General features: G+C 64.9%; 53 protein-coding genes and 2 pseudogenes. 34 read left to right on the top strand and 21 right to left on the bottom strand.

Annotation, left to right across the window (positions count from 1 at the left end; all coding sequences use genetic code 11):
- The first annotated feature begins 9 nt into the window (after positions 1 to 9).
- From PIN01S_RS13400 to PIN01S_RS13390, 3 genes are all read left to right on the top strand, one after another.
- The gene (locus tag PIN01S_RS13400) at positions 10 to 489 is read left to right on the top strand and encodes a chemotaxis protein CheW (protein ID WP_084336177.1); all 480 of its coding nucleotides are present in this window, start codon (positions 10 to 12) and stop codon (positions 487 to 489) included.
- Between the two features lies 1 nt (position 490).
- Positions 491 to 904 (top strand): DUF2802 domain-containing protein, encoded by a 414-nt coding sequence (locus tag PIN01S_RS13395; protein ID WP_084336176.1) that lies wholly within the window; start codon positions 491 to 493, stop codon positions 902 to 904.
- A 136-nt stretch (positions 905 to 1040) separates the two neighbouring features.
- Complete coding sequence (locus tag PIN01S_RS13390; RefSeq protein ID WP_084336175.1) at positions 1041 to 1472, top strand: rhodanese-like domain-containing protein; 432 nt, start codon at positions 1041 to 1043, stop codon at positions 1470 to 1472.
- Positions 1473 to 2045: 573 nt separating this feature from the next.
- Here PIN01S_RS13390 and PIN01S_RS13385 read toward each other — a convergent pair.
- Complete coding sequence (locus PIN01S_RS13385; protein WP_084336174.1) at positions 2046 to 2378, bottom strand: EscU/YscU/HrcU family type III secretion system export apparatus switch protein; 333 nt, start codon at positions 2376 to 2378, stop codon at positions 2046 to 2048.
- A complete protein-coding gene (gene fliK, locus PIN01S_RS13380) occupies positions 2375 to 3919 on the bottom strand; it encodes a flagellar hook-length control protein FliK (RefSeq protein ID WP_084336173.1) in 1545 nt (514 codons plus the stop codon). The genes PIN01S_RS13385 and fliK overlap by 4 nt, the downstream gene beginning before the upstream one ends.
- A gap of 137 nt (positions 3920 to 4056) precedes the next feature.
- On the opposite strand from fliK, the gene ccmA reads away from it, so the two are divergent.
- The 10 genes from ccmA to PIN01S_RS13330 all read left to right on the top strand — a co-directional run bounded on the left by ccmA (position 4057) and on the right by PIN01S_RS13330 (position 11588).
- Positions 4057 to 4707 (top strand): cytochrome c biogenesis heme-transporting ATPase CcmA, encoded by a 651-nt coding sequence (ccmA, locus tag PIN01S_RS13375; RefSeq protein ID WP_090257220.1) that lies wholly within the window; start codon positions 4057 to 4059, stop codon positions 4705 to 4707.
- Complete coding sequence (gene ccmB, locus PIN01S_RS13370; protein ID WP_084336172.1) at positions 4704 to 5375, top strand: heme exporter protein CcmB; 672 nt, start codon at positions 4704 to 4706, stop codon at positions 5373 to 5375. The genes ccmA and ccmB overlap by 4 nt, the downstream gene beginning before the upstream one ends.
- A 115-nt stretch (positions 5376 to 5490) precedes the next feature.
- Positions 5491 to 6246 carry a heme ABC transporter permease gene (locus tag PIN01S_RS13365; protein ID WP_084336171.1) on the top strand — a complete coding sequence of 252 codons (756 nt, stop codon included), beginning with the start codon at positions 5491 to 5493 and terminating at the stop codon, positions 6244 to 6246.
- Positions 6243 to 6419: a heme exporter protein CcmD gene (ccmD, locus tag PIN01S_RS13360; RefSeq protein ID WP_084336170.1), complete on the top strand. Its 177-nt coding sequence runs from the start codon at positions 6243 to 6245 to the stop codon at positions 6417 to 6419. The genes PIN01S_RS13365 and ccmD overlap by 4 nt, the downstream gene beginning before the upstream one ends.
- Positions 6416 to 6886 (top strand): cytochrome c maturation protein CcmE, encoded by a 471-nt coding sequence (ccmE, locus tag PIN01S_RS13355; protein WP_084336169.1) that lies wholly within the window; start codon positions 6416 to 6418, stop codon positions 6884 to 6886. Before ccmD ends, ccmE begins: the two co-directional genes overlap by 4 nt.
- The gene (locus PIN01S_RS13350; RefSeq protein WP_084336168.1) at positions 6883 to 8856 is read left to right on the top strand and encodes a heme lyase CcmF/NrfE family subunit; all 1974 of its coding nucleotides are present in this window, start codon (positions 6883 to 6885) and stop codon (positions 8854 to 8856) included. Before ccmE ends, PIN01S_RS13350 begins: the two co-directional genes overlap by 4 nt.
- A 2-nt stretch (positions 8857 to 8858) precedes the next feature.
- The gene (locus PIN01S_RS13345) at positions 8859 to 9395 is read left to right on the top strand and encodes a DsbE family thiol:disulfide interchange protein (RefSeq protein WP_084336167.1); all 537 of its coding nucleotides are present in this window, start codon (positions 8859 to 8861) and stop codon (positions 9393 to 9395) included.
- Positions 9392 to 9883 (top strand): cytochrome c-type biogenesis protein, encoded by a 492-nt coding sequence (locus tag PIN01S_RS13340; protein WP_084336166.1) that lies wholly within the window; start codon positions 9392 to 9394, stop codon positions 9881 to 9883. Before PIN01S_RS13345 ends, PIN01S_RS13340 begins: the two co-directional genes overlap by 4 nt.
- Positions 9880 to 11094: a c-type cytochrome biogenesis protein CcmI gene (ccmI, locus tag PIN01S_RS13335; protein ID WP_084336165.1), complete on the top strand. Its 1215-nt coding sequence runs from the start codon at positions 9880 to 9882 to the stop codon at positions 11092 to 11094. Before PIN01S_RS13340 ends, ccmI begins: the two co-directional genes overlap by 4 nt.
- A 44-nt stretch (positions 11095 to 11138) precedes the next feature.
- The gene (locus PIN01S_RS13330; protein WP_084336164.1) at positions 11139 to 11588 is read left to right on the top strand and encodes a hypothetical protein; all 450 of its coding nucleotides are present in this window, start codon (positions 11139 to 11141) and stop codon (positions 11586 to 11588) included.
- Positions 11589 to 11833: 245 nt separating this feature from the next.
- On the opposite strand, the gene PIN01S_RS13325 is transcribed toward PIN01S_RS13330, so the two are convergent.
- From PIN01S_RS13325 to PIN01S_RS13300, 6 genes are all read right to left on the bottom strand, one after another.
- Entirely contained in the window at positions 11834 to 12736 is a 903-nt protein-coding gene (locus PIN01S_RS13325; protein ID WP_084336163.1) for an EamA family transporter, read from the bottom strand.
- A gap of 82 nt (positions 12737 to 12818) precedes the next feature.
- Positions 12819 to 14099 (bottom strand): TRAP transporter large permease, encoded by a 1281-nt coding sequence (locus PIN01S_RS13320; RefSeq protein WP_084336162.1) that lies wholly within the window; start codon positions 14097 to 14099, stop codon positions 12819 to 12821.
- Positions 14100 to 14102: 3 nt separating this feature from the next.
- The gene (locus PIN01S_RS13315; RefSeq protein WP_084336161.1) at positions 14103 to 14630 is read right to left on the bottom strand and encodes a TRAP transporter small permease; all 528 of its coding nucleotides are present in this window, start codon (positions 14628 to 14630) and stop codon (positions 14103 to 14105) included.
- Between the two features lie 63 nt (positions 14631 to 14693).
- On the bottom strand, positions 14694 to 15668 hold the full coding sequence (locus tag PIN01S_RS13310) for a TRAP transporter substrate-binding protein (RefSeq protein WP_084336160.1): 975 nt from the start codon (positions 15666 to 15668) through the stop codon (positions 14694 to 14696).
- A gap of 57 nt (positions 15669 to 15725) precedes the next feature.
- Positions 15726 to 16604, bottom strand: coding sequence for a glucurono-1,5-lactonase (locus PIN01S_RS13305; RefSeq protein WP_084336159.1), 879 nt, complete (start codon positions 16602 to 16604; stop codon positions 15726 to 15728).
- A gap of 23 nt (positions 16605 to 16627) precedes the next feature.
- A complete protein-coding gene (locus PIN01S_RS13300; protein ID WP_084336158.1) occupies positions 16628 to 17449 on the bottom strand; it encodes an NAD-dependent epimerase/dehydratase family protein in 822 nt (273 codons plus the stop codon).
- Between the two features lie 342 nt (positions 17450 to 17791).
- Between PIN01S_RS13300 and kdgD the strand changes: the two genes are divergently transcribed.
- From kdgD to PIN01S_RS13275, 5 genes are all read left to right on the top strand, one after another.
- The gene (gene kdgD, locus PIN01S_RS13295; protein WP_084336157.1) at positions 17792 to 18703 is read left to right on the top strand and encodes a 5-dehydro-4-deoxyglucarate dehydratase; all 912 of its coding nucleotides are present in this window, start codon (positions 17792 to 17794) and stop codon (positions 18701 to 18703) included.
- 18 nt (positions 18704 to 18721) lie between these two features.
- Positions 18722 to 20164 (top strand): aldehyde dehydrogenase family protein, encoded by a 1443-nt coding sequence (locus PIN01S_RS13290; protein WP_084336156.1) that lies wholly within the window; start codon positions 18722 to 18724, stop codon positions 20162 to 20164.
- Between the two features lie 91 nt (positions 20165 to 20255).
- Entirely contained in the window at positions 20256 to 21605 is a 1350-nt protein-coding gene (gene gudD / locus PIN01S_RS13285) for a glucarate dehydratase (RefSeq protein ID WP_084336155.1), read from the top strand.
- Positions 21606 to 21729: 124 nt separating this feature from the next.
- The gene (gene garD / locus PIN01S_RS13280) at positions 21730 to 23283 is read left to right on the top strand and encodes a galactarate dehydratase (protein ID WP_084336154.1); all 1554 of its coding nucleotides are present in this window, start codon (positions 21730 to 21732) and stop codon (positions 23281 to 23283) included.
- A 23-nt stretch (positions 23284 to 23306) separates the two neighbouring features.
- Entirely contained in the window at positions 23307 to 24242 is a 936-nt protein-coding gene (locus PIN01S_RS13275) for a 2-hydroxyacid dehydrogenase (protein ID WP_084336153.1), read from the top strand.
- A 21-nt stretch (positions 24243 to 24263) separates the two neighbouring features.
- Here PIN01S_RS13275 and PIN01S_RS13270 read toward each other — a convergent pair whose 3' ends face one another.
- Complete coding sequence (locus PIN01S_RS13270; protein WP_084336152.1) at positions 24264 to 24875, bottom strand: LysE family translocator; 612 nt, start codon at positions 24873 to 24875, stop codon at positions 24264 to 24266.
- 587 nt (positions 24876 to 25462) lie between these two features.
- Between PIN01S_RS13270 and PIN01S_RS13265 the strand changes: the two genes are divergently transcribed.
- Positions 25463 to 25990, top strand: a complete 528-nt coding sequence (locus PIN01S_RS13265) for an SRPBCC family protein (RefSeq protein ID WP_084336151.1) — start codon at positions 25463 to 25465, stop codon at positions 25988 to 25990.
- A 9-nt stretch (positions 25991 to 25999) separates the two neighbouring features.
- Here PIN01S_RS13265 and PIN01S_RS13260 read toward each other — a convergent pair whose 3' ends face one another.
- Positions 26000 to 26719, bottom strand: coding sequence for a murein L,D-transpeptidase catalytic domain family protein (locus PIN01S_RS13260; RefSeq protein ID WP_084336150.1), 720 nt, complete (start codon positions 26717 to 26719; stop codon positions 26000 to 26002).
- 202 nt (positions 26720 to 26921) lie between these two features.
- On the opposite strand from PIN01S_RS13260, the gene PIN01S_RS13255 reads away from it, so the two are divergent.
- Both PIN01S_RS13255 and PIN01S_RS13250 read left to right on the top strand, forming a co-directional pair.
- Positions 26922 to 28586 (top strand): L,D-transpeptidase family protein, encoded by a 1665-nt coding sequence (locus tag PIN01S_RS13255; RefSeq protein WP_244505981.1) that lies wholly within the window; start codon positions 26922 to 26924, stop codon positions 28584 to 28586.
- 119 nt (positions 28587 to 28705) lie between these two features.
- Positions 28706 to 29344 (top strand): HAD-IA family hydrolase, encoded by a 639-nt coding sequence (locus PIN01S_RS13250; protein WP_084336149.1) that lies wholly within the window; start codon positions 28706 to 28708, stop codon positions 29342 to 29344.
- 59 nt (positions 29345 to 29403) lie between these two features.
- On the opposite strand, the gene PIN01S_RS13245 is transcribed toward PIN01S_RS13250, so the two are convergent.
- Both PIN01S_RS13245 and PIN01S_RS13240 read right to left on the bottom strand, forming a co-directional pair.
- Complete coding sequence (locus tag PIN01S_RS13245; protein WP_084336148.1) at positions 29404 to 29712, bottom strand: RebB family R body protein; 309 nt, start codon at positions 29710 to 29712, stop codon at positions 29404 to 29406.
- A gap of 61 nt (positions 29713 to 29773) precedes the next feature.
- The gene (locus PIN01S_RS13240; RefSeq protein ID WP_084336147.1) at positions 29774 to 30085 is read right to left on the bottom strand and encodes a RebB family R body protein; all 312 of its coding nucleotides are present in this window, start codon (positions 30083 to 30085) and stop codon (positions 29774 to 29776) included.
- 189 nt (positions 30086 to 30274) lie between these two features.
- Between PIN01S_RS13240 and PIN01S_RS13235 the strand changes: the two genes are divergently transcribed.
- Positions 30275 to 30712: a nucleoside deaminase gene (locus PIN01S_RS13235; RefSeq protein ID WP_084336146.1), complete on the top strand. Its 438-nt coding sequence runs from the start codon at positions 30275 to 30277 to the stop codon at positions 30710 to 30712.
- A 507-nt stretch (positions 30713 to 31219) separates the two neighbouring features.
- On the opposite strand, the gene PIN01S_RS13230 is transcribed toward PIN01S_RS13235, so the two are convergent.
- The 6 genes and pseudogenes from PIN01S_RS13230 to PIN01S_RS27130 form a co-directional block, all read right to left on the bottom strand.
- Positions 31220 to 32578, bottom strand: a complete 1359-nt coding sequence (locus PIN01S_RS13230) for a DUF1329 domain-containing protein (protein WP_084336316.1) — start codon at positions 32576 to 32578, stop codon at positions 31220 to 31222.
- Positions 32579 to 32592: 14 nt separating this feature from the next.
- Positions 32593 to 34284, bottom strand: a complete 1692-nt coding sequence (locus PIN01S_RS13225) for a DUF1302 domain-containing protein (protein WP_084336145.1) — start codon at positions 34282 to 34284, stop codon at positions 32593 to 32595.
- Positions 34285 to 34402: 118 nt separating this feature from the next.
- A complete protein-coding gene (locus PIN01S_RS13220) occupies positions 34403 to 36358 on the bottom strand; it encodes an acyl-CoA synthetase (protein WP_084336144.1) in 1956 nt (651 codons plus the stop codon).
- A complete protein-coding gene (locus PIN01S_RS13215; RefSeq protein ID WP_084336143.1) occupies positions 36358 to 37314 on the bottom strand; it encodes a fumarylacetoacetate hydrolase family protein in 957 nt (318 codons plus the stop codon). Before PIN01S_RS13215 ends, PIN01S_RS13220 begins: the two co-directional genes overlap by 1 nt.
- 148 nt (positions 37315 to 37462) lie before the next feature.
- Positions 37463 to 38554, bottom strand: coding sequence for a VOC family protein (locus PIN01S_RS13210; RefSeq protein ID WP_084336142.1), 1092 nt, complete (start codon positions 38552 to 38554; stop codon positions 37463 to 37465).
- 69 nt (positions 38555 to 38623) lie between these two features.
- Positions 38624 to 38740: pseudogene (locus PIN01S_RS27130) on the bottom strand (TetR/AcrR family transcriptional regulator); the annotation flags it as partial.
- 400 nt (positions 38741 to 39140) lie between these two features.
- Between PIN01S_RS27130 and PIN01S_RS13200 the strand changes: the two are divergent.
- Together PIN01S_RS13200 and PIN01S_RS13195 are read left to right on the top strand one after the other, a co-directional pair.
- Positions 39141 to 40733 carry a bifunctional 3-(3-hydroxy-phenyl)propionate/3-hydroxycinnamic acid hydroxylase gene (locus PIN01S_RS13200; protein WP_084336141.1) on the top strand — a complete coding sequence of 531 codons (1593 nt, stop codon included), beginning with the start codon at positions 39141 to 39143 and terminating at the stop codon, positions 40731 to 40733.
- 64 nt (positions 40734 to 40797) lie between these two features.
- Positions 40798 to 41424, top strand: a complete 627-nt coding sequence (locus PIN01S_RS13195) for a TetR/AcrR family transcriptional regulator (protein ID WP_090257222.1) — start codon at positions 40798 to 40800, stop codon at positions 41422 to 41424.
- A gap of 239 nt (positions 41425 to 41663) precedes the next feature.
- Here PIN01S_RS13195 and PIN01S_RS13190 read toward each other — a convergent pair whose 3' ends face one another.
- From PIN01S_RS13190 to PIN01S_RS13180, 3 genes are all read right to left on the bottom strand, one after another.
- The gene (locus tag PIN01S_RS13190) at positions 41664 to 42284 is read right to left on the bottom strand and encodes an NAD(P)H-dependent oxidoreductase (protein WP_084336139.1); all 621 of its coding nucleotides are present in this window, start codon (positions 42282 to 42284) and stop codon (positions 41664 to 41666) included.
- Positions 42277 to 43671 (bottom strand): class II fumarate hydratase, encoded by a 1395-nt coding sequence (locus tag PIN01S_RS13185; RefSeq protein ID WP_084336138.1) that lies wholly within the window; start codon positions 43669 to 43671, stop codon positions 42277 to 42279. The genes PIN01S_RS13190 and PIN01S_RS13185 overlap by 8 nt, the downstream gene beginning before the upstream one ends.
- An 84-nt stretch (positions 43672 to 43755) precedes the next feature.
- Positions 43756 to 44769 (bottom strand): DUF2804 domain-containing protein, encoded by a 1014-nt coding sequence (locus PIN01S_RS13180; RefSeq protein ID WP_084336137.1) that lies wholly within the window; start codon positions 44767 to 44769, stop codon positions 43756 to 43758.
- A 298-nt stretch (positions 44770 to 45067) separates the two neighbouring features.
- On the opposite strand from PIN01S_RS13180, the gene PIN01S_RS13175 reads away from it, so the two are divergent.
- The 10 genes and pseudogenes from PIN01S_RS13175 to PIN01S_RS27595 all read left to right on the top strand — a co-directional run bounded on the left by PIN01S_RS13175 (position 45068) and on the right by PIN01S_RS27595 (position 55411).
- A complete protein-coding gene (locus PIN01S_RS13175; protein ID WP_084336136.1) occupies positions 45068 to 45562 on the top strand; it encodes a DUF2059 domain-containing protein in 495 nt (164 codons plus the stop codon).
- Between the two features lie 12 nt (positions 45563 to 45574).
- Positions 45575 to 45862: a BolA family protein gene (locus tag PIN01S_RS13170; RefSeq protein ID WP_084336135.1), complete on the top strand. Its 288-nt coding sequence runs from the start codon at positions 45575 to 45577 to the stop codon at positions 45860 to 45862.
- 358 nt (positions 45863 to 46220) lie between these two features.
- Entirely contained in the window at positions 46221 to 47156 is a 936-nt protein-coding gene (gene trhO / locus PIN01S_RS13165; protein WP_084336134.1) for an oxygen-dependent tRNA uridine(34) hydroxylase TrhO, read from the top strand.
- 62 nt (positions 47157 to 47218) lie between these two features.
- Entirely contained in the window at positions 47219 to 47851 is a 633-nt protein-coding gene (locus PIN01S_RS13160) for a DsbA family protein (protein WP_084336133.1), read from the top strand.
- Positions 47844 to 49622, top strand: a complete 1779-nt coding sequence (locus tag PIN01S_RS13155) for an ABC transporter ATP-binding protein (protein WP_084336132.1) — start codon at positions 47844 to 47846, stop codon at positions 49620 to 49622. Before PIN01S_RS13160 ends, PIN01S_RS13155 begins: the two co-directional genes overlap by 8 nt.
- 258 nt (positions 49623 to 49880) lie before the next feature.
- Complete coding sequence (gene hppD, locus PIN01S_RS13150; RefSeq protein WP_084336131.1) at positions 49881 to 50960, top strand: 4-hydroxyphenylpyruvate dioxygenase; 1080 nt, start codon at positions 49881 to 49883, stop codon at positions 50958 to 50960.
- Positions 50961 to 51045: 85 nt separating this feature from the next.
- On the top strand, positions 51046 to 51702 hold the full coding sequence (gene maiA, locus PIN01S_RS13145; RefSeq protein ID WP_084336130.1) for a maleylacetoacetate isomerase: 657 nt from the start codon (positions 51046 to 51048) through the stop codon (positions 51700 to 51702).
- 81 nt (positions 51703 to 51783) lie between these two features.
- Complete coding sequence (locus PIN01S_RS13140; RefSeq protein ID WP_084336129.1) at positions 51784 to 53244, top strand: sodium-dependent transporter; 1461 nt, start codon at positions 51784 to 51786, stop codon at positions 53242 to 53244.
- A gap of 211 nt (positions 53245 to 53455) precedes the next feature.
- Positions 53456 to 54553 (top strand): annotated as a pseudogene (locus PIN01S_RS27600) (HAMP domain-containing protein); the annotation flags it as partial.
- Complete coding sequence (locus PIN01S_RS27595; RefSeq protein WP_438269536.1) at positions 54530 to 55411, top strand: methyl-accepting chemotaxis protein; 882 nt, start codon at positions 54530 to 54532, stop codon at positions 55409 to 55411. The pseudogene PIN01S_RS27600 and the gene PIN01S_RS27595, both read left to right, overlap by 24 nt.
- Positions 55412 to 55571: the final 160 nt, after the last annotated feature.

Raw genomic sequence — 55571 nt, 5'->3', positions numbered from 1 at the left:
GTTGGCGATATGAAGAAAACGTCCGCACAAGGTTCCGAAGATCCGATTCTGCAATGGGTGACCTTCCGCCTGGACAACGAAACCTATGGCATCAACGTGATGCAGGTCCAGGAAGTGCTGCGCTACACCGAAATCGCGCCGGTGCCGGGTGCGCCGAGCTACGTGCTGGGGATCATCAACCTGCGCGGTAACGTGGTCACCGTGATCGATACCCGCCAGCGCTTCGGCCTGGCGCCGGCGCCGGTCACCGACAACACCCGCATCGTCATCATCGAGGCCGACAAGCAGGTGGTAGGCATCCTCGTCGACAGCGTCGCCGAGGTGGTCTACCTGCGTCAGTCGGAGATCGAGACCGCGCCGAACGTCGGCAACGAGGAATCGGCCAAGTTCATCCAGGGCGTCTGCAACAAGAACGGCGAGTTGCTGATCCTGGTTGAGCTGGACAAGATGATGAGCGAAGAGGAATGGTCCGAACTGGAGAGTATCTGAGTTGATCGAGATCGCGCTGGGGGCCCTGATCACCCTCTGCCTGCTGCTGACCGGCACCTGCCTGTGGCTGCTGACCAACCAGCGCGAGCACGCGCGCTGGCAGGTGGAGCGTGACGCCCGCGATGCCCTGCGCGACCAGCGCATCAAGGAGCTGAGCAAGCGCCTGGATGCCTACCTCACCGGTAGCGTGCGCATGGGCGAAGAGCTGCAGGAGCTGCGCCGCATCGTCGCGCCGCTGCCGGACAAGCTGAACCAGATGGAACAGCGCGATCCCTCCAGCCTGTCCTTCACCCAGGCCGCGCGCCTGGTGGGGATGGGCGCCAGCGTCGAAGACCTGACCCAATCCTGCGGGCTGACCCAGGCGGAAGCCGAGCTGGTCAGCAAGCTGCACCAGGCGCAACGCCGCAAAAGCTGAGCCCGTTTGTCCCCGCGCCGGAACCCCCGGCCGCATACCCCCTCCAAGTCTTTACTGCGGGATTCCGGCGCGTCCGCGTGCCCGCCCGCTGGTTTCACGCTGATTTCCGGGCCCTCCGTCCGGGAGGAGGGCTGTCATGCTGAGGACACTGCTGGTGTTGCTGGTCGCCTTGCCGCTCTACGGCCAGGCGCAAGAGGCGCCGCTGGAAGTGAAAGGCGCGGTCACGGTGAACGTGGAGCAGGCCAAGCGGCTTTATGACCTGGGTGCGGTCTTCATCGACGTGCGCCCGTCGCGGGAATGGAGCTGGGGCCATGTGCATGGCGCGGTGCACCTGGATCTGGCCGAACGCTTTTCCGGCCTGGCGATGCCGCACTGGCCACGCGGGATACCGCTGGTGATCTACTGCGACAGCGAAGTCTGCCCCCGTGGCGCCCTGGCCGCCGCCCTGGCGGTGGAGTGGGGCTATGAGCAGGTGTTTTACTTCCGCGAGGGCTACTTCGCCTGGCAGCTCTATGACCTGCCGCAGGGCAAGGGGTTGGCCGGGGAAGTGGTGGCGTTCAGACCGTAGGGCGGGGCTCCGTCGGGCGAATGAATTCGCTCCTACATGTCTGTGCCGGCGTTTGTCTGTCTAGGGCGGTGTTGCTGGATGGTTCTGAGCCCAACCGATTATTGGATTCAGTAGAGACTTCTTGTTTCGCCTCCCGGCGAGTTACTTCTGGCAGTCGCCCCAGAAGTAACCAAGAGGGCTTGCCCCGGCATCCGGATCTCGCTGCGCGAGACTTCCCTCGTTCCATCGCCGCTCCAGGGGCACGCCGTGAAGGGCCATCCCTGGCCCATCACGGCTCTCGCGGCATCCATGCCGCTCAACCCCTTCCACGACGATTCCACTCGGCCTTCTGACGGGGCGTCGGAGTTGGCCGAACCTCTTCTGCCCTTCTGACAATGCCAAAGCATCAGGATCACATCGCTACGCCGTGCGGCACGAATCTCCCCTCTCCCGTTTACGGGAGAGGGGCCGGGGGAGAGGGGTTGCCACGTACAGGGGGAAGGTCGTGCTGACGCAAACAGAGCCTATATTCGCCCACATATCTGCGCCGATCTCCCGTAGGGGCGAATTTATTCGCCCGCTCTGGTCCATCATCTATTTCGCCGTATCCGGACCTTCCAACAAAAGCGTGGACGGGGTGATATCCCGATCCTCGCCAAACCCCGCCGGCGCCTTGCCCTTGAGGTACCAGGCGAAGGCGATGATCTCGGCGATGCAGCGGTAGAGTGCTTCGGGAATGGCCTCGCCCAGCTCCAGGCGAGCCAGCAGGCGCACCAGATCGGCGTTCTCGTAGATCGGCACCTCATGCTCACGGGCGATGGCAAGGATGGCTTCGGCCAGTTCGTCGTCGCCCTTGGCGCTGAGCGTCGGGGCGTTCTGGCCGTCGTAGTTGAGGGCGATGGCCTGGCGTGGGGCTTGGCGTTTCATGCGGTTTCGTCCACCCAGCGCTGTTCCAGTTGGGTACGCGGTCCCTGCGGAGGGACGCCCTGGCGGCAGGCCAGCTCGCCGACCGTCAGCCCGGCCGCTACCAGCCGTTCGCGCAGGTGCTCCAGCTCCCGGCCAATCAGTTGCGCGGTGCCGGCGTGTTCCGCCCAGAGCTGGCTGGACAGGCTGCCGCGCAGCAGTTGCGCCTGCACCTGTAGCGGGCCGAGCGGGGCCAGGTCGAAGGCCAGCTCCACCTTCCACAGGGTTTCTTTTTGTTCCTTCTTCTCTGCTTTGGGCGAATCCTCGCGTTGCAGCTTGACCTGCAGCGGCACCAGCTCCTGCTGGTTGCGCATCGGCAATTCCAGTTGCCAGGTGGTCAGCAGGGTACCGTCCGGGGTGGTCTGGGTCTGCGCCAGGCTGGAAAGCTGGTGGGTCTGCAACCGTGAAATCGCCGCAGCGGCCAGGCGCAGCAGGGTTTCCAGGTCCGCCTCGCCCTCCATGGATTGCAGCAGCTTGGACGGCAGCGGGAAGCTCAGCGCTTGCTGGCGGGCGTTGGTCTGGCCGAGGGCGCCCAGGGCATTGCGGACGAACGCTGGCAGGGCCTGGGCCAGGGCGCCGCTGACATTGCTCGCGGCGAGCGGCGAACTGCTGGGCAGGTTCGGCAGCATCTGCGCCACCAGACGCAGCAAGTTGGCCTTGAGGTCCTGGGGTAGGGCGCCGGCCTGGCCGTGCAGCAGCTTGGCCTCGAGGAACAGACCGCTGTTCTCCATGGCCTGGGCCAGCCCCTTGGTGTCGGTGAGTTGACGCGCGTCGGGGAAGGCGGCGAGCAGCTTGTCGATGCCGGCCTGCAAGCCCTCGGGCAGCCCGGCCTTGCCATTCATCCCCTGCATCGCCTTGAACAGCCCCTCCAGCGAACCCTGGCGGTTCTGCTGGGCGGCCAGTTGCTGGCCCAGTTCCAGTTGGTCCAGGCGTCCGCTCAGCGGCAGGAAATTCAGCGCCTGGCTGCCTTGCACCTGGGCGGTGAGCAGGCTGCCGACCGGCAGCGCGAGCGGTGTCTCCAGCGACAGCTTGCTGCCGGCCAGGGAAGTGTTGAGCAGGTTGACCACCACCCGGTAGACCGCCTGCTCGGCCTTGGCCTGGGCGACCTGCTGGCTGGCTACCACCTTGCCTTGCAGCAGGGTGCCGACCGGCAGTTGCTCCAGGTCCAGTTGGGTGAGCGGTTTGTCGCCGCCGCCTTGCAGGGCGAGCAGCAGACGGGTGTCGGAAAGGGCGGTGACGGCCAGGGCGGTGCCCTGGGCCAGCGGGCGGGTGCTGCTGGCCTCCAGGGTGGTCTGGCGGCCGTTGTCGAGGGTCAGGCGGAGCAGTAGCTGGAAGCTCTGCGCCGACTCCTTCAGCGCCACCACTTCGGCCTTGGCGGTTTCCCCGGCGGCCAGCAACCCTTCCAGTGGCTGCAGCAGCTTCACCGCCATGTCGGCGGCGCTGGCGGCCGACCGCACGCTGGGCGTGGCGGAGGGGAGGGGGCGGGCGCCGCTGATCTCGTTCATCTGAGCCGTTTACAACCTGTCGAAAATGGCCGCTTCGGGCGTGAAGCATGCCATGTATAATGCCGCCCCGTCCGGGCCGGCCGTGCATTGCGCTTGCGTCAGTATAGCGGCCGGCCCTCCGCCTTCTTGAACGCCCGATGGGTAACCATGCCGTGACCAGCCCTCTTCTCGAAGCCGTGGCGCTCGCCTGCGAGCGGGACTGGCGCATGCTCTTCGAGCGACTGGAGTTTCGCCTCTCCGCGGGCGAGATGCTGCAGGTCTCCGGCCCCAACGGCAGCGGCAAGACCAGCCTGCTGCGCCTGCTCTCCGGCTTGATGCAGCCGACCGCCGGCGAAGTGCGCCTGAACGGCCGCCCTCTCGGCGCCCAACGCGGCGAGCTGGCGCGCAACCTGCTGTGGATCGGCCATGCCGCAGGCATCAAGGGCCTGCTCACCGCCGAGGAAAACCTCACCTGGCTCTGCGCGCTGCACCAACCGGCCGGTCGCGAGGCGATCTGGCAGGCGCTGGAGGCCGTTGGCCTGCGCGGTTTCGAGGACGTGCCCTGCCATACCCTGTCCGCCGGTCAGCAGCGCCGTGTCGCCTTGGCCCGGCTGTATCTCGATCCGCCGCCGCTGTGGATTCTCGACGAACCCTTCACCGCCCTCGACAAGCAGGGCGTGGCGCAACTGGAAAGCCACCTGGCCCGGCACTGCGAGCAGGGCGGGCTGGTGGTGCTGACCACCCACCACACGCTGACGGAAAAGCCCGCCGGCTATCGCGACCTTGACCTGGGACAGCACCGCGCATGAGCAATGTCTTCACACTCTTGCTCGCCCGCGAGGCTCGGCTGCTCTGTCGCCGTCCGGCGGAGCTGGCCAATCCCCTGGTGTTTTTCGCTATCGTGATCGCATTGTTCCCCCTGGCGGTGGGGCCCGAGACGCAACTGTTGCAGACCCTCTCGCCGGGGCTGGTCTGGGTCGCCGCGCTGCTCGCCGTGCTGCTCTCGCTGGACGGTCTGTTCCGCAGCGATTTCGAGGATGGCTCCCTCGAGCAGTGGGTCGTTTCGCCGCACCCCCTGCCGCTTCTGGTGCTGGCCAAGGTTTTGGCACACTGGCTGTTTTCCGGGCTGGCGCTGGTCCTGCTGGCCCCGTTGCTGGCACTGATGCTCGGGCTGCCGGCCCGCTGCCTGCCGGTGCTGCTGCTTTCGCTGCTGCTCGGCACGCCGGTGCTGAGCCTGCTCGGCGCGGTCGGCGCGGCGCTGACCGTCGGTCTCAAGCGCGGCGGCCTGCTGTTGGCGCTGCTGATTCTGCCGCTGTACATCCCGGTGCTGATCCTCGGCAGCGGGGCGCTGCAGGCGGCCCTGCAAGGATTGCCGGCGGCCGGCCACCTGTTGTGGCTGGCCAGCCTGACCGCCCTGGCGGTCACCCTGACCCCGTTCGCGATCGCCGCCGGGCTGACCATCAGCGTGGGCGAGTGAGCGGGAGCGATCCGAGGGCGCCGGCAGGTTTCGCCATCCGGGCTCGCGGGCGGCGCGAACACCTACAAGACTGTGCGGAGGTCTCACCGTGCCTCAGCCAACGAAGAGTTAGTCGATGAACTGGACGTGGTTTCATAAGCTGGGTTCGCCCAAATGGTTCTACGAGATCAGCGGCCGCTGGCTGCCTTGGTTCGCCGTTGCGGCGGTGCTGCTGATCGGTGTCGGGCTGGTCTGGGGCCTGGCCTTCGCGCCGCCGGACTACCAGCAGGGCAACAGCTTCCGCATCATCTATATCCACGTCCCGGCGGCGTTCCTCGCCCAGTCCTGCTACGTCATGCTGGCGGTGGCCGGGCTGGTCGGGTTGGTCTGGAAGATGAAACTGGCCGACGTTGCCCTGCAGCAGGCCGCGCCAATCGGTGCCTGGATGACCTTCATCGCGCTGCTCACCGGCGCCATCTGGGGCAAGCCGACCTGGGGCACCTGGTGGGTCTGGGATGCCCGACTGACGTCGATGCTCATCCTCCTGTTCCTGTACTTCGGTGTGATTGCGCTCGGCCAGGCGATCAGCAATCGTGACAGTGCGGCAAAGGCCTGTGCGGTGCTGTCGATCGTCGGCGTGGTGAACATCCCGATCATCAAGTACTCGGTGGACTGGTGGAATTCCCTGCACCAGCCGGCCACCTTCAAGATCACCGAAAAGCCGGCGATGCCGGCGGAAATGTGGGTGCCGCTGTTGATCATGGTGCTCGGCTTCTACTGCTTCTTCGCCGCTGTGCTGCTGATGCGCATGCGTCTGGAAGTGCTCAAGCGTGAGGCCCGCAGCAGTTGGGTGAAAGCCGAGGTGCGCGCCCAGGTGGAGACGCTGTCATGAGTTTCGACTCGTTCGCCGATTTCATCGCCATGGGCACTCATGGCCCCTACGTCTGGTCCGCCTACGGCATCAGCCTGGCGGTGCTGGTCATCAACGTCGCGTTGCCTGTCATGGCCCGCCGACGTTATCTGCAAGACGAGGCGCGCCGTTTGCGCCGGGAGGAATCGAAGTGAATCCGCAGCGTAAGAAGCGTCTGTTCATCGTGCTGGCCATCCTGGCCGGTGTCGGCATCGCCGTGGCCCTGGCGTTGAGCGCGCTGCAGCAGAACATCAACCTGTTCTACACGCCGAGCCAGATCGCCGGCGGCGAGGCGCCGAAGGACACCCGCATCCGCGCCGGCGGCCTGGTGAAGGAAGGCTCGGTGAAGCGTTCGTCGGATTCGCTGGAGGTGGATTTCGTGGTCACCGACGGCGCCGCCGACGTGACCATCCGCTACCAGGGCATCCTCCCCGACCTGTTCCGCGAGGGGCAGGGAATCGTCGCCCTCGGCCGGATCAACCAGGACGGCCTGCTGGTGGCCGACGAAGTGCTAGCCAAGCACGACGAGAACTACATGCCGCCCGAGGTCACCCAGGCCCTGGAGAAGAGCGGCATGATGAAACATTACGAAGGCGGCAAGCAGCAGGGGTACGCGCAATGATTCCCGAACTGGGCCACCTGGCGATGATCCTCGCCCTGTGCCTCGCCCTGGTACAGGCGACCCTGCCGCTGATCGGTGCCTGGCGCGGCGACCGCCAGTGGATGAGCCTGGCCCAGCCGGCGGCCTGGGGACAGTTCTCCTTCCTGCTGTTCGCCTTTCTCTGCCTGACCTATGCCTTCCTGACCGACGACTTCTCGGTCGCCTACGTCGCCAGCAACTCCAACAGCGCGTTGCCCTGGTACTACAAGTTCAGTGCCGTGTGGGGCGCCCATGAAGGCTCGCTGCTGCTCTGGGCGCTGATCCTGGGCGGCTGGACCTTCGCCGTGTCGGTGTTCTCCCGGCAGTTGCCGGAGGTGATGCTGGCACGCGTGCTGGCAATCATGGGCATGATCAGCGTCGGCTTCCTGCTGTTCCTGATCATCACCTCCAACCCCTTCGACCGCCTGTTGCCGCAATCGCCGGCGGATGGCCGCGACCTCAATCCGCTGTTGCAGGACTTCGGCCTGATCGTCCACCCACCGATGCTCTACATGGGCTACGTGGGCTTCTCGGTCGCCTTCGCCTTCGCCATCGCCGCGCTGCTCGGCGGCCGCCTCGACGCCGCCTGGGCACGTTGGTCGCGGCCCTGGACCATCGTCGCCTGGGCGTTCCTCGGCATCGGTATCGTGCTCGGCTCCTGGTGGGCCTACTACGAGCTAGGCTGGGGCGGCTGGTGGTTCTGGGACCCGGTGGAAAACGCTTCCTTCATGCCCTGGCTGGTGGGCACTGCGCTGATCCACTCCCTGGCGGTCACCGAAAAGCGCGGCGTGTTCAAGAGCTGGACCGTACTGCTGGCCATCGCCGCGTTCTCCCTCAGCCTGCTGGGCACCTTCCTGGTCCGTTCCGGCGTGCTCACCTCGGTGCACGCCTTCGCCTCCGACCCGGAGCGCGGCGTGTTCATCCTCGCCTTCCTGCTGGTGGTGGTCGGTGGCTCGCTGACCCTGTTCGCCATCCGTGCGCCGGTGGTGAAGAGCCAGGTCGGCTTTGCCCTCTGGTCGCGCGAGACCCTGCTGCTGGCCAACAACCTGGTGCTGGTGGTGGTGGCCTCGATGATCCTGCTCGGCACCCTCTACCCGCTGGTGCTGGACGCCACCACCGGCGCCAAGCTGTCGGTCGGCCCGCCGTACTTCAACGCGCTGTTCCTGCCGCTGATGAGCCTGCTCATGCTGGCCCTGGCGGTCGGCGTGCTGGTGCGCTGGAAGGACACCCCGCTGCAATGGCTGCTGCGTATGCTCGCCCCGGTGCTGTTGCTCAGCGTCGCGGTCGGTGTGGTCGGCAGCCTGTTGTCCGGCGATTTCCACTGGGCCGTGCTGGCCGCCTGGCTGCTGGCGGCCTGGGTGGTGCTCGCTGGCGTCCGCGACCTGCTCGACAAGACCCGCCACAAGGGCCTGCTGAACGGCATGCGCAGCCTGTCGCGCAGCTACTGGGGCATGCAACTGGCCCACGCCGGCATCGCCGTTTGCGCGCTGGGTATCGTGCTGTCCAGCCAGGGCAGCGCCGAGCGCGACCTGCGCATGGCGCCAGGGGATTCGGTCGAGCTGGCCGGCTACCGTTTCGTCTTCGAAGGCGCCCGGCATGCCGAAGGGCCGAACTTCACCTCCGACCGCGGCACCATCCGCGTGCTGGATGACGGCGAGGAAATCGCCACGCTGCACCCTGAGAAGCGTCTCTACCGCGTGCAGAATTCGGTGATGACCGAGGCCGGGATCGACGCCGGCTTCACCCGCGACCTCTACGTCGCCCTCGGCGAGCCGCTGGACAACGGCGCCTGGGCGGTACGCGTACACGTCAAACCCTTCGTCCGCTGGATCTGGCTGGGCGGACTGTTGATGGCCCTGGGCGGCATCCTCGCCGCCGCCGACCGTCGCTACCGGGTCAAGGTGAAGACCCGCGTGCGCGAAGCCCTGGGCCTGGCCGGACAAGGAGCCTGAGTGTGAAACGAGCGATCCTCCTGCTGCCGCTGGCGATCTTCCTGATCGTCGCGGTGTTTCTCTACCGGGGCCTGTTCCTCGATCCGTCGGAGTTGCCTTCGGCGCTGATCGGCAAGCCGTTCCCGGTTTTCTCGCTGCCCACCGTGGCCGGCGATGCCACCCTGACCGAGGCCAGCCTCAAGGGCAAGCCGGCGCTGGTCAACGTCTGGGCGACCTGGTGCGTGTCCTGCCGCGTCGAGCATCCGGTGCTGAACGAGCTGGCGAAGCGGGGCGTGGTCATCCATGGCGTCAACTACAAGGACGTCAATGCCGATGCGCAGAAGTGGCTGGCCGAGTTCCACAACCCCTACCAACTGAACATCGACGATGCCAAGGGCACCCTGGGCCTCGACCTGGGTGTCTACGGCGCGCCGGAAACCTTCCTGATCGACAAGGACGGCATCATCCGCCATAAATTCGTCGGTGTGATCGACGAGCGCGCCTGGCGCGAGCAGCTGGCGCCGCTCTATCAGGAACTGGTGGACGAGGCGGCCCAATGACCCGGCGTCTGCTCGCTGCCCTGTGCCTGGGCCTGGCCCTGAGCGGTGCCGCTCATGCGGCCATCGACACCTACGAGTTCGGCAGCGAGGCCGAGCGCGAGCGCTTCCGTGTCCTGACCGAAGAGCTGCGTTGCCCGAAGTGCCAGAACCAGAACATCGCCGACTCCAACGCGCCCATCGCCACCGACCTGCGCCGCGAGATTCATCGCATGCTGGAAGAGGGCAAGAGCGACGACGAGATCGTCGACTACCTGGTGGACCGCTACGGCGACTTCGTGCGCTACAAACCGCCGGTGAACGCTCGCACCTTCTTCCTCTGGTTCGGTCCGGCGCTGCTGCTGGTCGGCGGGCTGGGCATCCTCGGGGTGATCGTGGCGCGTCGGCGCAAGGTGGAGAACGCGCCGCGCGAGGCGTTGCTCTCCGCCGAAGAAAACGCGCGCCTTGCCGCGCTCCTGGAACGTGAATCGCAGGACAAGAAAGACCAATGACTGATTTCTGGCTTGCCGCCGGCCTGCTGCTGCTGGTCGCCCTGGGCTTTCTCCTGCTGCCGGTGGTTCGCGGCCGGCGTGCCCAGGCCGAGGAAGATCGCACCGCCCTCAACGTTGCGCTGTATCAGGAACGCCTGGACGAACTGGAGGTCCAGTTCGCTTCCGGTACCCTGAGTGCCGAGCAGAAGGAAGCCGGCCGCGCCGAAGCCGCCCGCGAGCTGCTGGCCGACACCGAAGGCGCCGAACCCGCCGGCCGTGCCCGTCTGGGCAAGGCCGTGCCGCTGGTCGCCGCGCTGCTGGTGCCGCTGCTGGGCTATGGGCTGTACCTGCACTGGGGTGCCAGCGACAAGCTGGAGCTGGCCCGCGAATTCGCCCAGCAGCCGAAGACCATCGAGGAAATGACCGCGCGCCTGGAGCAGGCGGTGAAGGCCCAGCCGGATTCCGCCGAGGGCTGGTTCTTCCTCGGCCGGACCTACATGGCGCAGAACCGTCCCGCCGAGGCCGCCCAGGCCTTCGAGCGCGCTGTGAACCTCGCCGGGCGCCAGCCCGAACTGCTCGGCCAGTGGGCCCAGGCCCTGTACTTTGCCGGCGACAAGCAGTGGACCGAGCAGATGCAGGCGCTCACCGACGAAGCGCTGAAAGGCGATCCGGAAGAGCTGACCAGCCTCGGCCTGCTGGGCATCGCCGCCTTCGAGGGTGGCCGCTTCAAGGAGGCCATCGGCTACTGGGAGCGTCTGGTTGCCTCGCTGCCGCCGGAAGACCCGTCGCGCGCCGCGATCCAGAGCGGCATCGCCCGTGCCCGCCAGCAGATGGGCGAGGCGGACGGCGACGCCGAGGCGGAAGCTCCCGCGCCGTCTGCCGTGGCGGGTGTCGAACTCAAGGTGAAAGTCGATCTGGACCCGGCGCTCAAGGCCAAGGTGCAGCCGGACGACAGCGTGTTCGTCTTCGCTCGCGCCGTGTCCGGTCCGCCGATGCCCCTGGCGGTCAAGCGCCTGACCGTGGCCGAGCTGCCCGCCGAGGTCGCCCTGGGCGATGCAGACGCCATGATGCCGCAGCTCAAGCTTTCCAACTTTCCCGAGGTGCAACTGGTGGCGCGGGTTTCCCGGGCCGGCAACGCCACGGCGGGCGAGTGGATCGGTCGCAGCGAGGCGGTGAAGACGACGGAGGCCGGGCCGCAGGCGGTGGTCATCGACCGGCCGGATCAGCGTTGATCGGCTAGATTACAAGGGCATCCAGCCGAAAAACCGAGGCGAAGATGAGCGTATCCAACCCGTCACCCTCCGCTACGCGCCCTCTGGGGCGCCGCGTGCGGTTGCTCGGCGTGCTCGGGCCGATCCTGTTGAGCAGCGCCTGTGCCGTCCATGTCGGCCCCCGCCAGCCGCCGCAACCCCAGCCGCCGGTACAGCAACCTCCTGTGCAGCAGGCCCCCATCGTACGTCCGCCACCGGTCCAGGCGCCGCCGCCGTCGAGTGCGCCGAAGCCGCAGATCAGCAAGACCCACCCACGCTACGCGCCGCCGCCGCACGTCGCTTCTCATTGGGACAACCGCCTGGGGGTCTACGTGGTGGAGGGGCGCGATCTTTACTACCGCGAGCGTCTGTTTTATCGCAAGGAACGGGGCAACTGGGTCTGCTCCGGCCGCCCCGATGGCCCCTGGGAACCGATCGACATCCCCAACGTCCCGCCGGGCCTGCGCAATCGTTGAAGTCGCCTCGCGGGGCTGTTCGCGAATGAGTTCGCCCCTACGCGCCGTGGCCCGGATAAGCCCTGGCGCAATCCGGGGATGGCGGTTCCAGGTAGGCCTGGGGTCAGCTTTCGTAGGAGCGAGCTCTGCTCGCGAATCGCCCGCGCAGAAGCTTCGCCAGCGGAGCCGGCTCCTACGAAAAGCAGGCCTACCGGCCTTAGGCGAATAAATTCGCCCCTACACGGCTTATCCGGGCTGCGGTCCTCTCACCCCTCCCGCCTGTAGGTGAGCAAAACGATACCGAGAACCACCACGGCGCCGCCCACCAGTTGGATGGGGCTGAGCATCTGTCCCAGTACCAGCCAGCCGAGCAGCAGGGTGGCGACCGGTTCGATGTTCATCACCGGGGCGTTCTTCGGCATGTTCAGCCGCGGCACGCTGACGAACAGCACGGAGAATCCCACGCCGTACAGCAGCGCCAGGGTGGCCAGGGCCAGCCAGCCGGAGGTGTGCGCGGGTGCTTGCAGGCCGCCCGGTAGCGCGCCGCTGGCGCCGGCCAATGAAGTGACGCTGAACACCACCAACATGCTCAGCAGGCTGCGCAGCGAGCCGCGCACCGCAGCCAGCTTGTGGTCGGTGATCCACAGCGCCGCGGCGAAGACGCTGGCGGCGCAGAAGGCCAGGCCCACGCCGAGCCACCAGTGCGGTCCGGCCGCCTCGCTGGAGGCCAGGCGGGAGGGGACGTCCAAGGCGAGGAACAGGCCGACCAAGATCAGCCCCATCAGGCTGGCGGTGCGTCGTGTCGGCGCCGGGCCGCCGAGCAGCCAGGTGAGCAGCGCCAGCAGGATCGGGAAGACGTTGGCCACCAGCAGCGCCAGCGCCACTGGGATGCGCGCCACCGCCGAGTACAGGCACAGGCTCTGCACGGCGATCAGCAGGCCGAGCAGTAGTTGCCAGCGTCCGCTGCCGGCGGGCAGGCGAAAGCCCTGGCGCTGCCAGAGGACGATGGCGAACAGGGCCAGGGTGGTGGCCCCGGAGCGGCAGAGGATGGCCAACAGCACACCAGTGCCGTCGTCGAAGGCGACGCGGGCTGCGACGTGGTTGCCGGCGAAGGCGCAGGCCAGGCTGGCGAGGATCAGAACGGCAAGGGGACGGGGGAACGGCGACATCGTGTCCTTCGCTTAGAAGCCGATGACCGCGCGAGGCGGGCATCGGCTTCGAAAAAAGGCGCTCATGCGCCGGTACGGCAGGTTACAACAGGACGCTGGGCAGCCAGAGGGAGATCGCCGGGATGTAGGTGACCGCCATCAGCACCAGGAACAGCGCCACGTAGAACGGCAGCAGGGCTTTCACCGTGGTCTCGATGCTGACCTTGCCGATCGCCGCGCCGACGAACAGCACCGCGCCCACCGGCGGGGTGATCAGGCCGATGCCCAGGTTGACCAGCATGATCATGCCGAAGTGCACCGGGTCGATGCCCAGGCCGGTGATCACCGGCAGCAGGATCGGCGTGAGGATCAGGATCAGCGGTGCCATGTCCATCAAGGTGCCCAGGGCCAGCAGCATGAAGTTGATGCACATGAGGATCACGTAGCGGTTGTCCGACAGGGTCAGGAACAGCGTGGTGATCTTCGACGGGATCTGCATCAGCGTCATGATGTAGCCGAAGCTGCCGGCGAAGGCGATGAGGATCATCACGATCGACAGGGTACGCACGGTGCGGTGCATCAGCTTGGGCAGCTCGCGCCACTTGTAGTCGCGGTAGATGAACATGGTGACGAAGAAGGCCCAGACCACCGCGACGGAGGCGGATTCGGTGGCGGTGAACACGCCGGACAGGATGCCGCCGAGGATGATCACCATGGTCATCAGGCCCCAGAGCGCTTCGACGCAAATCTTCAGCGCCTGGCGCAGCGGGATGACTTCGCCCTTGGGGTAGCTGCGCTTTTTCGCGAAGAACAGGCACATGCCCATCATCACCGCGCTGAGCAGCAGGCCCGGGCCGATGCCGGCGATGAACAGCGAGGCGATGGACACGGTGCCGCCGGCCGCCAGGGAATAGAGCACCGAGTTGTGGCTGGGCGGGGTGAGCAGCGCCTGCACCGAGCCGCTGACCGTGACTGCGGTAGAGAACTCGCGCGGATAGCCCTTCTTTTCCATTTCCGGGATCAGTACCGAGCCGACCGAGGCGGTATCCGCCAGGGAGGAACCGGAGATCGCGCCGAAGAAGGTCGAGGCCATGATGTTGACCAGCGACAGGCCGCCGCGCACGAAGCCCACCAAGACCCCGGCGAAGGCCACCAGCCGGCGCGACATGCCACCTTCGGCCATGATGGCGCCGGCCAGGACGAAGAACGGGATGGCCAGCAGGGAGAATTTGTTGACCCCGCCGGCGACCTGGATCATCACCGCGTGCAGGGGAATGTCGATCCACCAGGCGCCGATCAGCGCCGACAGGCCCAGGGCATAGGCGACGGGCATGCGCAGGAGGATCAGGAGGATGAAGCTGCCCAGGAGAATGAAGGCATCCATGGACTACAGGGCCTCTTGGCTGTCGTCGACCTGCTCGTAATTGACCGCGCGCCGATGGCTCTGGTCGCCGAGGAAAAGTCTTTCGAGGATGAAGATCAGGGTAAGGAAACCGCCGACGGGGATGGGCGCATAGGTGATGCCGACCCGCAGGCTGGGCAGGGCACTGACGAACTGGTTCCAGGTGGCGATGCACAGCTTCACGCCCCAGATGGTCATGAACAGGGCGATGGCGGCCATCAGCAATTGCACCAGCAGCTCGTTGTAGCGCTGCAGGGCGGGTGGCAGACGGTCGCTCAGCACGGCGACCGCCATGTGCGCACCGGCGCGATAGCTGGCGGCGGCGCCGACGAAGGTGAACAGCACCATCAGCAGGATCGCCACCGGCTCGGGCCAACTGGCGCCGGAACCGAGCATGTAGCGGGTGAAGATGCCCCAGGGGATGATCAGCGACATGGCCAGTACCGCCAGCCCGGCGACCCAGATGCAGGTCGTGTAGAGGGCGTCGTTGAAGCGCAGCAGGGTGTTTTTCATGGACGTTCACCGAACCGCGACGCCGGGGTGGCCGGCGGCGCGGTGTTCTTCAGGAGGAGACGGTCACTGGACCGCTTCGATGCGCTTGATCAGCTCGGCGAACGGTGCGCCGTACTTCTCGCGAACCGGGGCGGTGGCGTCGTAGAACGGCTTCTTGTCGACCTCGATGAACTCGACACCGGCCGCCTTGAGCTTCGCTTCGCTGCTGGCGGACTTCTCGTCCCACAGCTTGCGCTCCTCCATCTGGGCTTCCTTGGCGTACTTCTTCACCAGCTCCTGCTGCTCGGGGGTGAGCTTTTCCCAGGTGGTCTTGGAGATCACCAGCGGCTCCGGGAGGATCAGGTGACCGGTCAGGGAGTAATACTTGGCGTTCTGGTAGTGGTTGTGTTCGAGCATGGTCGGCGGGTTGTTCTCGGCACCGTCGATCACGCCAGTCTGCAGCGCGCTGAAGATCTCCCCGGTGTTCATCGGCACGCCGTTGGCGCCCATGGCGTTGAGAGTGTCGACGAACAGCGGGTTGCCCATCACGCGAATCTTCATGCCCTTGAGGTCTTCGATCTTGCGCACCGGCTTCTTGGTGTAGAGGTTGCGCACACCGCCGTCCATCCAGGCCAGGGCGACCATGTTGAATTCGGAGTTGGTGATCTTGTCGAGGATTTCCTGGCCGATCTCGCCGTCGATCACTTTGCGCATGTGCTGGTTGTCGCGAAAGATGAACGGCATGTTGAAGGCGTTGACGTCCGGTACCACCGGGCCGATGGTGCCGAGGCTGACGCGGGTCATCTGCACGGCGCCGATCTGCACCTGCTCGACCACCTCCTTCTCGGAGCCGAGCACGCCGCCGGCGAACATCTGGAACTTGAGTTCGCCGTTGGTGGCTTCCTCGATCTTCTTCGCCATGTGCTCCTGGGCGACCACCGTGGGATAACCGGCCGGGTGGATCTCGGCCATCTTCAGGGTCATGGCGGCTTGGGCCAGGCCGGGCAGGCAGAAGACCAGGGGGAGGGCGGCGGCGAGCAGGGTGCGTTTGCAGTTCATGGGATATCTCCAGTCTCTTGTTGTTGTTGGAATACCGGTGTTGCAGGTCGTTGGCGTTCAGGCGCCGAAGGCGGGCTCCTCCAGGCCTTTCACTCCGGGCCTCAGGGCGAACACCCCGCCAGCCAGGGGCTGGTCGGAGAGGTCGGTGCCCTGTGGGCGGATCGAGGTGACGAACAGGGTGTCCAGGCCAGGGCCGCCGAAGGCGCACATGGCCGGTTTCTTCACCGGGACGGCGAGGGAGCGGTCGAGCCGTCCAGTTGGGGTGAAACGATGGATCAGGCCGGCATCGTTGCCGCAGATCCAGTAGCAGCCGCTTTCATCCACGGCGGCGCCGTCGGGGCGGCCGGGGTGCTGGTTCATGTCGACGAACAGGCGGCGGTTGTGCGCGGTGCCGCTGTCGGTGTCGTAATCGAAGGCCCAGATGTGCTGCACGCTCGGGTGCGAGTCGGACAGGTACATCGTCCGGCCGTCCGGGCTGAAGGCCAGGCCGTTGGGCACGATGAAACCCTCCAGTTGCAATTCCAGGCGGTCCTCGGCATAGCGGTAGAGCCTGCCGACGCGATGCCCGGCGCCCATGTCGGTGTGCATGGTGCCGGCCCAGAAGCGTCCTTGCCGGTCGCAGCGGCCATCGTTGAAACGCATTGACGGGACGGCATGCTCCACGGCGGCCAGCAATTGCGGTGCGAGGCTGCCGTCCGCCTGCGGTTGCAGGTGGAACAGGCCGCTCTCCATACCGGCGAGCCAGCCGCTGCGGCTGCGGGCGATGCAGGCGAGCATCTCCGGCGCCTGCCAGCTCTGCGCCAGTTCGTCGCGTGCGCCCCAGCGGTAGAGACGGCCGGCGGGGATATCGACCCAGTAGAGGGCCTGCTCGGCGACGCTCCAGACCGGGCTTTCGCCGGTGCCGTTGCGGGCGTCGAGGACGAGTTCAGCGTGCATGGCGCCGTTTCCTTGTGCCGGGATCAATCTTCGAACGGACCGGCTGCGACGAAAGCGCCGCCCTGGTAGACCGCCACCGGGTCGTCGGCGGCGGGGGCGGGCTGGGCCTCGACCTTGTCGCGGAAGACTTCCGAGCTGTCCTGTGGCACGAAGCCCAGGTGCGCGGCCAGGTGGTTGTTCCACCAGACGTCGCGATTGGCGGACATGCCATAGACGATGGTGTGGCCTACGTTCGGGGTGAACAGGGAACGGCCGATCAGTTCGGTGAGGTCGCGGTAGCTCAGCCAGGTCGACATCATCCGGCGGTTCTGTGGCTCCGGGAACGACGAGCCGATGCGGATGCTCACGGTCTCGATGCCGTAGCGGTCGTAGTAGAAGCTGGCGGTGTCTTCGCCGAACGACTTCGACAGGCCGTAATAGCCGTCCGGGCGGCGGCGGGCGTTGGCGTCGAGGGTCTCGCTCTGCTTGTAGAAGCCAATCACGTGGTTGGAGCTGGCGAAAACCACGCGCTTGATGCCGTGGCGGCGGGCGGCTTCGTAGATGTGGAAGACGCCACGGATGTTGGCGTCGAGGACTTCTTCGAAGGGCCGTTCGACCGAGATGCCGCCGAAGTGGACGATGGCATCGACGCCTTCGCAGAGGGTATTCACCGCGGCCTTGTCGGCGAGATCGCAGGGCACCACTTCTTCATGGGTGCCGGCCGCAGGGGCCATGGGGGAGATATCGGAGAGACGCAGGACCTTGGCATAGGGGCGCAGGGTTTCCCGCAGGACTTTGCCCAGACCTCCCGCAGCGCCTGTGAGCAGGACGCGATCGAAAGCCTGGGCTGGAGTGCTGGTGTTCATGGGCTTGTTCGCCTTTGTTTTTAGAATTGTCATCTGTTGTCGTATGACATGGGTCGAATTATCGACACGCCTCAGGGCCTTTGTCAACGCGACGAATGTCGAAGGCGGGGCCGCTTCGCTCATTGGAGCGGTGTGCGTGGAGCCGGTGTCCGCGCGCATGGCTGTGCCGCTTGGCTTGCGTGCCTGTGATCCCCGAAAAAGAAGGCATGAAGCGGAGCAGGGCGACGGATGAACCGGGAAAGTCTCGTCGACGGCTTTACTTTTAGTTGTACGATGACATATAACTTTCTCAGGCTTTCGTGGCCGCTCCCTTTTTCGTCCCATCTGCAAGGTCTTCGCACAATGAATCCACAAGAACTGAAGTCCATCCTCTCGACCGGCCTGCTGTCGTTCCCGGTGACCGATTTCGATGCGGCGGGTGAATTCAACGCCGCCAGCTATGCGCGCCGCCTGGAATGGCTCGCTCCCTACGGCGCCTCGGCGCTGTTCGCCGCCGGCGGTACCGGCGAGTTCTTCTCCCTGGCACCGGACGAGTACTCCTCGGTAATCAAGACCGCAGTGGACACCTGTGCCGGCAGCGTACCGATCCTTGCCGGCGTCGGCGGCCCGACCCGCCTGGCCATCCAGTACGCCCAGGAGGCCGAGCGCCTCGGCGCCAAAGGCCTGCTGCTGCTACCGCACTACCTGACCGAAGCCAGCCAGGAGGGCGTCGCCGCCCACGTCGAGCAGGTCTGCAAGTCGGTGAAGATCGGTGTGGTGGTCTACAACCGCAACGTCTGCCGCCTGACCCCGGCGCTGCTGGAGCGCCTGGCCGAGCGCTGCCCAAACCTGGTCGGCTACAAGGATGGCCTCGGCGACATCGAGCTGATGGTGTCCATCCGCCGTCGCCTGGGAGACCGCTTCAGCTACCTCGGCGGCCTGCCGACTGCGGAGGTCTATGCCGCCGCCTACAAGGCGCTGGGCGTGCCGGTGTATTCCTCGGCGGTGTTCAACTTCATTCCGAAGACCGCGATGGCGTTCTACAACGCGATTGCCGCCGACGACCACGCCACCGTCGGCAAGCTGATCGACGAGTTCTTCCTGCCGTACCTGGAAATCCGCAACCGCCGCGCCGGCTACGCGGTCAGCATCGTCAAGGCCGGTGCGCGCATCGTCGGCCATGACGCCGGCCCGGTCCGCGCACCGCTCACCGACCTTTTGCCGGAAGAGTACGAAAAGCTCGCCGCACTGGTCGAAGCCCAGGGCGCGCAATAACCGAACAGGAGGTTTCCCGTGGCAACGCAACGCTTCGACAACTACATCGGCGGGGAGTGGGTGGCAGGCGCCAGCTACTCCACCAACATCAATCCTTCGGACCTGTCCGACAGCCTCGGCGAGTACGCCCAGGCCGACGCGGCCCAGGTGTCCGCTGCTATCGCCGCGGCCCGCGAGGCCTTTCCGGCCTGGTCGACCTCCGGCATCCAGGCGCGTGCCGACGCGCTGGACAAAGTGGGCAGCGAAATCCTCGGCCGCCGCGAGGAACTGGGCCAATTGCTGGCCCGGGAAGAGGGCAAGACCCTGCCGGAGTCCATCGGCGAAGTGGCCCGCGCCGGCAACATCTTCAAGTTCTTCGCCGGCGAGTGCCTGCGCCAGTCCGGTGAACTGCTGGCTTCGGTGCGTCCGGGCATCGCCGTCGAAGTGACCCGCGAGCCCCTGGGCGTGATCGGCCTGATCACGCCATGGAATTTCCCCATCGCCATCCCGGCCTGGAAGATCGCCCCGGCCCTGGCCTACGGCAATTGCGTGGTGATCAAGCCGGCCGACCTGGTGCCGGGCTGCGCCTGGGCGTTGGCCGAGATCATCTCCCGCGCCGGTTTCCCCGCCGGGGTGTTCAACCTGGTGATGGGTAGCGGCCGGGTGGTGGGCGAGGCGTTGGTCAACGACAAGCGCGTCGATGGCATCAGCTTCACCGGCTCGGTGGGCGTCGGTCGCGGCATCGCCGCCGCCTGCGTGGCCCGCGGTGCCAAGGTGCAGTTGGAGATGGGCGGCAAGAACCCGCAGGTCATCCTCGACGACGCCGATCTCAAGACCGCCGTCGAGCTGTCGGTGCAGAGCGCGTTCTTCTCCACCGGCCAGCGTTGCACGGCGTCCAGTCGCTTGATCGTCACCGCCGGTATCTACGACCGCTTCGTCGCCGCCATGGCCGAGCGCGTCGGCCAGCTCAAGGTGGGCCACGCGCTGAAGGCTGGCATCGACATCGGCCCGGTGGTGTCCCAGGCGCAACTGGAACAGGACCTGCGCTACATCGACATCGGCCGCGATGAAGGCGCGCGGTTGGTGACCGGTGGCCAGCGGGTGAGCTGCGAGACCGAGGGCTACTTCCTGGCGCCGACCCTGTTCGCCGACAGCGACGCCGCCATGCGCATCAGCCGCGAGGAAATCTTCGGACCGGTGGCCAACATCGTCCGTGTGGCGAACTACGAGGAGGCGCTGGCCATGGCCAACGACACCGAGTTCGGTCTGTCCGCCGGCATCGCCACTACCTCGCTGAAGTACGCCCAGCATTTCAAGCGGCACGCCCAGGCGGGGATGGTGATGGTCAACCTGCCCACCGCAGGGGTGGACTACCACGTGCCGTTCGGCGGGCGGAAGGGCTCGTCCTACGGGCCGCGCGAGCAGGGCCGCTATGCCCAGGAGTTCTACACCACGGTGAAGACCAGCTACATCGCGTCCTGACGCATCCCGCCGGTACGCCGGCGGCGAAACCCGATACAGGAAGGCCGATCGGCTCGCCCCGGCCTTCTCCCGACAAGAAAGGAGCCGGAACATGATCACCCCGAACCAGGCGTCCAGCGACACGCCGGTCATCCAGCAACTGCGGGTCGTCCCGGTGGCCGGGCAGGACAGCATGCTGCTCAACCTCAGCGGCGCCCACGGCCCGTACTTCACCCGCAACATCCTCGTGCTCACTGACAGTGCCGGGCGCACCGGCGTCGGCGAAGTGCCCGGTGGCGAAGGCATTCGCAAGACCCTGGAAGATGCCCGCGACCTGATCGTCGGCCAACCGGTGGGCGACTTCAACGCCATCCTCAACTGCGTGCGGCGGGCCTTCGCCGACCGCGATGCCAGCGGGCGCGGGTTGCAGACCTTCGACCTGCGCATCGCCATCCATGCCGTCACCGCCGTGGAAGCGGCGTTGCTCGACCTGCTCGGCCAGCACCTCGGCGTGCCGGTGGCGGCACTGCTCGGCGAAGGCCAACAGCGCGACACGGTGGAAATGCTCGGCTACCTGTTCTACGTCGGCGACCGCAACAAGACTGACCTCGGCTACCGCAGCGAGGCGGACGCCGACGACGCCTGGTTCCGTGTGCGCAACGAAGAAGCGCTGACCCCCGAGGCGATAGTCCGTCTCGCCGAAGCGGCCCATGCCCGCTACGGCTTCAATGACTTCAAGCTCAAGGGCGGCGTATTGCGCGGTGCCGAGGAAGTCGAGGCGATCCGTGCCCTGGCCGAACGCTTCCCGCAGGCACGCATCACCCTCGACCCCAACGGTGCCTGGTCGCTGCAGGAAGCCATCGAACTGTGCCGCGACCTGCACGGCGTGCTGGCCTACGCCGAGGACCCCTGCGGTGCCGAGAACGGCTATTCCGGCCGCGAGGTGATGGCTGAATTCCGCCGCGCCACCGGCCTGCCCACCGCCACCAACATGATCGCCACCGACTGGCGGCAGATGGGCCATGCCATCCAGTTGCAATCGGTGGACATTCCCTTGGCCGATCCGCATTTCTGGACCATGGCCGGCTCGGTGCGGGTGGCGCAGATGTGCCACGATTGGGGCCTGACCTGGGGCTCGCATTCGAACAACCACTTCGACATTTCCCTGGCCATGTTCACCCACGTGGCGGCGGCCGCGCCGGGCAAGATCACCGCCATCGACACCCACTGGATCTGGCAGGATGGCCAGCACCTGACCCGCGAGCCGCTGCGGATCGTAGGCGGCAGGGTGGAGGTACCGAAGAAGCCGGGCCTCGGCGTCGAGCTGGACTGGGACGCCCTGTGGCTGGCCCACGAGCTGTACCAGCAGAAGGGCCTGGGTGCGCGCGACGATGCCATCGCCATGCAGTACCTGATCAAGGACTGGCGCTTCGACAACAAGCGGCCGTGCATGGTGCGCTGATGCGAGTGCTCCCCTCGCCCGTTTACGGGAGAGGGGCCGGGGGAGAGGGGCTCTTCGCGTCGCTCTTCCCCGGAACCAACAGAACAACAACCGGGCCGGAACCCGGAGAACCGAAGGTGACATCGTGCAACTGATCCAACACCAGGATTCCCTGCGCTACATCCGCCTGCACGCGGAAGACAACGTCGCCGTGGTGGTCAACGACGGTGGCGTGGCGGCCGGCGCGCAGTTCGCCGACGGCCTGGTCACCGTCGAAGCCGTGCCGCAGAGCCACAAGGTGGCGCTGACGGATATCGGCGAGGGCCAGGCGATACGCCGCTACGGGCAAGTCATCGGCTATGCCCTGCAGCCCATTGCCCGTGGCAGTTGGGTACGCGAGACCCAACTGCGCATGCCCAGTGCGCCGCCGCTGGACAGCCTGCCGCGCTGCGACGCCGTGCCGGCACCGCTGGCGCCCTTGGAGGGCTACAGCTTCGAGGGCTACCGCAACGCCGACGGCACGGTCGGCACGCGCAACATCCTCGGCATCACCACCACCGTGCAATGTGTCACCGGCGTGCTCGAACATGCGGTGAAGCGCATCCGCGCGGAGTTGCTGCCGAAGTATCCGAACGTCGACGACGTGGTGGCGCTGACCCACAGCTACGGCTGTGGCGTGGCGATCAACGCCCGCGACGCCTACATCCCGATCCGTACCGTACGCAACCTGGCGCGCAACCCCAACCTGGGCGGCGAGGCGCTGGTGATCGGGCTCGGCTGCGAAAAGCTGCAGGCCGAGCAGGTGATGCACGCCGACGATCCCTCGGTGGATCTGCGTGAGCCCTGGCTGTACCGCTTGCAGGATGCCAGCACCGGCTTCGGCGAAATGATCGAGCAGATCATGGCCCTGGCCGAGGACCGCCTGCGCAAGCTCGACCAGCGCCGCCGGGTGACCTGCCCGGCGTCGGACCTGGTGCTCGGCATGCAGTGCGGCGGCAGCGACGCCTTTTCCGGCATCACCGCCAACCCGGCCCTGGGTTTTGCTGCCGACCTTCTGGTACGCGCCGGCGCCACCGTGATGTTCTCGGAGAACACCGAGGTGCGCGACGCCATCTACATGCTCACCTCCCGCGCCGAGACGCCGGAAGTCGCCGACGCGCTGATCCGCGAGATGGACTGGTACGACCGCTACCTGCAGCGCGGCGAGGCCGACCGCAGCGCCAATACCACGCCCGGCAACAAGAAGGGCGGCCTGTCCAATATCGTCGAGAAGGCGCTGGGCTCCATCGTCAAATCCGGCAGCAGCGCCATCAACGGCGTGATCGGTCCGGGCGAGCGCTTCACCCGCAAGGGCCTGCTCTTCTGCGCCACGCCGGCCAGCGATTTCGTCTGCGGCACCCTGCAACTGGCGGCGGGCATGAACCTGCACGTGTTCACCACCGGACGCGGCACGCCCTACGGCCTGGCCATGGCGCCGGTGGTCAAGGTCTCGACCCGTACCGAACTGGCCGAGCGCTGGCCGGACCTGATCGACATCGACGCCGGCCGCGTCGCCACCGGCCGCGCGACCCTCGAAGAACTGGGTTGGGAGCTATTCCACTACTACCTGGACGTGGCCAGCGGAAGAAAGCAGACCTGGGCCGAGCGCCACCGGCTGCACAATGACATCGTCCTGTTCAACCCGGCGCCGATTACCTGAGCCCTGGCGTAAGGAGCAGTTTCATGAGCATCCCCTGCATCCTCCAGGTCGGTCCGCTCACCGAGCGCTTCAACCGCGGGCTGGCCGAGGACTACGAGGTCCATGCGCTTTGGGAGCACGATGCCGAGGCGCTGCTCGCCGAGCAGGGCGAGCGGATCGACATCGTGGTCACCTCGTCGCGCTTCGGTTGCAGCGCCGGGCTGATCCAGCGACTGCCCCGGCTGCGGGCCATCTGCAGCTTCGGTGTCGGCTACGACGCCATCGACGTGGAAGCGGCGCGGGCCCGGGGGATTCCGGTGAGCAACACCCCGGACGTGCTCAACGACTGTGTGGCCGACCTGGCGTTCGGTCTGGTCCTCGATACGGCGCGGCAGATGTCCCGCGCCGACCGCTTCGTCCGTGAAGGGGCCTGGCCGGAGCAGGCCTTCCCGCTGGCGCGCAAGGTCAGCGGCAAGCGCCTGGGTATCGTCGGCCTGGGGCGGATCGGCCAGGCCGTGGCGCGCCGCTCCAGTGGCTTCGACATGGCGGTGCGCTACCACAACCGCCGCCCCGTGGCGGGCTGTCCCTACGGCTACGAACCCAGTCTGCTGGCGCTGGCGCATTGGGCGGATTTCCTCGTGCTGACCTGCGTCGGTGGCGCCGACACCCGTCACCTGATCGGGCGCGACGTGCTGGAGGCGCTGGGGCCGGAAGGCATCCTGGTCAACGTCGCCCGTGGCTCGGTGGTGGATGAAGCGGCCTTGGTCGAAGCCCTGCGCGACGGTCGCCTCGGCGGCGCCGGGCTGGACGTCTTCGCCCACGAACCGCACGTCCCGGCTGCCCTGCGCGAGATGCCCCAGGTGGTCCTGCTGCCGCACATCGGCAGCGCCACCCAGGAAACCCGCCTGGCCATGGAACGCCTGCTGCTGGACAACCTCAGCGCCTTCCTCGAGCGCGGGGAAATGCTGACGCCGGTGTGAGCCCGCCGGCCGGGCCGTTCATCAACGCCGGGCGCTGGCCAGGGCGATGCCGAAGCCGATGAAAGTCGCGCCGCCGATGCGGTTGATCAACCGACCGCCGCGCGGAGAGGCGAGCCAGCCGCGGGCGCCGTGGGCGAACAGCGCGTACAGGCAGTGAATGGCCACCACCAGCGCGCTGTAGGTGCAGACCAGGGTGGTGAACTGGGTGGCGTAATCCTGCTGCGGATCGATGAACTGCGGGAACACCGAGAGGAAGAAAAAGATCGCCTTGGGGTTGGTCAGTTGCAGCGACAGCCCTTCGAGGAAGCGCCGGGCGAAGCCGGTCCGGCGGCTCGGCTGCGCCTCGAAGCTGAACGCCGGCGCGCGCCACAGGCGGAGGCCGAGGTAGATCAGGTACGCCGCGCCGAGGAGCTTGAGCAGGGTGAAGGCCATTGCCGAGGTGGCCAGGATCAGGCCAACGCTGGTGGCGGAGAGCGCGGCGACCAGCAGGGCGCCGAAGGCAATGCCGAGAATGCCGCCGAGGGTATTGGCAAACCCGTGGCGCAGGCTGTTGGTCAGCGTCATCAGCACGCCGGGCCCGGGGCTCAGCACCGTGGCGGCGGCCACCAGCAGGAACAGCGGGTAGAGTTTCATGGCGATGGGCTCCTTCCGGGGTGGCTTCCTGTTGGGCAACCCGACCGACGCTACCGATTCGTCGTTTTGCTGTCCAGGGGGCTTGGGAGGGTGGCAGCCCGGCGTAGCGAAGTGATCCTGACGCTTGTCATTTCCAAGACTTGTGGGGGAGGTGCGGCCAACGCGGACGCCCCGTCAGGAGGCCGAGCGGAATCGTCGTGTAGGGGGACGAGCGGCATGGATGCCGCGAGAGGTGCGATTGGCCAGGGATGGCCCTTCGTGCGGGGCCGCCGAGGTCGGCCCCCGGAACGGCGATGGAGGGAGGGGAGTCTCGCGAAGCGAGACCCGGATGCCGGGGCAAGCCCTCTTGGTTACCTTCTGGGGCGACTGCCAGAAGTAACTCGCCGGGGGGCGAAACAAGAAGTGTCTGCTGAACTCAGTAATCGGTTTGGCTCAGGACTTTCCAGCAACACCAACCAACGCAAACTCACCCCAGCCCCTGTCGATTCCCCTCATTGCCAAACGACTAAATCGTGCATCCTGCGAATATTCGTCCAGACTGTTTGCCGGAGCGCAGGACCGTCAGCCAATCCGCACGGGAGGGAACCATGTTCAAGACCATCGCTATCGTTTTCGGCGTGCTGATCGCCGCGCTGCTGGCCTACGCCGCGAGCCGGCCGGACAGCTTCCGCATCGAGCGGACCGCGCGCATCGAGGCGCCGGCTTCGGAAGTGTTTCCGCTGATCGTCGATCTGCACAAGTGGCGCGAGTGGTCGCCCTATGAAAAGAAAGACCCGGCGATGAGGCGCCATTTCCGTGGGCCCGCCAGTGGCGAAGGGGCGATCTACGAGTGGGAAGGCGACGAGAACGTCGGCGTCGGGCGGATGGAGATCGTGGAGGCGGCCGAACCGTCGCGGGTGCGCATCCGTCTGGACTTCTTCCGGCCGTTCGAAGCCCATAACACTGCCGACTTCGTGCTGCAGGAGCAGGGCGGCGCGACCCAGGTCACCTGGGCCATGTATGGCCCGAGCCCGTTCATGGCGAAGTTGATGCAGGTGTTCTTCAGCATGGACGGCATGGTCGGGCCGGATTTCGAGGCGGGGCTGGCGAACCTCAAGGCCATGGCCGAGCGCTGAGCGGCGCCGTCAGTCGCTCGCCGCGCTGGCCAGGATGCGCGCCACTTGGCGGGGCTGGCAGTTCAGGTAGACCGAGGACTGCAGCCATTTCTGGTCGGGGTAGTAGGAAAAGATGTACTGCCCGCCCTTGAGGCTGTCGATCACCATCTTCGCCACCTCCGGACGCACCGCCGGGCAGCCCTGGCTGCGGCCGATGCGGCCCTGGCGGGCGATCCAGGCCGGATTCACGTAGTCCGCCGGGTGGATGACGATGGCCCTCTCGCGGGCACGGTCGTTTACACCGGGCTCCAGGCCATCCATGCGCAGCGAGTAGCCGTGCTTGCCAATGTAGCTCTCGCTCGTGCGGAACAGGCCGAGGCTGGACTGGTGACTGCCGGTGTCGTTGGAAAAGCGGGTGGCGAAGTTGTCCCCCGACTTCTGCCCGTGGGCCACCAGGTCGCGCAGCAGCAGCGTCTGGCTGGCCAGGTCGAAGATCCACAGGCGGCGCTCGGTGGAGGGCAGGGAGAAATCGATGATCGCCAGGCGCTGGGCCGGACGGGCGCCGTTGTTGATGGCGCATTCCATGGCCGCGACGGCGTGCTGGAGAATCTTGCGATTGAGGGTCGGAGCCGTCAGGGCGAGGCTGTCCACCAAGGGGAAGGTGGGGACCGGTTCGGCGCTCTGGGCCTGGGCGGAAAACACCGCAATGCTGATTGCGGTCAACGAGAGCCGCCGAAGAGTGGTCATCATGAAGAAGGTCTCTGTGATGCTGGCCTTCGCTTCCTGCCGCCTGCTTGTGGTTCGAAATCCAGCAACCTCTGCGCCGGAGATGTTGTCACCTTGTAGAAGGCATCTTTTTCGAAGCCCGTATCACCGGCCGCTCTAGAGTGCGAAATGTGACGTGATTCAAAAAAGATGCGGGATTCTATCAGGGCCTCGCCTGGAGCTGAAGTTGTTCAAGAAATATACATTCCTGCTGGTCGGGCTGATGGCCCTTGTACAACCGATCCGAGCCGAAACGGCGGACGAGCCGACGGAAGGCATTCGTCAGCAACTGATCGATACCCGTTTGAGTTGCCTGGCCCCGGCCATTCCGCTGGATGCCGCCAGCCTCGATGCCCTGCGAGCCTTTTACCAGCAGCGAGACTTCCAGCCCGCCTGGGACGACGAGCACCTGGAGGCGTTGACCGAGCAACTGGCACGCCTGGCCGACGACGGACTGGACCCGGAGCGCTACTTCGTCACGGCCCTGCGTCAGTTGCGCGCCATCGAAACGCACTCGCCGCGCTTCATCGCCTGTCGCGATGCACTGGCCACGCAGGCTTACTGGCAGGCACTCCATCACCTGCGTTTCGGCCAGCTCGACCCGGCCACGGTGGAACCCATCTGGCATGCGGAAGGGACTGCGCCGGTGGTCGACCAGACGGCACTGCTGGCCGATGCCGAGGCCGGGCTCGACGACCTGCCCGCCGCCTTCGAACGGGCGCGGCCCGACTTCAAGCCCTACCGTGAGTTGCGCCGACTGTATGCGGCGCGGCGTGGCCAGCCGCTGCCCGTGTGGTTGCCGATTCCCAGCGGCCCGCTGCTCAAGCCGGGGGCGGTGGACGCCCGCGTGCCGATGCTGGAGCAGCGCCTGGTGAGCGAGGGCTACCTGCCGAGGCTGCTGTTGAACACGGAAGCTGGAGAGCATCGGGAAGGCGAGCACCTTTACAGCGAGGAACGGGTGATGGCGGTGAAGACCTTCCAGCGCTATCACCTGCTGAAAGAAGACGGCATCGTCGGGCCGCAGACCATGGCGGCGCTGAACCGCTCGCCGGCGGAGCGCATGGAGCAGATTCGCGTCAACCTCGAGCGCTTGCGCTGGCTCTACCGGGAGATCAGCCCGACGGGCGTGGTGGTGGACATCGCCGGGGCGGAGGTGGTGTTCTACCGCGACGGCGAGCCGGTGTGGCGGGCCCGTACCCAGGTGGGACGCCCGACACGGGCGACGCCGGTGCTGAGGTCCGTGATCACTCATCTCACCCTGAACCCGACCTGGACCGTCCCGCCCACCATCCTGCGTGTGGACAAGCTGCCGGAAATCCGCCGCAACCCGGATTACCTCGCGGAGAACCGCATGCGGGTGTTCGACCGTGAGGGCAACGAGTTGGACCCGCGCAGCGTGGATTGGTACAACCCCGGTGCCATCCGCCTGCGCCAGGACGCCGGGTCGCACAATGCGCTGGGCCAGGTGGCGATCCGCTTTCCCAACCCGTTCTCCGTGTACCTGCATGACACCCCGAGCCAGCGGTTGTTCGACAACCTGCCGCGTACCTTCAGTTCCGGCTGTGTCCGAGTGGAGAACGTGTCGCAGCTCATCGATCAGCTATTGGCCGACGCCAGCCCGCAGGATCGCGAACGTATCCAGCGCCAGTGGGAGAGCGGCCGCACCCTGCGGGCCGATCTGCCACATCCGGTGCCGGTACTGCTGGCCTACTGGACAGTGCAGGTCGGCGAGCATGGTGAGCTGCTGTTCCGCCCCGACATGTACGGCCACGACGCGCGTATCCTGGCGGCCTTGAACGCGCCCCGGCCGGGCATCGCCTCGGCCGCTCCGGCGCCGGCCGGAGAATCATGACGCCACCCTGAGCTTTGCCGCACATCGGCCGATACGCCTTTCGACATGAAAGCGCCGCGCCGGGCGGGTAGAGTAGCCTCGGCACTACGGTGCGACCCTGGAAGTCTGCAGGCGGGGAAATGGCGGTGATTGAGGCGGTACTGTTCGATTGCGATGGCACGTTGGTGGACAGCGAAAAGCTGGCCGCTTCGCTGCTGGTGGAACTGCTCGGCGGCTTCGGTATCGCGCTGGGGCTGAGCGAGGTGCTGCGTCTGGTGCGTGGCGTGAAGTTCGAGGCGTTTCTCGCCGGGCTGTGCGGGCGTTATCCGCAACTCGATGCGGAATCCGTGCGCCACGATTATCGCGAGCGCAGCCTGCCGCTGTTCCGCCAGCACCTCGAGCCGATGCCGGGGGCGCTGGAGTTCGTCCACAGCCTGGCGCTGAAGAAAGCCGTCGCCTCCAACGGCCCACGGGCGAAGATCGAAACCTGCCTCACCTCGGTCGGCCTGCTCGAATCCTTCGAGGGGCATATCGTGAGTGCCTACGAAGTGGGCTCATGGAAGCCCGAACCCGGCCTGATCCTGCACGCCGCCGAGCGGCTGGGCGTGAAACCGGAACGCTGCCTGTTGATCGACGACAGCCTGCAGGGCATCGAGGCGGGGCTTGCCGCGGGCGTCCGGGTACTCGGCTTCGATCCCGGCGGCCTGCTCGACCCCGCGAGCTGTCCGGTACCCATCATCGGCCACATGATGGCCGCCCAGGCCTATCTCGAAGCCTGACTCCACATCCCGGACGGAGCGCTGCCCCGGAGCGGACTCCGGGGCAGCGAGGGGAGGGGTTACTGGAAGGACTTGAGGACGGTGAGCAGGCTGGTCAGGTTGTCGGCGACACCCAACTGGCCGATCTTCTCCGTCGCACTTGCATCGGCGGCGGTATCGACGCTGTAGATCTGCATCACGCCCATGGTGGTGGAGGCCTGGGACAGCGTGTTCTGCTGTTGCTGGGCCGAGACGGCGTTTTCGAAGAGGATGCCGGTGGAGTGGGCCATGGTCTGGTAGACCGAGCCCATCGCCATGGCCGGCGCTTCGCCGATGACTTTCACGTTGGATTGGGTCACGGCATCGGTGATCTGGTTGTTCACAGGCATAGGAATGCTCCGTTAATCGAGATGGCTGTTCCGGGGAACTGTGTTGGGGGACCTCTCGCCCTTACTGGAAGGACTTGAGGACGGTGAGCAGGCTGGTCAGGTTGTCGGCGACGCCCAACTGGCCGATCTTCTCCGTCGCTCCCGCATCGGCGGCGGTGTCGACGCTGTAGATCTGCATCACGCCCATGGTGGTGGAAGCCTGGGACAGCGTGTTCTGCTGCTGCTGCGCGGAAACGGCGTTCTGGAACAGGATACCGGTGGAATGGGCCATGGTCTGGTAGATCGAGCCCATGGCCATGGCCGGCGCTTCGGCGACCACTTTCACGTTGGACTGGGTGACTGCGTCGGTGATCATTTCATTCACGTTTGCCATGTTTGTTTCTCCCTGTGGATGAACACACGACTCGGGTCGTGCTGTCATGAGGAACGCATGACGGTCCTTGTTGTGAAAAAACGTGGGTATGTGTCGTCGTTGCTCAATGAGCGTGAGCTTAGTTCCGGTTTGCTAGGCTTCCTTCGTATTCCGCCAGACGGCGGTCGAGCCCCTCACAGTGAGGACACCATGGACGCGTTCATGCAGGCGGCAATCGAAGAGGCGCAGCAAGGGCTGGCCGAAGGAGGCATTCCCATCGGCTCGGTGATCGTCCACAAGGGACGGATCATCGGACGCGGCCACAACCGGCGGGTGCAGCAGGGCAGTGCGATCCGGCATGGCGAGATGGATGCCTTCGAAAACGCCGGACGCCAGCCGGCCCGGGTGTACCGGGAGTCGGTGCTCTACACCACCCTGTCGCCCTGTGCGATGTGCAGCGGGGCGATCCTGCTGTATGGCATTCCCAAGGTGATCGTCGGCGAAAACCGCACCTTTCTCGGCGAAGAGGCACTGTTGCGTTCGCGCGGGGTGGCGGTCGAAGTGTTGCAGGACGAAACCTGCATCCGTCTGATGCAGGACTTCATCGCCAACCGGCCGGAGTTGTGGAACGAGGATATCGGCGAATAGCTGCGGAGGCCTGCACCACGCCGATCACGTAGGCGAATTTATTCGCCGCCGTGGTTTCGCTGGGCGAATGAATTCGCCCCTACACGTCTGTGTCGGCGCACAAGGGTGCGTTTGTCTGTCTAGGGCAGTGTGCTAGATGGTTCTGAACCAAACCGATTATTGAGTTCAGCAGCCCCTTCTTGTTTCGCCCCCCGGCGAGTTACTTCTGGCAGTCACTCCGTAATCCTTCAGACAACGCTAGGTATCAGGATCACTTCATCAGGACAGGCGGCACGAATATCTCCCCTCTACCCTTTAGGGGAGAGGGGTTTGCCTCGCACAGAGAAAAGGTCGTATTAGCGGGCATCATCATTCGCATCGTCGGGTGAATAAATAAACAAGGTAATCCCCGGCTTAGCCGGGGGATATTTACTGGTCATGTTGGTAGCTGGGTTCGCGCGCATAAAAAGACCGCCCCGGAGGGCGGTAAAGGCTCAGGCTGTTGGGCCGTGAAGATGGAGCAACGCGTCAGCGCACTCCCGCATTGCGCAGAGCGGCTGGAGTGTATTCGGCAGAGGAAGCTTTAAAGCCGAACTCCTGTGCTTCTTTCTCTTCGTTGCGCATGCCGGCGATGATGTATCGACCATTGAGGAGGTCGTACAGCGTCTCGGTTCCCAGCCAGGGAATCTGCTTGTCGTAGATCGGGGTCATGAAGCCTTCGGCCACTCGCCACAGTGTGCCGTGAGTATCGAAATGATCAGCCAATACGATCTGCCAGGTGTCCTCGTCAATGAAGAACACACGCTTCGCGTAGATGTGCCGCTGACCCGGTTTAAGCGTCGCCTCGACCACCCATACACGATGCAGTTCGTAGCGGGCCAAATCAGAGTTCAGGTGGCCGGGTTTGATAATGTCGCTGTACTTGTGATCGGCCGATTCCAGCTGGAAATTGTTGTAGGGAATGTAGATTTCCTTTTTGCCCAGCAACTTCCAGTCGTAGCGATCTGGTGCACCGTTGTACATGTCGAGGTTGTCGGCGACACGTTGTCCGTCGGAAGCCGGGAAGGGGCCGTCATAGGAGATCTGTGGAGCACGTCGGACCCGGCGCTGCCCTGCGTTGTAAATCCATGCTTTGCGCGGTTCCTTCACCTGATCGAGGGTTTCGTGAACCATGACGACGTCCCCTGCCAGGCGTGAAGGGGCAGTGATCAGTTCCTTGTAATAGAACAGTACATTGCCCGGCGACTGCGAGTCGAAGTCGGCCAGTTGGTCGCGGTAGGTGAGTTGCTGCTTGAAGTAAACGGGCGTGTAGTTTCCGTTCGCCAGTGGCACCGCCTGGACGTAGGTGCGCCGCACGCTGCCGCCGCGATAGCGGGTCAGGTGGTTCCACAACACTTCCAGTGCGTTCTGGGGGATGGGAAAGGGAATGGCAGTTTCAAAATTTTCCAGCCCGTTGCCCTCTGCCAGCAGTTTTGCATTAACGGCATTGTGGGCGGCGGCCTCGTAGACGAACTCGGGCATCGCCGCGCTGCGGTGCGTCGGGAAGACGCGCAACCGGTAGCTCTCCGGATAGCGCTTGAACATGGCGCGCTGGCCATCGGTCAACTTGTCGGCGTACTGGGCCTGGTTCTTGGCGTCGATGATGAAAAGCGGCTGTTCACTTGCATAGGGATTGCTCAGCCGACCGCTACTGTCGAGATTTCCGGCAGCCTTCTCCAGGCCGCCAGTCCAGGCCGGTATGCTGCCGTCGGCATTGCCGGCTTTTTCCGCACCGACGGGTGTCAGTACGGTTCCTAATTTCTCGGCCTCGGCGGTTGAAACCGCCGCCTGGAGGCTGCAGTGGAGAGACAGGGTCAGGGTCGCAAGGAGCAGATTTATTGTTTTCATGTTGATGGCACTCATCAGAAGGACACGCCAAAGCTCAGGGCGACGAAGTCGCGATCGATGTTGGTGTTGTAGTCGCCACCGAAGTAGTCGGTGTAAGACAGGCTGGCGTTGTAGATATGGAGATAGCTGGCATCGATGCCCAGGCTGATCGCCTTGGCGCCCTCGTTGAAGCCCGGTTCGGGGCCGTAGCCATTGATATCCTGGGACCAGGCCAGATTGGGGCGTAGCTCCACACCAGGAATGACGTTGCTGTACTCCCAGATGGCTCGCACGCGATAGCCCCAGGAGGTACCAGTGACGAATCCGTCGTCGCTGCAGTTGTTCGGCATCGCTGAATTGGTCAACGCGGTGCACAGGTTGTTATCCGGATAGAGCGCGCCTTGGCCATAGGCTGTACTGCGGCCATATCTCACGTCTCCTCGGCCTTCCAGCGCACCTACATGGGTCACACCTACTTCACCGACCAGCGTCAGGCGGTCGGCGCCCATCACCTGGTCGAAGAAATGGGTTGCGGTTACCTGCGCCTGGGTCACCTCCTTGCGCCGGTAGCCGTTGACGTCCATGCCGTTGCTGAATTGGATGGCGCCAGAGGACAGCAGCGGCGTTAGCACCGGTATACCCGAGGAGACAGCAACGAGATCCACGGGGCTGATCTGCACTGGCATGTTGGGTCGGTAGCTGATTTCTCCGGCCAGGGTGGTGCCGGTGGGAAGCATGGTGCTGAAGCTCAAGCCATAGAGGCGGATATCCTCCGGGTACTCGATGAAATACTTCGAGGTACTCAGGTCGCCAGTGGTGGTCGCAGTCTGGGTGCTGAAGTAGGGCTGCCGGCTATGGTAGTTGATGAAGTAGGCGGCGAACTCGCTATCCAGTCCGGGGGCAAACCAGCGCAATGCGGCGCCCCACTGACCGCTGTCTCGAGCATCGCGGTCACCGGCCCGGGGGATGGTTATGCCAAAGGGCGTGTCCAGCCCCTCACATCCGTCGGCAACGACATCGACTGGCGCGAAGAAGGTGCCGCAGTTGTCGACTACCGTCTGATCCCATTCCAACTGGTAGAAGCCTTCGAGCGAGACTTCCTCGGTGATGCTCTGCGACAGATAGAGCATGTTGACTGGGATCAGGCCTTCCTTGACCTCGGCACCGGGTCTGCGGAAAGCCGTGACATCGATGGGATTGATGGTGTTGATGCCACCCTGGATGAAGGTGCTCTCGCCCCAGCTCACCACCTGCTTACCCAGGCGAACAGTGCCGGGAAGATCGCCGATCTGGTAGTTGTGGTAGATGAAGGCATCCAGCAGTTCGGCGCCGGAGGACTGGGCAGCCTCCTTGCGGTTGTGATCGTCGATGTCCTTGAACAGCCGGCTCTCGTCCTTCAGTTCGAAGTCGTACCAATACTTGCCGCGCAAGAATAGGCCGCTCTCTCCATATTTGAGTTCGAGATCGTGAATACCCTTGAAGACCTTGGAGAAGGTTTCGCCTTTCTTGAAGTTGCGTCGGCCATCATCGGATGCCGGGTCGTGCAACAGGTCCGGGTCGGGGTTGCGCAGTGCCCAGCTCGCGCCCACGGACAGATTTGAATCGAACTGGCCCTCGATCTCGCCAAGCTGGAAGGTAACCGCCGAGGCCATGCCGCTGGTGAATGTCGCAAGGGTCATGGCGAAGGCAAGGCGAGCCCGACGCCACAATGGCTGTATGGAAGTCATTGTTTGCACTACCTCTTGTTATTGTTGTTGGGCTCGTTCGGAGCCTCTTTCTTTCGTCGCTGACTCCGCGGGCCGGTGCCGGGGCATCGGCTCGAGGCGATGTCTGCTGTTTGCCGGGTCAACGGCTCATTGCTTGGCGTTCGGTCTGGGTGTCGGATGACCTCCTGTGGGGTGAGTCGAGCCATTCGATCTGGAAGCTGTAGCGTCCGAGCGCTAGGGCAAGAGGCTCCTGATGGGTGCCTGCCGATATCTGGGCAACCAGTCCGCGGCGGGTATCCTGAATGACCTCGATATCGAGCTGCGCAAGGCCGAGCGCCTGGGCTTCCCGGCGCACCACCTGCGCGATTTCCCGCTGCTGCAGGGCCGGCTTGAAGATCTTGCCCACCGGTGTCACCGGCAGCGCATCGAGGACCTCGATGCGCTTTGGCACGGCGGCCCGCTCGGCAATGTGCTGGGCGGCAAAAGCCAGTAGGGTCTGTTCATCGCAGCTTGCGCCAGGGTTCAGTTGTACATAGGCGACTGGTACCTCGCCGGCATGGGCGTCCGGGCTGCCGACCGCCGCGACCAGGGCTACCGAGGGGTGAGCCTGCAGGGCTTCCTCGATCTGCTTGGGATCGATGTTGTGGCCGCCGCGGATGATCAACTCCTTCTTGCGCCCGGTCAGCCAGAAGTAGCTCTGGGCATCCTGACGCCCCAGGTCGCCGGTGTTCAGCCAGCGCTGGCCGTCGATATCGATCCAGACCCCCTTGTTGTGCATGGCGTCCAGATACCCCGCGAACACATTGGGGCCCTGGATGGCGATAACACCGGCCTCGTCCGTTTGTGCATCGCGAAGGTAGTTGCCTGCCTCATCAAGGATCACTGCGCGCATGTCCTGGTAGGCCAGGCGCAGGCCGACGGAGCCGATCCGTCGTTCGCCATCCGCTGGGTTGACGGATGAAACGCAAGCGCCTTCGGTCAGGCCGTAGCCTTCAAGGATGCGCACACCGATGCGCTGCTCGAACTCGCGGAACAGTTCAACGGGCATGGGCGCCGCACCGCACAGGGCATACTGCAGGCTGGAGATGTCATAGCCGCTGGCCGGTTGCTGCAGCAGGGCCGAGTAGACCGTGGGTACGCCGGAGAAGAAGTTGATACCGAAGTGCTGGACCATGGCCCAGAAGTTCGCGATCACGCCTTCGCCGCGGTAGCCCTGGGGCGTACCGATGATCACCCGGTCGCCCTGGGTCCAGGGCATCAGGCCGGTGACCAACTGACCATTCACATGAAATAGCGGCAGGCCGCAGAAGATCACCTGGCTCGTAACCCGCGGCTGCAGATTGGCAGCCATTGCCCAGGCGTTGAAGACCTCGGAGCCGTGCGTGCGCATGGCGATCTTCGGTAGCCCGGTGGTGCCGCCGGTGCAGAAATATGAGGAGGGTTCTTCCGGGTGGATTTGCCGGCCGCTCTGCAGGCGATCACCCGGTTGTCGACGCATCAGCGCGCGCAGGTCATGAATGCGCAGCTTACGATGGCGGAGTTTCTCGCGCAGGGCCAGCCCGCGCAGGACCAGGGCTGGAAGCGTGCCGACGTAGGGGGTCATGTTCACCCATACCACATCCTGCACGCTGGGCAGGCGGTCCAGCTGGCTGGCCAGTTTGTTCCACAGGTCGCTGCCTGGTGTTGGCGCCAGAGTCACCACCAGCTTGGCCTTTGCCGCACGGAGCAGTTCGGCGATCTGCGGCGCTTCGAGCAGGGGATTGATCGCCATGACGATGCCGGCCGCCTCGCCACCCCAGATGGTGAGGTGGGTTTCCGGCAGGTTGGGCAACAGGAAGGCGACTACGTCGCGGGGGCCGATACCGAGGTGATGGAAGGCATTGGCCGCGCGGGTGATGTCGGCGAAAAGCTCGGCATAGCTCCAGTCATGGGTGCGTTGGAATTTCTTGGCGTCGAGAAGGAAACTCAGGGCTGGTGAGTCCGCATGCTCCGCCGCGCAGCGTTGCAGGGCTGCATAGGTGTTGGCGGCAAGCCCGCGCTCGCTCAGTGGAACCTGCTCGATGGCGTGAATATCGAGAATCGAACTGACGGCCATCAGGCTTGCTCCACCACGACATTGCGTTGTGTGCCCAGATCGATCACACCGTCCGCGCTACGGATGCTCGCCTCCACCACGTCGCCTTTCTTCAGGTAGTAACTGCTGCGTCCCTCCTGCGCCTTCATGAAGGCTTTCCACTTCACGGCCTCTGGCAGCAGGACCGCAATGCGCTGTTTGGTCGGCGAAGGGATGGTCAGTGCACAGCCTGCCGGGGTACCGGTGGCGATCAGGTCGCCAGCGGTGAAGTCCTGCACGCCGGATAGCTCGGTGAGGGTTTCCGCAGGGCCGTAGACCAGGTTGGCGGTGCTGTCGCTCTGGCGCACCTGGCCATTCACCGTCAGGCGCAGCTGCAGCTTCTTCAAGTAGGGCAGGTCCTTGGCTTCCAGCAGGCAGAGATAGGGGCCGACAGGGCCGAAGGTGCGGTAGCTCTTGCCCTTGTAGAACTGCATCTGGGGGATCTGGATGTCGCGTGCCGAGTAGTCGTTGACAATCACCACGCCGGCGACGAACTCATGCAGGTTGGCGTCGGTGACCCGGACCGGGCCGGTGATGTCGCGCCGGAGCACCAGGCCCAACTCGATCTCGTAGTCGAGAAAGCGCACGTTGCGTGGCTTGATCAGCTCGCTGTCCGCCGCGACGATGCAACTGGTCGCCTTGGTGAAGATCATGTTGAAGTTCTTCACGTCCGGGTCCATGCCGGACTCGATCATGTGCTGCCGGTAATTGGCGCCCTGGCAGACGAATTTCTGGTCGCGGGTGATGGGCGAGAGCAGCTTCACCGTGTCGAGCGGCAGATCGCCGTCAGGCAAGGCCGCCAGTTCGCCCACCCGGGTGTGGCGGATCAGATCGCCGGTGCTGGCGTATTCGCCGGGAATGAGTGAAATGCGCCCCTGGCGGACTACGCCCCATTGGACGTGGTTCTGGTGCTCGAAGCGGACTACTTGGACAGGCATGGCAGGGGCTCCCGGTGAAGCGGTTGGTTGCACGGAGGCGGTGGTTTTTTGTTTTTCGCTGGCGCTGGCTGGCAGCATTGCTGCACCAGCCAGGGCGAGGCCGGTCTTGAGCAGGGCTCGGCGCTTCCAGTTCGACATGCGGACGGCCCTAGCCGAACATTCGTGCCAGCGTGATCAGCTTGTGCAGGGTCAGGTCCGGGCTGCGGCGCAGGTTGCGCAGCATCGCCTTGAGATTGGCCAGGTTGACTACGGGTTTGGTGAAGCTCTTGGGCATGCGCTGGCCCCACTGCGACATCGCCTCGGGGCTGACCGCATGCACGCCGGTTGGGTGGTCTGCGGTGAACAGATCACCGTCGCAGTAGTGCTCGTGCTTGTCGCCCCAGGGGTCCTGCCAGTAGTCGAAGATCTGGCTACCGAGGATGTGCCGACCGATGCCCCAGGCATGTTTCCAGCCGCGTTCGCGCAGCACGCGCTGCCCCATGCCGACGGCGTCGGCATCGACCAGTTCGTAGGCGCTGTGGCTGTAGGCAGCCATGAAGCCCTGGGCGATCGCCAGGGTGTGGTGATCCGCGGGGGTATCGCCGAGATTCAAACGCATGAAAGTGACCGCAGGGGAACCGTCCGGCAGTACCTGCACATCGCTGGGGATGAAGCCGAAGTGTTGCGTGTACCAGGCACAAGTAGCCTGGTAATCAGCCACCTCAAGTACGACATGGCCCAGCTTGATGACTTCTGGCGGTGCAATCGGAGGGCGCTGAGTCGCATTGATGCGAGGTGCTTCATCGACCCAATTCATCGGCAGTGGCAATCGATGCGGAATGACATCCGCTGCGTGCTGACCATGGATGGCCTCGATCAGAAAGCCGGACGGGTCGGTCAGTCGTACCCGTTCGCCACCGCCAGGGCCTTCCAGGGGTTCGATAGGCGAAGCGCCAGACAGGCGGGAAACACGCTCAAGGTCCGCTCGCGTCTCGACTGTCAGGCCGAATCCCACGAAGCGGGCCCGTTCGGCATGATGCACGCGATAGCAGTAAGGGGCTGCCCCGGTGCCGCGCAAGTAGAGGCAGTTGACATCTCGTCGGGCAATTCTCAGGCCAAAGTCCAAGAGAAATTGCTCTGCCTTATCCAGATCTGGACGTTCAAAGATCAAATGGGCGAGGGCTTGTGCCTTGACTGTCGGCTTTAGGTATCGCGAAGGGTGGGCAGTCGCGAGTACGGGGGAGGCAGAGCGTAGGGTCATTATTGTTCTCCGGGATTTACTTCAGCATCTATCCGACTAGCTAGAGCTACGCGCGTATTGCTCGTGCGATCACTCCAGGGCAAGCAAGGGGGGGAGCTCGGCTGTCGCCAGTTTTCGAGCTTCTTCTGACATACCCAAGGCGCGCAGAACCAACTCTGCGGTGTCGCTACCAGCACCACGCCAGGTCTACGAGGCATCTTCCAGATTGGTGGTTTGCTGAAAAATGCCACATCATTCAAAAATGATCAATTCATCATTTTTGATAATTTGGTCATCTAGTGCTCTTGCTTGTACGGCATGCCGCGAGTCAATCCATCAGCCGTCACGCTTTCCAGAGCATCCCGGCCCAGGTCGCGATGACTGCTAGGCCCTTCGCTGGCTTGAGATATCCGACCAGTGGCGCATCTGCTCCCATCATTGATCGGGACTCTCAGCGTCTTCGACGAACCATGAACAGGGGGGGGCGGCTCGCTGTTCGTCTTGCCTGTCGAGCTGAATTTATGGTTATTTATCAATATTGAGATATTTTTCAATATTGGTTGTTTTGATCAAAACCCAACCTGCCGCTCGACAACAAGGTACTGACATGCAAAACAAGAACACGCTTGCGCTGCCGGAGATGGTGGATGTCCTGGTCGTTGGCAATGGTCCAGTGGGGGCGACGCTGGCGGCTTTGTTAGGCCGCTACGGTGTGCAGGCGCTGGTCGTTGACAAGATCCACGACGTGCTGCTGATGCCCCGTGCCATTGCACTCGACAACGAAGCACTGCGTATCCTGCAGCTGGCTGGTCTCGACGAAGAGGCGTTCGAGAAGATCGTAATACCCGAGGTACGCATGCATTGCCCGATGGTTGGCCAGTTCGGCCGCGCCAATACCAGTGGCAGCATCGATGGGCATCCAAAGCTGGTGACCTTCTACCAGCCGGATTTGGAGCACTCGATGCGCGAGCACTATCGCCGCTTCGACAATATCCGTAGCGTCGGTGGCCTTGAGCTCAAGGAACTTAGCCAGGACGATACCGGCGTCACCGCAACGCTGACCGACGAGGAAGGTGCCAGCCATCAAGTTCGCGCCCGCTATCTGGTGGGTGCCGACGGAGCCAGTTCAAAGGTGCGCGGCCTGATCGGCCAAGACTTCGAGGGGCAAAGCTACAGCGAAGACTGGTTGATCGTGGACGCCGCCGAGCGGGAACGGCAAGCCATTGATCATGTCGAGTTCATCTGCGATCACCGCCGTCCGACACCGCATATGCCGGCTCCGGGGGGGCGAGAGCGCTGGGAATTCATGCTTCACCCTGGTGAGAGCCGCGAACAGATGGAGAGCGACGAGCACATCGCCTCGTTGCTGGAGCGCTGGGTTGATCGCCGCCAGCTGAAGATCGAGCGCAAGGCGGTCTACCGGTTTCATGCTCGATGCTGCGACAGCTTTCAGCGTGGGCGGGTTTTCCTCATCGGCGATGCTGCGCATATCACCCCGCCTTTCGTCGGTCAGGGCTTGGTCGCGGGGCTACGTGACGCCGCCAATCTGGCCTGGAAACTGGCCTGGGTGCTTGACGGCCGTGCTAAGGCAAGGATTCTCGATACCTATGATCAGGAGCGCCGCCCGCACGCTCGCAAGATGATCGCCTTGGCCAAGTTGATGGGCCGTCTAGTCATGCCAAGCAACGCGCCGATGGCCCTGCTCGGGCATGGGTTGATGCGGATTCTGCGGCTGATCCCGGTACTCAGACGGCAATTTGACGAGTTGGAGGTCAAACCGAGGAATATTTTCCAGGAGGGGCTGTTCATGCGCCGCGACTGTGGGCGCGGACTACGCCGCGGCGGTCTTTTCCCCCAGGGATTGGTTCGAGAGGCTGGCGGCTCCATTCGCCTAAGCGACGACGTCCTGGGCGATAAGTTGACCCTGGTCGGCTTCGGCGTAGACCCTCGCGCGCAACTGGACCTTGAGGCACAACGGCGCTGGGAAAACTGCGGTGGCGGCTATCTGCAGGTTGGGCTGCACGGTCAGAAAGGGGGCTCCACAACACCTTTCGTCGAGGATATCGGTCAGGCCCTGCTCGGCGGCGCTCCGCTTCGCTCTCTGGCGGTAGTGCGGCCGGACCGTATCGTCATGCATGACGGTCCCCAGGAGCGCGCCGCCACGCTGGTTAGCGAAAGCATCGCATTGCTGGGACACTAAAGGATCTGCCTCGATGCCAAAGCTTCCATTATCATCGGGGCCGGATTCCCCAGCGAGTACCCCGATGAGTAAGACCGCCAAACCTGACATCCCCTTGACGCGCGGCCACAAGAAGCGCGAGCGCACGCGTCAAGGCTTGATCGATGCGGCGTTGCGTCTGTTCGCGCGCAAGGAAGTCGGTGAGGTTGCTCTGCTCGAGGTCGCCAGCGAGGCAGAGGTTGCCAGCGGTACCATCTACAACTACTTCCGCACTCGGGACGAGGTTGTCGAGGCGGTGGGCATTGCGCTTGCCAATGAGTTCTCCGAGACGATCTCAAACCTTAGCGCCGAGATAGACAGCGGCTCGCGGCGGTTGGCTATTGGTGTGCGAATGTTCATTCGCCGGGCCTTCGCCGATCCCGACTGGGCCAGCGCGGTGATTCGTGTGGTGCATTTCGATCAGGCAATCCGCTCGACGATTGCCCAGCATGTGCTCAGCGATCTGCGCGCGGGCCATGAAGAAGGTGTGTTCAATTACGAAGACGAAGGTATTGCCCTCGATCTGGTGGTTTCTTGCGGGGTCGGCGGCATGCGAGCCGTGGTGGAGGGCCGTGGTGTCGAGAATCACGACATTAAGGTCGCCGAAATGGTGCTTAAGGCCCTCGGAGCCACCCCGGCTCGAGCCCGTAAGCTCGCCCAGCAGGCCCTGTAGCTCGCTGGAGTATGCGCTTCCGATCTGCCAACTGCGTTTGCCAAAGCAGTCCTCGTACGGGCCTGCTGTCCATCAACTCATAGCGAATGAATCCTTCTTGTTGAGGTTGACGCTGAAGTCGTACATGGGCTCGTCATTGTCGAGGCCGTTGACGAAATAGAGGCCGCTATCGAAGCGATAAATTCGCCCCCTACCTTTACTCTTCACCCCTCACGCTTCCACTCCTCACCGTCCACACCTCACACCCGACTCCCCAATAACTCCGCCTTGCGCAGCCAGCCCTGGCGCTGTTCTTCCGAGGAAATCCGTACGGGAGAGAACTCCACCAGGCGGCGGGTGCGGATGCCGCAGAAGCCGAGGATGGTGCGGACCATCTGGCGATGGGCGGGCGCGCCGTAAATCCAGCGGAAGTACCAGCGCGGGGTATCCAGGGTGACCAGCAAATCCGCGGTGCGCCCGCTCAGCAGTTTGTCCCAGGCCTGGGAGCGTCCGCGAAACTTGAAGGCGAAGCCGGGCAGGAAGACCCGGTCGAAGAAGCCCTTGAGCAGCGCCGGTAGGCCACCCCACCAGACCGGGTAGACGAACACCAGGTGCTCGGCCCAGTGAATCTGCCGCTGGGCTTCGAGCAGGTCGGGTTCCAGCGTCTGGTTCTGGTCGTAGCCGCCATGCAGCACCGGGTCGAAAGCCAGGTCACCGAGCCGCAGGTGGCGCACCACATGGTCCTGGCGCCGCGCGCCTTGGGAAAAGGCTTCGCACAGGGCGTGGCAGAGGCTGTCGTGCTTGGGGCTGCCGAGAATCACCAGGATGCGCTTGCCGTCGCCTTCCAGCGGCGTCGCGCCGCTCTTTGCCGTTTCAGCCACGTTGTCCCGCCTCCAGCATGGTTTCCGGGCGAACCCAGGCGTCGAACTGTTCCTCGGTGAGATGGCCGAGGGCCAGGGCTGCTTCCCGCAGGGTAGTGCCTTCGGCGTAGGCCTTCTTGGCGATTTCCGCCGCCTTGTCGTAGCCGATATGAGGATTGAGCGCCGTCACCAACATCAACCCGCGCTCCAAGTGCTCGGCCATGCGTGCGGCATCCGGCTCCAGGCCGGCGATGCAGTGCTGGTTGAAGTTGCGGCAGCCGTCGGCCAGCAGGCGGATCGATTGCAGCAGATTGTGGACGATCACTGGCTTGAACACGTTCAGTTGCAGGTGGCCCTGGCTGGCGGCGAAGGTGATGGCAGCGTCGTTGCCGAATACCTGGCAGGCGAGCATCGACAGCGCTTCGCACTGGGTCGGATTGACCTTGCCGGGCATGATCGAACTGCCCGGCTCGTTGGCCGGCAGGCGCACCTCGGCCAGCCCGCCGCGCGGTCCGGAGCCGAGCAGACGCAGGTCGTTGGCCAGTTTCATCAACGCGCTGGCCAAGGTCTTGAGGGCGCCGGAGAGCGTGACCAGCGGCTCGTGGCCGGAGAGGGCGGCGAATTTGTTCGGCGCCGAGACGAAGGGCAGGCCGGACAGCGCCGCCAGTTCGGCGGCCATGGCCTCGGCGAAGCCATGCGGGGCGTTCAGGCCGGTGCCGACGGCAGTGCCGCCCTGGGCCAGTTCGCAGACGGCCGGCAGGGCGGCGCGGATGGCGCGTTCGGCGTAGTCCAGTTGGGCGACGAAGGCGGAGAGTTCCTGGCCGAAGGTGATGGGTGTGGCGTCCATCAGGTGGGTGCGTCCGGTCTTCAGCAGATGCCCATGACGTGCGGCTTGCTCGGCGAGGCCGCCGGACAGCTCGACGATGGCCGGCAGCAGGTCCTGCTGTACCGCCTTGACGGTGGCGATATGCATGGCGGTGGGAAAGCAATCGTTGGAACTTTGCGCCCGGTTGACGTGATCGTTCGGGTGTACCGGACTCTTGCCGCCGCGCTGGCCGCCGGCCAGTTCGTTGGCGCGGCCGGCGATCACTTCGTTGACATTCATGTTGCTCTGAGTGCCGCTGCCGGTCTGCCAGACCACCAGGGGGAACTGGTCATCGTGCTGCCCGGCGAGCACCTCGTCGGCGGCCTGCTCGATCAGCCGGGCGACATCCGCCGGCAGGTCGCCGATGCGGCCGTTGACCCGCGCGGCGGCCTTCTTGATCAGCGCCAGGGCATGCAGAACGGCCAGCGGCATGCGCTGGTCGCCAATGGCGAAGTTGACCAGCGAGCGTTGCGTCTGGGCGCCCCAGTAGGCGTCCTCGGGGACCTCGACAGGCCCCAGGCTGTCGGTTTCGATGCGGCTCATGGATGTTCTCCGGACAGGTTTCCGGCAGTTTAGGCCGTTCGCAGGCGGGTGGGTTCCCCAGCGCTCGCTATCGCCGCGATAGGCCTACCAGCGCGCGTGGGTGGCACCGAGCCAGCCAAGGGCGCCGTCGACCGGCACGCACTCGCCGCCGGGGCCGCGCAGCGTACCGTCGAAGTGGCCGAACCACTGGCTGGTATCGGCATGGAACAGGCCGAAACGCGGCCGGGCATGGTGGCGCTGGCGCGGGGTGAAGATCAGGTCGACCCGTTCGTCTGGACTGGTCAGGCGCCAGCAGGTCAGGGGGCTGCCGGGGATTCGCTCGATCTCGACCGGGCAATCCAGCGGCAACAGTTCGCCGCCGAACCAGAGGGCGTTCTCGCTGAGGCCGCTGCCGTCGTTCCAGCCGGAACCGAAGTTGCCGGCGATGCCGCCGGGCGCGGCGAAGGCGGCGCGTGTCCAGTGGCTGTGCAAGGGCCAGACGCCACGGCCGAAGTCCAGTGCGGCGAAGCTCTGTCCGGGCACGCACTGATAGTGCTTTTGGCCCAGTTGCACGCTGCCGCTGGCCGGAAGGCCGAGCTGGCGGCTGGTGGCATGGAAGCCGCCGCTGGCGAAGGGCACCACCAGGTTCACCGAGTCCAGATGCGCGGGGCGCTGGATATCCAGGGAAACCTGCAGGGGCTGGCTGCCGATGTCCGGTGCGGCGACGGTAAGGCGTACCCGACCGGGCTGCTCGTCGGCCTTCAATTGTAGGCGGGGATGGTCGAACGCGTGGCTCTCGATGGGGGTGTCCGGCAACCAGCAGCCCCGGGCGAAGGGGCGGACCTGCGAGTGGGCGGCGCCCTGGCCGGTCTCCAGGTCGAGGAAATAGGCGGCGCCATATCCCACATAGTCGAAGTCGGCGACGGTCAGGGCCAGCATCCAGTGCGGCGTGGTGATGCACCAGTGGTTCCAGCGCTTGCGGCGGCCGATGGGGCCGGGCAGGGCGCAATGGACATGGGGGCGGGCCGACCAGCCGACGGCCTTTGGGCACAGCTTGCCGCGAGCGTCGCAGAGCGGCTGCGAGGGAGGGGAAACCAGCGGATAGGCGAAACTGTTCATCGGACACGTCCATGTGTGTGCTGAGCCGGGCACGGCGTGCTGCCAACAGCAGCCTGGGTCCGTAGAAGCTTTTCTACAGAGAAGTGGCATCGTGTTTGGCGGCAGAATGCCCAGCCCGGCGAAGCATGGGCAAGTGCTGGCACTTTGGCAACTGATAGGCGGGTGCGTCGGGGCACATTTTTTATGTGAATTGGTGAACAAAGGCGTCATTGGTTGAGGAGGCGGGGCCATCGGGCGCACAATCCGGGGATTCCGCTGTCTAACCCGCCCGACCCTTCGATTGAACTAAGGATTCGCCATGACCCGTTTTCGCGCCCTCTGCGCCGCCGCGCTGCTCGCTTGCGCCGGAGGCCAGGCACTGGCCGACGATGCCAGCCACGCCGCCAATGCCGAGCAGTTCCTCAAGCTGGCCCATGCCGACAAACTGACCGTGCCGGTCTACGCCCAGGTACAACAGATGTTCGCCCAGCGCTTCGCCGAGTCGAAGGCTCCGGAGGCGAAAAAGGCCGTGCTGGAAAGCTACCAGGCCAAGGCCAACGCCGCGCTGGACCGCGCCGTGGGCTGGGACAAGCTGAAGCCCGACATGGTCAAGCTCTACACCAGCAATTTCAGCGAGAGCGAGCTGAAGGACCTGATTGCCTTCTACCAATCGCCGCTCGGCAAGAAGGTCATGGAAAAGATGCCGGCGCTGACCGCGCAGTCCGCCCAGTTGACCCAGGCCAAGCTGGAGACCGCCGTCCCGGAAGTGAACAAGCTGCTGGGCGACATGAACAAAGAGCTGGAGGCGAAGTAAACCGTGGCCAGCATGCGTGAACGTATCCAGACGGCACTGGGCGCCCTGGAGCCCCAGCACCTCGAGGTGCTGGACGAAAGCCATATGCACAGCCGCGGGCTGGAAACCCATTTCAAGGCGGTGGTGGTCAGCCCGGCTTTCGCCGGCTTGAACGCGGTCAAGCGCCATCAGAAGGTCTATGGCACCCTCGGTGAGCTGATGGGGCAGTTCCACGCCCTGGCCCTGCACACCTACACCCCAGACGAGTGGGCGCAGCTGGGCCAGGCGCCGGACTCTCCGACCTGCCGCGGCGGGCACTGAAAGCGGGGTATCCCTCCGCTCGGCCTTTGCCGCTCTGCCGTGTCCCGGATCGCGTTTGCGTCGATTCGGGAGGCGGTTCCTCCGCGTTGTTTTTGCCCGAGCAGCACGAATCTCCCCTCTCCCGTTTACGGGAGAGGGGCCGGGGGAGAGGGATTTGCCTCGCACAGAGGAATGGTCGTGCCAGATAACTCCTATCTACAGCCAATGACCTGCCCGGCAGCAAACAGGGCACTTGATCAGCCCATGAACCGTCGCACAGAGGCTTTCTGATAGAATCCGCGCCGCGTCGGCCCGACCGGCGCTATCGTTTCATCCGGTCCGCCCTTTACGCGGGCGACCACCTGAGGAAAGAGTCCCCATGACCGATAAGATCGTCGTGGCGGCGCTGTACAAGTTCGTTTCCCTGCCGGACTACGTCGCGCTCCGCGAACCCCTTCTGCAAACCCTCCTCGACAACGGCGTGAAAGGCACCCTGCTGCTCGCCGAAGAGGGCATCAACGGCACCGTCTCCGGCACCCGTGCCGGCATTGACGCCTTGCTCGGCTGGCTCAGGCGCGATCCGCGTCTGGTCGACGTCGACCACAAGGAGTCCTACTGCGACGAGCAGCCGTTCTACCGCACCAAGGTCAAGCTGAAAAAGGAAATCGTCACCCTCGGCGTGCCCGGGGTGGACCCGAACCAGCGGGTCGGCACCTATGTCGAACCCAAGGACTGGAACGCGCTGATCTCCGATCCCGAGGTGCTGTTGATCGATACGCGCAACGACTACGAGGTGGCCATCGGTACCTTCGAAGGCGCCATCGACCCGAAGACCAAATCGTTCCGCGAGTTTCCCGAGTACGTGAAGGCTCATTTCGACCCGACCCGGCACAAGAAGGTGGCGATGTTCTGCACCGGTGGCATCCGCTGCGAGAAGGCCTCGAGCTTCATGCTGGGCGAGGGCTTCGAAGAGGTCTATCACCTCAAGGGCGGCATTCTCAAATACCTCGAGGAAGTGCCCGAGGCGCAAAGCAAGTGGCAGGGCGACTGCTTCGTCTTCGACAACCGCGTGACGGTGCGCCACGATTTGTCCGAGGGTGATTACGATCAATGCCATGCCTGCCGTAATCCGATTTCCTCTGAGGACCGCCAGTCCGAACACTACGCGCCGGGCATCAGTTGCCCGCATTGCTGGGACTCGCTCTCCGAGAAGACCCGGGCCAGCGCCCGCGAACGGCAGAAACAGATCGAACTGGCCAAGGCCCGCAACCAACCCCACCCCATCGGCCGCGATCCGCGCCAGCCGTTGGCGTGAAGCGGCCCGGATCGGACCTGGCATGACCGGTGCCTCGCGCACCCGCTGACACAGGAGCTTCCATGAGCGCTCGCCTGCTGTACGTGATGGACCCCATGTGTTCCTGGTGCTGGGGCTTCTCCCCGGTGATGGAGGCCCTGGCCGATCAGGCGAAGGCGGTGGGTGTGCCACTGCACCTGGTGGCCGGCGGGCTGCGCCGCGACCGGGTCGCCATCGATGCGGCGGCACGGGTGCGCTACCTGGCTTATTGGCAGGCGGTGAACGCGGCGACCGGCCAGATGTTCGACTTCGACCGCGGCTTGCCGGAAGGGCTGGTATATGACACCGAGCCGGCCTGCCGAGCCCTGGTCACCGTGCGCAACCTGGACAGCGCCAGTGCCTGGCCGCTGGCCCGGTTGATCCAGCAGGCGTTCTACACCGAGGGGCGCGACGTCACCCAGGCGCCGGTGCTGGTCGAGCTGGCCGAGCGTGCCGGCATTCCCCGCATCGAGTTCGCCGAGGCGTTCGACAGCGTGGCCATGCGCGAGACGACCGCCGCCGACTTCGCCTGGGTGCAGGACCTGGGCATCGCCGGTTTCCCCACACTCCTGGCCGAGCGCGACGGCCAACTCGCATTGCTGACCAACGGCTACCAGCCGCTGGAACAGTTGCAACCGTTGCTGGGACGTTGGCTGGAGCGTGGTGTCCATGCCTGATCGCCTGACCTGGACGGAAATCCGCCGACTCGCCCTGCATCATCGCAAGGCGCTGCTGCTGGCCAACCTGATCGCCGTGCTGGCGACATTGTGCAGCGTGCCGATTCCGTTGCTCCTGCCGCTGCTGGTGGACGAAGTCCTGTTGCGCGACGGCGATGCCGCGCTCAAGGTCATGGATAACTTCCTTCCCGCCGGCTGGCAGACCGCGGCCGGCTACATCGGCCTGATGCTGCTGGCGAGCATGTTGCTGCGCGGTTCTTCGCTGGTCTTCAACGTGCTCCAGGCGCGTCTCTTCGCGCGGTTGTCGAAGGACATCGTGTACCGCATCCGCATCCGCTTGATCGAGCGCCTCAAGCGCATTTCCCTCGGCGAGTACGAAACCCTGGGCGGCGGCGCCGTGACCACCCATCTGGTCACCGATCTGGATACCCTGGACAAATTCGTCGGCGAAACGCTGAGCCGTTTCCTGGTGGCGGCGCTGACCCTCACCGGTACCGCCGCCATCCTGCTCTGGATGCACTGGCAACTGGCGTTGCTGATCCTGCTTTTCAATCCGCTGGTGATCTACGCCACGGTGCAGCTGGGCAAGCGGGTGAAACACCTTAAGAAGCTGGAAAACGACAGCACCTCGCGCTTCACCCAGGCACTGACCGAAACGCTCGAAGCCATTCAGGAAGTCCGGGCCGGCAACCGCCAGGGCTTCTTTCTCGGCCGGCTGGGTTTGCGTGCTCGCGAAGTACGCGACTATGCGGTTGCCTCGCAGTGGAAGAGCGACGCCTCCAACCGCGCCAGCGGCCTGCTGTTCCAGCTCGGTATCGACGTATTCCGTGCCGCGGCGATGCTCACCGTGCTGTTTTCCGACCTGTCCATCGGCCAGATGCTGGCGGTGTTCAACTACCTCTGGTTCATGATCGTTCCGGTGGAGCAACTGCTCAGCCTGCAATATTCCTTCTATGCCGCGGGTGGAGCGTTGGCGCGGATCAACGAGCTGCTGGCCCGGGCGGACGAACCGCAGCATGCCGGGGGTGTCGATCCGTTCAAGAACCGCGACACGGTGGGGATCGAAGTCCGCGGGCTGCGCTTCGCTTATGCGGAAGAGCCGGTGTTGGATGGCCTCGACCTGTCCATCGCGCCGGGGGAGAAGGTGGCTATCGTCGGTGCGTCCGGTGGCGGCAAGAGTACCCTGGTGCAACTCCTGCTCGGCCTCTACACCGCCCAGGCCGGGAGCATCCGCTTCGGCGGTTCGACCCTGGAGGAAATCGGCCTGGAGACCGTGCGCGAGCACGTGGCCGTGGTGCTGCAGCATCCGGCGCTGTTCAACGACACGGTGCGCGCCAACCTGACCATGGGCCGCGAGCGCAGCGACGAAGCCTGCTGGCGTGCCCTGGAGACCGCCCAGTTGGCCGAGACCATCCGCCAGTTGCCGCAGGGCCTGGACAGCATGGTCGGCCGTTCCGGCGTGCGTCTTTCAGGCGGGCAACGCCAGCGCCTGGCTGTTGCCCGCATGGTACTCGCCGAGCCCAAGGTGGTGATCCTCGACGAAGCCACTTCGGCCCTCGACGCCGCCACCGAATATGCCTTGCACCAGGCCATGGCGCGTTTCCTCGAAGGGCGCACCACGCTGATCATTGCCCACCGCCTGTCGGCGGTGAAGCAGGCCGACCGGGTGTTGGTGTTCGACGGCGGCAGCATCGCCGAAGACGGCGACCACCAGCAGCTGATCGCCGAGGGTGGGCTTTACGCCAAGCTTTACGGTCATCTCCAGCAGTAGCCGGACCGCGCCGGTCGCGGTTTTCCGGCTTCGTCTGCGGCAGCCTGTCGCACCGCGTTGTAAAAAAAACCTTACGCCTGTTGTCGTGCCTATACAGCCGCTGCTGGGTCTTGGATCGCTGTAAAGAAAAATTGCCGGATAGGAGCATGAGGAGTCGACGAGAGCCTCCAGCCTCGTCTTGTTCCGTCTCCACCCCTCGGTTGTGATGACAGAGCCCACTTGCGTGCACCGGGCAAACTCATAACAAGAGGAGGCGCAATGAACGCCGTGTCCAAGATCGAACAGCACAATCCCATCGGCACCGACGGTTTCGAGTTCGTCGAGTTCACCGCGCCGACGGCGGAGGGCATCCAGCAGCTGCGCGAACTGTTCACCGTCATGGGCTTCACCGAGACCGCCCGGCACCGTTCCAAGGAAGTCTTCCTGTTCCAGCAGCACGACATCAACTTCGTACTCAACGGCAGCCCCAGCGGGCATGTCCATGCGTTCGCCGAACAACACGGGCCGAGCGCCTGCGCCATGGCCTTCCGGGTGAAGAACGCGGCCCAGGCCGCCGCCTATGCCGAGGCCCAGGGCGCGACACTGGTCGGCAGCCACGCCAATTTCGGCGAGCTGAACATTCCCTGCGTCGAAGGCATCGGCGGTTCGCTGCTGTACCTGGTCGACCGCTACGGCGAGAAGACCATCTACGACGTCGACTTCGATTTCATTCCGGGGCGTAGCGCCAATGACAACGCCCTCGGCCTGCAACAGATCGACCACCTGACCCACAACGTCCGCCGTGGCCAGATGGACACCTGGGCCGGCTTCTACCAGCGCATCGCCAACTTCCGCGAAATCCGCTACTTCGATATCGAGGGCAAGCTCACTGGCCTGGTCTCCCGCGCCATGACTGCGCCCTGCGGCAAGATCCGTATCCCGATCAACGAGTCGGCGGACGCGAACTCGCAGATCGAGGAATTCATCCGCGAGTACCATGGCGAGGGTATCCAGCACATCGCCCTGTCCACCGACGACATCTACGAGACGGTGCGCCGCCTGCGCGCCAACGGCGTGGAGTTCATGACCACGCCGGATACCTACTACGAGAAAGTGGACAGCCGTGTGCCCGGCCATGGCGAACCGCTGGCGCTGCTGCGCGAGCTGAACATCCTGATCGATGGAGCGCCCGGCGACGACGGCATCCTGCTGCAAATCTTCACCCACACCGTGATCGGGCCGATCTTCTTCGAGATCATCCAGCGCAAGGGCAACCAGGGCTTCGGCGAGGGCAACTTCAAGGCGCTCTTCGAGTCCATCGAGGAAGATCAGATCCGCCGGGGCGTGCTCAAGGGGTGAGGAGTAGCAGCGTGAGGGGGGAGGGGAGGTTGGCCGTTTCGTCCTCTCCATCATTTTCAGGCTCGATTCAGGAGAAGCAGCCGACGTGTTGACCTTGTATTCCTACTGGCGCTCCAGCGCCGCCTACCGGGTGCGTATCGCTCTCAATCTCAAGGGTCTGGTCTACCGCCAGGTACCGGTACATCTGGTGAAAGACGGCGGTCAGCAGCACGCCGCCGAGTACCGGGCGCTCAATCCGCAGGAACTGGTGCCGCTTCTGGTGGATGCCGGCTCCGGGGCGGGCGAGGCTCGCATCGCCCAGTCCCTGGCGATCCTCGAATACCTGGAAGAAGTCTTCCCGGTGCCGGCGCTGCTGCCGGCCGATCCGGTGCAGCGGGCCCAGGTGCGCGCGCTGGGGTTGCACATCGCTTGCGACATCCATCCGCTGAACAACCTGCGCGTGCTGCAATACCTCAGCGGCCAACTGGGGGCGAGCGACGAGGCCAAGAACGCCTGGTACCGGCATTGGGTGGACACCGGGCTGGCGGCGGTCGAGGAGGGGCTGGCGGCATTCGCCGGTCGTCTGTCTCTCGGCGAGCGGCCGGGCTACCTGGAAGCCTGTCTGATTCCGCAGGTGTACAATGCTCGGCGTTTCGACTGTGACCTCACTGCGTACCCACGCATCCTCGAGATGGTCGCGCGCTGCGAATCCCTTGAGGCGTTCAGGAACGCCGCTCCGGAGGTGCAGCCCGACGCTCAATAAGGTTTACCCGCCTTGCATTCCGCCGCGTCACGAGCGCGGCGGGTCCGATTTACGTCACAGACAAAAACAAACAGGTGACGCATGACCCGTGAAAAACCGAAGAACCTCTGGCTTTCGCGCTGGGGCTTCATCCTCGCTGCAACCGGCTCCGCCGTGGGCCTCGGCAATATCTGGAAATTCCCCTACATCACTGGCGAATACGGCGGCGGCGCCTTCGTCCTGATGTACCTCGCCTGCATCCTCGCCATCGGCATCCCGGTGATGATGACCGAGATCGCCCTCGGCCGGCGCGGCCGTGGCAGCCCCATCGACGCCATCGCCCGGGTGGTCCGGGAGAACGGCAGCAACCCGCTGTGGCGCGGCGTCGGCCTGATGGCCATGCTGGCCGGCTTCATGATTCTCTGCTTCTACGTGGTGGTGGCCGGCTGGGCCTTCGCCTACACCTGGAAAATGCTCGATGGCTCGCTGGCCGCGACCAGCGTCGAGGCGCTCGGCCAGGTCTTCGAGCAGCACAACGCCAACCCCTGGCTGCTCGGCGGCTGGAGCGTGCTGGTGGCGCTGCTGACCCTGTGGATCGTCGCCAAGGGCGTGCAGAAGGGCATCGAGAATTCGGTGCGCTGGATGATGCCGGGCCTGGCCCTGATGCTGCTGATCCTGGTCGGCTACGCCTTCACCAGCGGCAGCTTCTCCGAAGGCTTCGCCTTCCTGTTCAGCTTCGACGCTTCCAAGCTGACCGGCGAAGCGCTGCTGGCCGCCCTCGGCCATGCCTTCTTCACCCTCAGCCTGGCGTCCGGCGCCATCCTCACCTACGGCTCGTACATCCCCGACGGCCAGTCGATCGCCCGCACCACCTTCATGGTGGCCATCGCCGATACCTGCGTGGCGCTGCTCGCCGGCCTGGCGATCTTCCCGGTGATCTTCGCCAACGGCATGAGCCCGGCCGCCGGTCCCGGGCTGATCTTCATGAGCCTGCCGCTGGCCTTCCAGCAGATGCCGTTCGGCACGGCCTTCGGCGTGCTGTTCTTCGCCATGGTGTCCATCGCGGCGCTGACCTCGGCGATCTCCATGATCGAAGCCACCGTGGCCTATCTGAACGAGAAATACGGCATCAGCCGGGTCAAGGCTGCCATCGGCTCCGGCGCCGTGCTGCTGGTGATCAGCCTGCTGGCCATGCTCTCGTTCAACCTGCTGTCCGGCTGGACGCCGCTGGGCAAGAACTTCTTCGACTGGCTGGACTACCTCACCTCGCGCTGGATGATGCCGCTGGGCGGGATTTTCATGGTCGTCCTGGCCGGCTATGCGCTGCGCGGCGAGATCATGCGCGACGAACTGAACCTGCCGCCGGCCGGTTATGCGCTCTGGCTGTTCATGGTGCGCTACGTCAGCCCGGTGCTGATCATGATCGTGTTCCTCCATGCCCTCGGCTGGCTGGGCTTCGATCCGCTGGTCCGCTGGTACTGGATCGCCGGCGCCATCGGCCTGCTGGCGATTCTTGGCGAGTTGTTCGCGCCGCGCGTGAGGCTGGTGCTGGCCAATCGCTGACCGCGTAATAAAAAGAGAAAGGGCGCACAGTTACTCTGTGCGCCCTTTTTGTTTTTCGGCCGCTAAACTCTGCCGCCTTGCTGCCGATGAAAAGGCAACGAAGGGTCGGCCATGAGCGGCCCTTCTCACATCATTCGCCCTGCGCCGGATTCATCCGCCTCCATCACGAGGCGAAAACAGGGGTCGCCAAGCCCCGATCGAAGGAGTTGTTATGTTGCGTTCCGCTTCTCGCGTGTTTGCCGATCTTGCCGTGGGCAAGAAACTGCTGTCCGGCTTCGCGCTGGTCCTGTTGCTGACCATCGCCGTGGCCGGCACCGGGTTCTATGCCGTGAACGCGATCTTGGAGCGTTTCTCTCACAACGCCCTGCTGGCGGAAGTGGATGTGGAGATTGCCCAGGCACGGCGTTTCGAAAAGGATTTCGCGCTGACCGCCAAGGCCGAGTCGGCCCAGCAGGTCCGCGAGCGGCTGGCGACGGTGCGCGAGCGGCTGGAGCAGTTGCGGAAAACCACGTCGGCAGGCAACCGGGAGCGGGTGCAGCGCATGGACGACGCCAGCGCCAGCTATCTGAATCAGTTCGAGCGGTTCGTCAAGCTGTTCGACGAAGCCCGTGCGGCACGCATCACCATGGGGGAGGCGGCCGCCGAGGCGCGTGACCAGTTCGAAGTCATCGAGCTGGACATGTACGACGCGGTGCGCGAGCTGCGCCTGCAAGGCGACCGCCTGCGCGGCAGCGATCCGCTGACCCTCGCCGAAACCGCGTCCGGCCTGAGCAAGCGCATGCTCGACCTGCGCGGCAACGAAAGCCTGTACATCATCGACGGCTCGGAAGAAGCGCTGAAGACCTGGGCAGAGGTCTATGACGACCTGAAGAGCGTGGCGAGCAGCCTGAAGGTCTGGCTCGACGACGACCAGAAGCGCTCCATCGATACCGCCCTGGTCGCCCTCGACAGCTACCAGAAGGCTTTCGACAACTACCACCGGCTGCGCGTCGAGAGTCGTACCAGCGAAGCCGCGATGGTCGAGCAGGCACGCGCGGTCATCGGCTTGGTGGACGAGGCCCAGGCCAACGAGCAGGCCGAGATGCTCGGAGAGCGCCGCCAGGTCTACGCCCTGCTCGGTGGCATGAGTCTGGGTGCCGTGCTGCTGGGCATCTGCGCCGCGCTGCTGATTTCCCGGTTGATCGTCGGCCCGCTGCGGGAGACCGTCGCCTTTGTCCAGCGCGTCGCCCAGGGCGACCTGACCCATGACCTGCGCATGGAACGACGCGACGAACTGGGCCAACTGATGAGCGCCATGCAAAGCATGACGGTGAGCCTACGCACCTTGGTTGGCCGCATCGGTGGCAGCGTCGGCCAGATCGCCAGTGCCGCCGAGCAATTGTCGGCAATCACCGCGCAGACCAGCCAGGGCGTACAGACGCAGAAGCTGGAAACCGAACAGACCGCCACCGCCATGCACGAAATGGCAGCCACGGTGCAGGAAGTGGCACGCAACGCCGAACAGGCTTCCCTGGCCGCGCGCGATGCCGACCGCGAGGCGCAGCAGGGCGACCAGGTGGTACGCGAGGCGGTCGGCCAGGTCGGTCGGCTGGCCGACGAAGTGGAGCATTCCGCCGAAGCGCTCCAGCAATTGCACCAGGAGAGCAGCCGTATCGGCAGCGTGCTGGAGGTGATTCGCAACGTTGCCGAGCAGACCAACCTGCTGGCCCTCAACGCGGCCATCGAAGCGGCGCGGGCCGGCGAGCAGGGCCGTGGCTTCGCCGTGGTGGCCGACGAAGTGCGTGCCCTGGCCCGGCGCACCCACGACTCCACCCAGGAAATCGAGACGCTGATCGGCACCCTGCAGCAGATGGCCCATCAGGCGGTGGAGCAGATGGATGCCAGCCGCAGCCTGACCCAGCGCACCGTTGACCTCGCCGGCCAGGCCGGCGCCGCGCTCGGTCGGATAACCCAGGCCGTATCGACTATCGAGCAGATGAACCAGCAGATCGCCGCCGCTGCGGAAGAGCAGAGCGCCGTGGCCGAAGCCATCAACGAGAGCGTCACGCGGGTGCGCGATATCGGCGAGCAGAGCGCCTCGGCCAGCGAACAGACCGCCGCCTCCAGTGCCGAACTGGCGCGACTGGGCATCGAACTGCAGGGTCTGGTAGGGCAGTTCCGGACCTGATCTCTCCCGGCGGACCTCGGCGTGGGGAGCGAATCCGGATCGTTCCCACGCTCTGCGTGGGAACGCAGCCTTGGACGCTCCGCGTCCATTTCAGTGCGCAGACGCGGAGCGTCCTGACAGGGGTTCCCACGCTGAAGCGTGGGAACCATCAAACCGCTTG

Origin of the sequence: Pseudomonas indica NBRC 103045 (assembly GCF_002091635.1) — a bacterium.
Lineage (GTDB): Bacteria > Pseudomonadota > Gammaproteobacteria > Pseudomonadales > Pseudomonadaceae > Pseudomonas_M > Pseudomonas_M indica.
Note: the sequence above shows the minus strand (reverse complement) of the source record. Positions and strands in the feature narration are given on the sequence as shown.

Excerpts from the sequence above, each read along its gene's own strand:
- PIN01S_RS13400 (WP_084336177.1), top strand. The coding sequence starts at position 10 with ATGAAGAAAACGTCCGCACAAGGTTCCGAAGATCCGATTCTGCAATGG.
- PIN01S_RS13390 (WP_084336175.1), top strand. The coding sequence starts at position 1,041 with ATGCTGAGGACACTGCTGGTGTTGCTGGTCGCCTTGCCGCTCTACGGC.
- PIN01S_RS13385 (WP_084336174.1), bottom strand. The coding sequence starts at position 2,378 with ATGAAACGCCAAGCCCCACGCCAGGCCATCGCCCTCAACTACGACGGC.
- fliK (WP_084336173.1), bottom strand. The coding sequence starts at position 3,919 with ATGAACGAGATCAGCGGCGCCCGCCCCCTCCCCTCCGCCACGCCCAGC.
- ccmA (WP_090257220.1), top strand. The coding sequence starts at position 4,057 with ATGGGTAACCATGCCGTGACCAGCCCTCTTCTCGAAGCCGTGGCGCTC.
- ccmB (WP_084336172.1), top strand. The coding sequence starts at position 4,704 with ATGAGCAATGTCTTCACACTCTTGCTCGCCCGCGAGGCTCGGCTGCTC.
- PIN01S_RS13365 (WP_084336171.1), top strand. The coding sequence starts at position 5,491 with ATGAACTGGACGTGGTTTCATAAGCTGGGTTCGCCCAAATGGTTCTAC.
- ccmD (WP_084336170.1), top strand. The coding sequence starts at position 6,243 with ATGAGTTTCGACTCGTTCGCCGATTTCATCGCCATGGGCACTCATGGC.
- PIN01S_RS13350 (WP_084336168.1), top strand. The coding sequence starts at position 6,883 with ATGATTCCCGAACTGGGCCACCTGGCGATGATCCTCGCCCTGTGCCTC.
- PIN01S_RS13340 (WP_084336166.1), top strand. The coding sequence starts at position 9,392 with ATGACCCGGCGTCTGCTCGCTGCCCTGTGCCTGGGCCTGGCCCTGAGC.
- ccmI (WP_084336165.1), top strand. The coding sequence starts at position 9,880 with ATGACTGATTTCTGGCTTGCCGCCGGCCTGCTGCTGCTGGTCGCCCTG.
- PIN01S_RS13330 (WP_084336164.1), top strand. The coding sequence starts at position 11,139 with ATGAGCGTATCCAACCCGTCACCCTCCGCTACGCGCCCTCTGGGGCGC.
- PIN01S_RS13325 (WP_084336163.1), bottom strand. The coding sequence starts at position 12,736 with ATGTCGCCGTTCCCCCGTCCCCTTGCCGTTCTGATCCTCGCCAGCCTG.
- PIN01S_RS13320 (WP_084336162.1), bottom strand. The coding sequence starts at position 14,099 with ATGGATGCCTTCATTCTCCTGGGCAGCTTCATCCTCCTGATCCTCCTG.
- PIN01S_RS13315 (WP_084336161.1), bottom strand. The coding sequence starts at position 14,630 with ATGAAAAACACCCTGCTGCGCTTCAACGACGCCCTCTACACGACCTGC.
- PIN01S_RS13310 (WP_084336160.1), bottom strand. The coding sequence starts at position 15,668 with ATGAACTGCAAACGCACCCTGCTCGCCGCCGCCCTCCCCCTGGTCTTC.
- PIN01S_RS13305 (WP_084336159.1), bottom strand. The coding sequence starts at position 16,604 with ATGCACGCTGAACTCGTCCTCGACGCCCGCAACGGCACCGGCGAAAGC.
- PIN01S_RS13300 (WP_084336158.1), bottom strand. The coding sequence starts at position 17,449 with ATGAACACCAGCACTCCAGCCCAGGCTTTCGATCGCGTCCTGCTCACA.
- kdgD (WP_084336157.1), top strand. The coding sequence starts at position 17,792 with ATGAATCCACAAGAACTGAAGTCCATCCTCTCGACCGGCCTGCTGTCG.
- gudD (WP_084336155.1), top strand. The coding sequence starts at position 20,256 with ATGATCACCCCGAACCAGGCGTCCAGCGACACGCCGGTCATCCAGCAA.
- PIN01S_RS13275 (WP_084336153.1), top strand. The coding sequence starts at position 23,307 with ATGAGCATCCCCTGCATCCTCCAGGTCGGTCCGCTCACCGAGCGCTTC.
- PIN01S_RS13270 (WP_084336152.1), bottom strand. The coding sequence starts at position 24,875 with ATGAAACTCTACCCGCTGTTCCTGCTGGTGGCCGCCGCCACGGTGCTG.
- PIN01S_RS13265 (WP_084336151.1), top strand. The coding sequence starts at position 25,463 with ATGTTCAAGACCATCGCTATCGTTTTCGGCGTGCTGATCGCCGCGCTG.
- PIN01S_RS13260 (WP_084336150.1), bottom strand. The coding sequence starts at position 26,719 with ATGATGACCACTCTTCGGCGGCTCTCGTTGACCGCAATCAGCATTGCG.
- PIN01S_RS13250 (WP_084336149.1), top strand. The coding sequence starts at position 28,706 with ATGGCGGTGATTGAGGCGGTACTGTTCGATTGCGATGGCACGTTGGTG.
- PIN01S_RS13245 (WP_084336148.1), bottom strand. The coding sequence starts at position 29,712 with ATGCCTGTGAACAACCAGATCACCGATGCCGTGACCCAATCCAACGTG.
- PIN01S_RS13240 (WP_084336147.1), bottom strand. The coding sequence starts at position 30,085 with ATGGCAAACGTGAATGAAATGATCACCGACGCAGTCACCCAGTCCAAC.
- PIN01S_RS13235 (WP_084336146.1), top strand. The coding sequence starts at position 30,275 with ATGGACGCGTTCATGCAGGCGGCAATCGAAGAGGCGCAGCAAGGGCTG.
- PIN01S_RS13230 (WP_084336316.1), bottom strand. The coding sequence starts at position 32,578 with ATGAAAACAATAAATCTGCTCCTTGCGACCCTGACCCTGTCTCTCCAC.
- PIN01S_RS13225 (WP_084336145.1), bottom strand. The coding sequence starts at position 34,284 with ATGACTTCCATACAGCCATTGTGGCGTCGGGCTCGCCTTGCCTTCGCC.
- PIN01S_RS13220 (WP_084336144.1), bottom strand. The coding sequence starts at position 36,358 with ATGGCCGTCAGTTCGATTCTCGATATTCACGCCATCGAGCAGGTTCCA.
- PIN01S_RS13215 (WP_084336143.1), bottom strand. The coding sequence starts at position 37,314 with ATGCCTGTCCAAGTAGTCCGCTTCGAGCACCAGAACCACGTCCAATGG.
- PIN01S_RS13210 (WP_084336142.1), bottom strand. The coding sequence starts at position 38,554 with ATGACCCTACGCTCTGCCTCCCCCGTACTCGCGACTGCCCACCCTTCG.
- PIN01S_RS13200 (WP_084336141.1), top strand. The coding sequence starts at position 39,141 with ATGCAAAACAAGAACACGCTTGCGCTGCCGGAGATGGTGGATGTCCTG.
- PIN01S_RS13195 (WP_090257222.1), top strand. The coding sequence starts at position 40,798 with ATGAGTAAGACCGCCAAACCTGACATCCCCTTGACGCGCGGCCACAAG.
- PIN01S_RS13185 (WP_084336138.1), bottom strand. The coding sequence starts at position 43,671 with ATGAGCCGCATCGAAACCGACAGCCTGGGGCCTGTCGAGGTCCCCGAG.
- PIN01S_RS13180 (WP_084336137.1), bottom strand. The coding sequence starts at position 44,769 with ATGAACAGTTTCGCCTATCCGCTGGTTTCCCCTCCCTCGCAGCCGCTC.
- PIN01S_RS13175 (WP_084336136.1), top strand. The coding sequence starts at position 45,068 with ATGACCCGTTTTCGCGCCCTCTGCGCCGCCGCGCTGCTCGCTTGCGCC.
- PIN01S_RS13170 (WP_084336135.1), top strand. The coding sequence starts at position 45,575 with ATGCGTGAACGTATCCAGACGGCACTGGGCGCCCTGGAGCCCCAGCAC.
- trhO (WP_084336134.1), top strand. The coding sequence starts at position 46,221 with ATGACCGATAAGATCGTCGTGGCGGCGCTGTACAAGTTCGTTTCCCTG.
- PIN01S_RS13160 (WP_084336133.1), top strand. The coding sequence starts at position 47,219 with ATGAGCGCTCGCCTGCTGTACGTGATGGACCCCATGTGTTCCTGGTGC.
- PIN01S_RS13155 (WP_084336132.1), top strand. The coding sequence starts at position 47,844 with ATGCCTGATCGCCTGACCTGGACGGAAATCCGCCGACTCGCCCTGCAT.
- hppD (WP_084336131.1), top strand. The coding sequence starts at position 49,881 with ATGAACGCCGTGTCCAAGATCGAACAGCACAATCCCATCGGCACCGAC.
- PIN01S_RS13140 (WP_084336129.1), top strand. The coding sequence starts at position 51,784 with ATGACCCGTGAAAAACCGAAGAACCTCTGGCTTTCGCGCTGGGGCTTC.
- PIN01S_RS27595 (WP_438269536.1), top strand. The coding sequence starts at position 54,530 with ATGAGCGCCATGCAAAGCATGACGGTGAGCCTACGCACCTTGGTTGGC.